A 55,938-nucleotide genomic window follows, 5' to 3' on the forward strand; every position below is an offset into this window, starting at 1 on the left:
GCACAGTGTGACCAGGGCGCGACGCGCGTTGCGGCGCTCGAGCTCGTCGACCATGGTCCCGGTGATCATGGCGCCGGTGGCGCCCAGCGGGTGGCCCATCGCGATGGCGCCGCCGTTGACGTTGAGCTTCTCGTCGGGAATGTTGAGGTCCTTCTGGAACTTCAGTACCACCGATGCGAACGCCTCATTGATCTCGACCAGGTCGATGTCGTCGAGGGTCAAGCCGGCGCGATCGAGCACCTTGCGGGTGGCCGGTGTCGGGCCGGTGAGCATGATGACCGGGTCGGCGCCGCTGGTGGCGGTCGCCACCACGCGGGCTCGCGGAGTCAGGCCCTGCGACTTGCCCGCTGCTTCTGACCCGACCAGCACCAGCGCGGCGCCATCGACGATGCCGGAGCTGTTGCCGCCGGTGTGGACGTGGTTGATCTTCTCGACGAAGTGGTACTTCTGCAGCGCCACGTCGTCGAAGCCGCCCATCTCACCGATGCCGTCGAACGCGGTCTTGAGCTTGCCCAGGCCTTCCAGGGTGGAGTCGGGGCGCATGTGCTCGTCGTGGTCGAGGATCACCAGGCCGTTCTGGTCGCGTACCGGGACCACCGACTTGGCGAAGTAGCCGCCCGACCAGGCCGCGGCGGCCTTCTCCTGGCTGCGCAGCGCGAAGCGGTCGACGTCTTCCCGGGAGAAACCCTCGATAGTGGCGATCAGGTCGGCGCCGATGCCCTGCGGCACGAATCCGACCGCATAGTTGGTCTCCGGATCCAGCGCCCAGGCGCCGCCGTCGGAGCCCATCGGGACGCGGCTCATCGACTCCACGCCCCCGGCGAGCACCAGGTCGTCCCAGCCGGAGCGCACCTTCTGCGCGGCCAGGTTGACCGCCTCCAGACCCGAGGCGCAGAACCGGTTGAGCTGGAAGCCGCCGGTCGTCTCGGGCAGCTTGGCTACCAGCGCGGCCGTGCGGGCGATATCGCCGCCCTGGTCACCGACCGGCGAGACACAACCGAGGATGACGTCGCTGATCAGGTTCTCGTCCAGATCGGGGAAGCGCCTGCGCAGCTCCTCGATCAGGCCGACGACCAGGTTGACCGGCTTAACCTCGTTCAACGATCCGTGGCGTTGCTTGCCCCGCGGTGTGCGGATGGCCTCATAAATGAAAGCTTCTTCGGACATGACGACTTCCTGTTCGCGAATAGGGTTCGAATCCGACTTCAAGACTAAGTCCCGCTCCACCCTAACAGCAGGGCCCGGCCAACCTGTTGGTTGGGCATGTTGGCGCTGGTCACAGCTCCGAGCGTGACGCGACAGTCACATTCGGCGCCGAGCGTGACGCTGCAGTCACGCTGAGGTCGGAAGTTAAGCTCGACGACCATGACGGTCTCGCGACTGCGTCCGTACGCGACCACGGTGTTCGCCGAGATGTCGGCGCTGGCCGCGCGGATCGGCGCGGTGAACCTCGGCCAGGGTTTTCCCGACGAGGACGGGCCGCCGGCCATGCTGAGGGCCGCCCAGGAGGCCATCGCCGACGGCATCAACCAGTACCCGCCCGGGATCGGTATGGCGCCGCTGCGGCACGCCATCGCCGCCCAACGTCAGCGCCACTACGGCATCGAGTACGACCCCGACACCGAGGTGTTGGTGACGGTCGGGGCGACCGAGGCCATCGCCTCGGCGGTGATCGGCCTGATCGAGCCCGGCTCGGAGGTGTTACTCATCGAACCGTTCTACGACTCCTACTCGCCGGTGGTGGCGATGGCCTCCGCGCAGCGGGTCACCGTGCCGCTGGTCCCTGACGGCCGCGGTTTCGCGCTGGACGCCGACGCGCTGCGGCGGGCGGTGACGCCACGGACCCGCGCGCTGATCGTCAACTCACCGCACAACCCGACCGGCACGGTGCTCAGCGCGACCGAACTGGCGGCCATCGCTGAGATCGCCGTCGCCGCCGACCTGTTGGTGATCACCGACGAGGTGTACGAACACCTGGTGTATGACGGCCGGCAACACGTGCCGCTGGCCGGCTTCGACGGCATGGCCGAACGGACGATCACCATCTCCAGCGCGGCCAAGATGTTCAACTGCACCGGCTGGAAGATTGGATGGGCTTGCGGCCCAGCGCAACTCGTCGCCGGAATGCGCGCGGCCAAACAGTATCTGAGCTATGTCGGCGGCGCGCCATTCCAGCCCGCGGTGGCTCTGGCGTTGGAGAAGGAGGGCGCGTGGGTGGATGAACTGCGCGCCACCTTGCAGGCCAGGCGTGATCGGCTGGCCGCCGGGCTGATCGACATCGGGTTCGAGGTGCACGACAGCGCCGGCACCTACTTCTTGTGCGCCGATCCACGCCCGCTGGGTTATGACGACAGCTCCGCGTTCTGCGCGGCGCTGCCGGAAAGGGTCGGGGTCGCCGCCATCCCGATGTCGGCCTTCTGCGATCCGGACGCGGCACACGGGCCGGCCGATGTGTGGAATCACTTGGTGCGCTTCACCTTCTGCAAACGCGACGACACGCTCGATGAGGCGATCAGGCGACTGGCCGCCCTGCGTGGCGGACCGGCTATTGCGGCGGACCTTCCATAACGCGCTTTCGCAGTCCCTCCAGCGCTGCGCGCAGGATCTTCTTGCGGGCCCGGCTGACCACGAACTCGGGAAGTGGCGCTGACGGTTCGACAGTGATGGCGAATCGCACCCGGGTCTTGTCGTCACCTTCGCGGATCAGGTTGTACTCGCCGTGCTGGCCGTGTTGGTGGATCGTCTTTTTGGCGTCCCACACCATCCAGTCGGCCCCCCAGTGGTACTCGAGCAGCTGCGTGTCGACGATGCCCATCACTTTGATCGTGACCTTCACGTGGTGCGGGCGTCCGTTTGGATAGGTGTCGACGACTTCCGCCTTCTTGTGTACCGCGGACCACGACGGCACGGTGTCCATGTCGGCGAGCGCGTCGATGATCGCATCTGCGGGCGCGTCGATAACAATTTCGGACGATGCTTGTACGGCCACTGCCTACAAGTTAACAACAGCTTCGTCGCCCATGGAGGCCCCAAAACCGCCGGCGACGACTATTCCGGCTCGGCTGAACGATTGCCGCGCATCACCAATTCGCGCAATCCCTTTTCCGCCCCGTCCAGAGCGCTTTCGCTTGCCCGCCGGACGATGAACGCGGGTACGGGCCGGCCCGGTTCGACGGTGATGTCGAAGCGCACTCGGGTCTGGCCGACGCCCTCGGGTTTGAGGTTGTACTCGACGTGCTGACCATGTTGCTGGGAGGTGCCTTTGGCGTCGTAGCAGACCCAGTCGGGGCCCCAGTGATATTCCAGGATCTCCTTGTCGACGAGCCCCAGAATCTTGATGGTGGTCCTGACATGGTGGGGCCGGCCGTCGGGATAACGGTCGATCACTTCGATGTGTTTGTGCAGCGGTGACCACGACGACAGGACGCGGACATCTGTCAGCGCCTCCATGACCACTTCTGGCGGCGCGTTGACGACGAATTCGCGTGATGCTTTTACGGCCACTGACATCAAATTTAGCAACACCGGCCCGGGCAGGGATCGGTTCGGCGTAATCGATGTTCTACCAATCGATTTCGTCAAGCGGCGTGGTCGCCGCCGACGGTCGTTCGACCGGTCCGGGCGGTGTCCGAGAAAAGCGCGGGGCCGGTGCGGCCTGGTCGACGCCGTGGGCGGTGATCACCGTGCACCGCGCCCGCAGGTGCTCGTCGGTCGCGGCTTCGGTCCGCGTCAGCACCGGGGTGACGCACGCATCGGTACCGGCGAAGGTCCGCGCCCATTCGGCACGGGTTCGGCTGGCGAACCGTTTGGCGAAGACGTCGCGCACGGCGCACCCGCACCACGTCGGCTCCGAGGTCGGCGAGCAGCATTCCCGCGTGCGGCCCCGGTCCGATGCCGCCGAGTTCGATGACTTTCACCCCGGCCAGCGGCCCGCCGCCGCTCACCGCGACTACTTACCCTTCGTGACCTTGAGCACCCGCTCGCGCAGCGCCTTGGTGGCGGAATCGATCGTCCCCTTCACGGCACGCTTCAACACGAAGCCGGGCACCGGCACGTTCGGGTCCGCGAGCAGCTCGAACTTGACCAGAGTCTGGTCGCCGTCCGGTATCAGCGTGTACTTCCCGTCCTGCGCCTTCTGCTGCGAGGAGCTGACCAGCGTCCAGCTCACCGTGTCGTTCCCCCAGGTGTAGGCGACCACCTGTTCGTCGGTGATCCCGGCGACCTTGACTTTCATCTTCACTTGGCGGGGCCGCCCGTCGTCGCCGGTCTCGAGGATCTCCGCGCTCTGATGCGGTTCCGACCATTCCGGCATCGACTCGAAGTCGGCGATGACGTCCAGAATTTCCTCGGGACTGGCTTCGATCACGATGTCGCGGGATTCTTTGAGTGCCATGGCCCGCACGATACTGGCACGGCGTCCCACCCGGAATAGATTCCGCCGAGCGTACCGTCGTGCCTGTGACTGATGCCGCGACCGATCCCGCATACACCGTCGGTGACTACCTGTTGGACCGTCTCGCCGAACTCGGCGTCTCGGAGATCTTCGGCGTTCCCGGTGATTACAACCTGGAGTTCCTCGACCACATCATCGCCCACCCGACCCTGCGGTGGGTCGGTAACGTCAACGAGCTGAACGCCGGCTATGCCGCCGACGGATATGGACGGCTGCGCGGAATATCGGCTCTGGTAACGACATTCGGTGTCGGTGAGCTGTCCGCGGCCAATGCGATCGCGGGGAGCTTCGCCGAGCAGGTGCCCGTCGTGCATATCGTCGGCGGCCCCTCCAAGGACGCCCAGGGCACCCGGCGCGCGCTGCACCATTCGCTCGGCGACGGGGATTTCGAGCACTTCTTCCGGATCAGCCGCGAAATCACCTGCGCTCAAGCCAATCTCATGCCCGCAACGGCCCGCCGAGAGATCGACCGGGTGCTGTGCGAGGTGCGCGAACAGAAGCGGCCCGGATACATCCTGCTGTCCACCGACGTGGCCCGCTTCCCCACCGAACCTCCCGAGGCGCCGCTGCCCCGCTACACCGGCGGCACCAGCCCCCGCGCGCTGGCGATGTTCGTCGAGGCCGCGACCGAGCTCATCGCCGACCACCAGCTCACCGTGCTCGCCGACTTGCTCGTCCATCGCCTGCAGGCGATCAAAGAGCTCGAGGCGTTGCTGACGGCGGACGTCGTGCCGCACGCCACGTTGATGTGGGGGAAGAGTCTGCTCGACGAGAGCGCACCGAATTTCCTGGGGATCTACGCGGGATCGGCCAGTGCGCCGACGGTGCGTACCGCGATCGAAGAGGCGGCGGTCCTGGTCACCGCCGGTGTGGTGTTCACCGACATGGTGAGCGGCTTCTTCAGCCAGCGGATCGACCCGGCCCGGACCATCGACGTCGGCCAGTATCAAAGCAGTGTGGCCGGAGAGGTCTTCGCGCCGTTGGAAATGGGCGCCGCGCTCGAGGCACTGGCCACCATCCTGGTCCGGCGCGGGATCTCGTCGCCCCCGGTGGCGCTGCCGCCCGCCGAGCCGCTGCCGCCGCCCCCGCCGCGCGATCAACCACTTACTCAAAAGATGTTGTGGAATCGCCTCTGCCTGGCCCTCACACCGGGCAACGTGGTGCTCGCCGACCAGGGCACCTCCTTCTACGGCATGGCCGACCACCGGTTGCCGCAAGGAGTCACCTTCATCGGTCAACCGCTATGGGGCTCAATCGGTTACACGTTGCCCGCCGCGCTCGGGGCCGCGGTGGCGCATCCGGACCGCAGGACGGTGTTGCTCATCGGGGACGGCGCCGCGCAACTGACCATCCAAGAGCTCGGCTCCTTCTCACGCGAAGGGCTCTCCCCCGTCATCGTGGTGGTCAACAACGACGGCTACACCATCGAGCGCGCGATCCACGGCGCGACGGCGCCGTACAACGACATCGTCAGCTGGAAGTGGACGGACGTTCCGGGCGCGCTGGGCGTCACCGACCACCTGGCGTTCCGGGTCCAGACCTACGGACAACTCGACGACGCGCTGACCGCCGCTGCCGAACACAACGACCGCATGGTTTTCGTCGAGGTGGTGCTGCCGCGGCTCGAGATTCCCCACCTGCTCGTCGAACTCGTCCAACCGACGTCACCGGACGGCAATCCGCGCCGCTGACGACGGCCGATCCGGTCAAATCGAGTTGGGTGTGCGGTCCGGCGACGATGACCGCAGGATGGCCTGCAGCGTCCGCCGGCAGCGACCACAATCGGCGCCCGCTCCGCACGCCTGGGCGACTTCCTGGGTGGTCGACGCCCCGCATTCCATGGCCTCGGTCACGGTCTGGCTGGTGACCCCGTTACACAGGCACACGTACACGGGCGAATCCTCAGTCCGCCTCGATGCGCATCATGTCGAAGAACCGGCCGACGAACAGCGGCGGATAGGCGCCGATGCCCGCTCCCGACATCCACTGCGCCGCGGCGTCAGGGTGGTCGATCCACTGCCGCGCTCTGTCTTCGTCGGGGAACTCCTGCAGGATCAACACTTCGTGGTCATCATCGAAAGCCTGGAATACCCAGGTCTTTCGGATTCCCGCGGTGGTGAACCTGTCTATCGCCGTGCTGACTTCGGAAGTCAGCAGGAGTACATCGTTGACGGATGCGATGGCGGCCACCACGACACCGGGTGCTGACGGGGTCGTCGGTGGCTGCGCGATGAACCTGTCGACGATCTCGCCGGCGAACACCGCGGGGATGTCGTCGACGCCGGCCTCGTCGAACCCGTCGAAGAAGACCCGGGAGCGCAGCAGCTCGACGATCGGTTCACGGCTGTGGACTCCGATCATCACCAGGACCCGGCCGTGGTCGTGGGTCGAGGTGTAGACCAGCACGTGATGCGCCCCGATATCGGCGAGGGCCGTTTTGTTGCGTTCCAGCAGCGGCCATACCCGGGTCGGATCGGGGATGCGATAGTCCGACGCGATCACCATCGAATGAATATCGCCGTTGTTCATCGGAGTTGATCCTTCATCACTTTCCCCGTCGCGTTGAGTGGGAGTGAATCAAGGAACTGTACCGCGCGCGGCACCTTGAACCCGGCCATGCGGTCGCGACACCAGCCGATCAACTCGTCGGCGCTGACATCGGCGCTGCGGACCACGAACGCCTTGCCCACTTGGCCCATCCGCTCATCGGGGACGCCGATGACCGCCGCCTGCGCGACGGCCGGGTGGTTGAGCAGGAAGCCTTCGATCTCGGCCGGATAGGCATTGAAGCCGCCGACGATGAACATGTCCTTTTTGCGGCCGACGATGCGCAGCCGGCCGGCGTCGGTGAACTCCCCCAGGTCTCCGGTGTGCAGCCAGCCGTCGGCGTCGATCGCCTGGGCCGTGGCCGCGGGATCGTCCAGGTAGCCCTGCATGACTCCGTAGCCGCGAACCACCACCTCGCCGTCGTCGGCGATGCGCACCTCGACTCCGTCGCACGGCAGGCCCGCGGTGGTGGCCACATCCTCGAAGGAATCCCCGGGCCGGGACAACGTCACGTTGCCGGCCTCGGTCAGCCCGTAGCCCGTCATCAACGTCTGGAACGGCAGTTCGCCATGGATGCGACGGACCAGTTCGACGGGGATGTCGGCGGCGCCGGTCACCGCCGCCCGCAGCGTCGACAGCGTGGACTTGTCGCTGACGGTGAGCAATGAGTGGTAGAGCGTCGGGGGCCCGGGAAGCATCGTGATGCGTTCGCGTTCAATGAGATCCACCACGGTGTCGATGTCGAAAACCGCGACCGGCAGCATCGTCGCGCCGCGCAGGAAGGACGTCACCAGGCCCGCCTTCAGACCGAACGTGTGGAAGTACGGGTTGATCTGCAGATAGCGGTCCCCCTCGCGCAGATCCGCAAGCGTCGCCCACTCCTCATACATCCGCAGCGTTTGGCCGTGGTTGAGCATCGCGCCCTTGGGGCGGCCGGTCGTGCCCGAGGTGAAGATGATGTCCGAGATGTCGGTGCCGTTCACCGGCCGCTCGAAGGGCGAACCGCTGGACAGGAAGTCGGACTTCAAATCGATGACCGGCACACCGGCGGGCGCTGTGTAATCCTGGTCCAGGAAGCCCTTTTGGACCAGGACGGCCTTCACCTTGCTGCGGACGATGATGTCGCCGGCTTCGTCGGTCTTGAACCGCGTATTGACCGGGACGAGCACGCCGCCCGCCGTGAGCAACCCGAACGCCGCGATGATCCACTCGGCCGAGTTGGGCGCCCAGATCGCGACGCGGTCACCCTTGTCGACGCCGAGGTCGGCGAAAGAACCTGCGGCGCAACGGATTCGCTCGACCACCTGTCTGAAAGTCAAGCGCAGCGGACCGTCGACGACTGCTTCCGCATCGCCGAAACGGTCCGCCGCGCTCAAGACCATCTCGGGGATGGTCTGCCAGTTTGGCGGGGTCGTCACACCGTGACGAGCCGACCGAGGTTGCCGCCCATGATCTTGGCCTGGTCGTCGACGGACAGGTGCGACAGCGCGTTGACGTAGTACGTCGGCTCCGCCAGCCCTTCCGGGTGCGGCCAGTCCGAGCCGTACAGCACCTGATCCACACCGACGAGGTTGACGAGATCGTCGATGCCGTCCTCGAAGAACGGGCTGACGTAGATCCGGTTCTTCACCATCTCGACGGGGTCGCTCGGGAAGGCTTCCGGGGCCTTCCGGAAAACCTCGGCCAGGCCGTCCAGCAGCGGGGTCATCCACTTCGAACCGGCCTCGACGATGGCGACCTTCAGCTTGGGGTGGCGGTAGAGCGCGCCGTGGATCACCCACGACCCCACCGAGTCCTGGATCGGCCGCCACTCGTTGAGGATGCCCATCGCATTGGTTTGGAACGGCAGCATCTCCTGGTCGGCACCGTCCCATTCGGAGGTGTACCGGGAATAGCCACTGTCGCTGGAGTGCATGCCGACCAGCACGTCGTGCTCGACGACCCGCTCCCAGAACGGGTCGAACTCGGGCACCGCGAACGACCGCGGGCCGCGGAAGCCGGGGACGGGAGCCGGGCGGACCAGGATGCAGCGCGCACCACGCTTGACCGCCCATTCCAGCTCCTCGATCGCCTTCTCGACGATCGGCAGGGTGATGACCGGGGTGGTGAAGATCCGGTTCTGGTAGTTGAAGCCCCAGACCTCATCGAGCCACTCGTTCAGCGCATGGATCAGGACGTGGATGGCCACCGGGTCGTCGCGCAGCCGCTCTTCGATCAGGCTGGCCAGCGTCGGGAACATCAGTGTGCGGTCCAGGCCCAGCTCGTTCATCTTCTCCAGGCGCGGGCCGGGCTCGAAGAACGCCGGGATCGCGCGCATCGGCTCGCCGAACAGCTCGCGCTTGGTCTTGCCTTCCGGGTTGCCGTACTTGAAGTACTCCTCCCAGGCACCCGGCCGGGCGACGACCTCGAAAGTCGGGTTGGGAATGTAGTTGCTGATCTGGCCGCGGATCGCGATCTTGGTGCGCCCGTTGATCTGCACGTACTGGACGAAGTCCTTGTACTCCTTGGGGAGGAACTTGGTCAGCGCCTCCGGCGGCTCGTAGAGATGGTTATCCGCGTCAAAGATTGGAAACGGGACGTCTTCCCGATGCGACAACTGCCCCATGAAATCCTCCTTCGCAATTTTCGAGAATTGTATTCTCTACAGGCGCCTAATCGCAACGTGGCCCAGCTGACACCCGATTCGATATGGTCAGCACGTCACGACGATCTTGAACGTGGCGGTGGCCGGCTCAGTGGGTCTGTCGGTCCGGTAACCGTTGGCGGTGCCGCTAACGGTGAATTTGTCACCCGTCATGCTCGTGTCGGCGTTGTCGCCGGAACCCCGGGAGTACATCCCGCTGAACCCACCCACGTTCCGGATATGGACAGACTGGGTCGTCGCCGGTTGCGCACTCTCGTCGACGATGACCTTCGCGCCGGCAAAATTGCTGCCGATGTCGATCATCCGGGTCCACTCCCTCTGATCGCACTTGACGATGTGGAAAGTCCGGTCGTTGCCGTTGACGGTCACCGATGCCGAACTCGAGATTTGGGTTGACGACCGCGACGTGCATGCCCCAAGAAGGGCAATGGTGAGGGCCGCAGCGGCGACCACGATCCGGTTCCGCACCGAATCACCTCCATCCTCGCTGACGAAAGTTCTTGGGCCTGCAGCGATGATGTTATTCTCGCGAAAAGAGAATGCCAATATCGGGTTTCTTGTCCGAGGAGCGATGACGCATGGTGGACCTGGAGATCGACGATGGGCTGGCGGTACTCACCATCGATCGCCCCCACGCGCGCAATGCCATCGCGCTGGACACCATGGAACAGCTCGAGAAAGCGCTCGATGCGGCGGCGGGCGCCGAAGCACTGGTCATCAAGGGGGCCGGAGAGCGCGCTTTCGTATCCGGCGGTGACCTCAAGGAGTTGAGCGCGCTGCGGACCGAAGAGGACGCCGCGGCGATGGCACGGCGGATGCGGTCCATCTGCGACCGGCTGGCGGACTTCCCCGCGCCCGTCATCGCCGCACTCAACGGCCACGCGTTCGGCGGCGGCGCCGAAGTCGCTGTCGCCGCCGACATCAGGGTGGCGGCCGACGACATCAGGATCGCCTTCAACCAGGTGCAGCTGGAGATCATGCCCGCCTGGGGCGGAGCCGAGCGGCTGGCCTCGCTGGTCGGGAAGAGCAAGGCGCTGCTGTTGGCCGGTTCGGGAACCGCCCTCAGCGCGGTTGACGCCGAGCGGATCGGTCTGGTGGACCGGGTGTTGCCCCGCGACGTCTTCGACTCGCCCGACGAGGGATGGCGAGCCATCGCGAGGTCGCTGGCCCGGGGCCCGGCGACGGAGATAAAGCGCGTGATTCGCGGAGTTTCTGCTGATGAGGCGATAGCATCCTTTGCACGGCTATGGGTTGCCGACCCGCACTGGCAGGCCGCCGAAAGGGTCATGAACCGCAACACCAAATCCCGTCCGGCAGCCGGAGGAGCGTCATGACCACCAAAACGAAGACAGCGCTGGGCGTCGGCTCCGTCGTGTCGTTGGCTTCTCTATTGGCAGCGGCGGGTGTAGTCGCGGGCAGTGGCCGGGCGCATGCCGATGACCCGGTCATGCATCACGTCAAATACACGGTCACCGCGCAGAACCCGATCTACACCAGCATCTATTACCTGGATCATGAGCCGGCCGTTTTTGCCGACTACAGCCACAACCCCTACTCGTTCACACCGCACGTCGACGTCGACATCGCGCCGGGCAAGCCGTGGAGCTACGAGCTGAGCCTGTCGAAGCCCGACGTGTATGCGATGGTCGTGGCGAGCACGGGTACGGAACCCGGCACGCCAGGGCTTCACTGTGATCTGGAGGTGGACGGAGCCGTCGTCGTATCCAAGGATGGGCCCAAAGGCGTGCTTTGCTCGCTGCGGCACTGGTGAACGACCCAGGTCTGCGGGACACCCTCGATGGGTCGCGGCTCGCCCTCCAGCCGGCGCAGGTAACTTTCGACCAGCTCCACGGTCTCGGCGTGGCCACCGGACATGCCGATCGCCTGCTCGAGCACCAGGAACCGCGACAGGCTGGTCATCAGCACGGTCCACACCACCGGCGGCACGTCCTCATTCTGCACGCCGTAGCGCTGCAGCGCGTCGGCCACCGCTTGCCGCTGTTCCTCGCGGAAACGTTCGGCGTAGTACGCGATTTCGGCCCGCATGTCTTTGCGGTGGTTGGCCAGCGCCATGAATTCCATCGAGATCTGGGTGAACCCGGGATCGGTCCCGAACCGCCACACCGCCCACAACGGCTGCTCCGACTGCAGCGCTCGTGCCTGTACTTCGAGGCCTTCCTCGGCGCGGCGCCGGAAGACCTCGAGGAACAACTCCTCCATGGTGCGGAAGTAGTAGTGCACCAGCTGAGGTTTCAATCCCGCCCGGCCCGCCAGACGCCGCGACGTCACCGCGGCATAGCCCTCTTCGAGCATCAGCTGCTCGGCGGCATCGAGCAGCAAAGCGCGATTTTTCGCGTCCGGCGCCCCGATCCTGCGGGCAGATGTCATGTCCCTGCTCCGTACTGTGTGCCATCCCGTGCCGACCACACGGATCGTATCGTGGCGCGGCGCCCTGATCTTGACCCTGACATTACCGTCATGCTAAGCAGGTGCTCAGCACATTCTCGATTTCGAAATCACCGTGGCGGTACCTCTTGCCGCCGATACCACCGGTAAACCCAGCCCAGGGAGACGCAATCCGATGAGCACCTACGAGTCGATCGACTTCTTCACCGATCAGTCTCTGGTCCCAGATCCGCACCCTTACTTCGACTATCTGCGCAGTCGGAACCCGGTGCTGCGCCTGCCGCACTACGGAGTCGTTGCCATCACCGGCTACCCGGAAGCCTTCGAGGTGTACAAGGACGCGGAGACCTTCTCGAACATCGTCGCGCTCGGCGGGCCGTTCCCTCCGCTGCCGTTCACACCGGAGGGCGACGACATCAGCGCACAGATCGATGAGCACCGCAGTTCGTTCCCGATGTTCGAGCACATGGTCACCATGGATCCGCCGGACCACACCAAGGCTCGATCGGTGCTGGCCAAGCTCCTGACCCCGAGCCGGCTCAAGAAGAACGAGGAGTTCATGTGGCGCCTCGCCGACCGTCAGCTCGACGAGTTCCTGCACAACGGTGGGTGCGAGTTCATCGCCGAATACTCAAAGCCGTTCGCCACGTTGGTGATCGCCGACCTGCTGGGCGTCCCGGAGGACGACCACAAGCAGTTCCGCACCGTCTTGGGTGCCGATCGTCCTGGCGCGCGGGTGGGTGCCCTGGATCACGAGTCGGTCGGCATCAACCCGCTGGAATGGCTCGACGACAAGTTCTGTCACTACATCGAGGAGCGGCGTCGCGAGCCGCTCGGCGACGTGCTGACCTACCTGGCAGAGGCGAAGTATCCGGACGGTTCGACGCCCGAGGTCATCGATGTGGTTCGCTCGGCCACTTTCCTTTTTGCCGCCGGGCAGGAAACCACCGCGAAGTTGCTCAGCGCCGCCCTGCAGGTGCTCGGCGACCGGCCCGACATCCAGCAGCAGGTGCGTGAGGACCGCAGCCTCATCCCCGCGTTCATCGAGGAAGCGCTACGGATGGAGAGCCCGGTGAAAAGCGATTCCCGCCTGGCCCGTAGGGCGACGACCCTCGGCGGTGTCGACATCCCCGCCGGCACCGTGGTGATGATCTTGCCCGGCGCCGTCAATCGCGATCCGCGCCGGTTCGAGAACCCGCACGAGTTCGACATCAACCGGAAGAACGTGCGCGAGCACATGGCCTTCGCCCGCGGCGTGCACTCGTGCCCGGGCGGACCGCTCGCCCGCGTCGAGGGCCGCGTCTCGATCGAACGCCTCCTGGATCGGATGTCGCACATCGAGATTGACGAGGCCCACCACGGGCCGAGCGCCGAACGCCGCTACAGCTACGAGCCGACGTATATCCTGCGGGGTTTAAGCGAGCTGCACCTGACGTTCACGACCGCCGATTCGGTCGCGGCGGTGGGCTGAATCAGATCTGCATGCCGACGAAGTAGCAGCCGAGCAAGACGGCGCCGATCAGCACCACCCACGCATCGGTGAGTCGGCACAACAGGACGGGAGCGTCGCGCACCTCCATGAATTCGCGAAAAATGATGCGCACCTTGATCAGTGCGATCACGATGACGCTCGACGTGACCATCGCACCTGACTTCAGCAATCCGCCGGCGGAGTGGTCTATCCATAGATAGGCCAGCGTGAGCGCCGAGAGGACCAGCCATACGATCATCAGCCGTTTGTTGAATTTGATTCCGATCACCTCACCACGTACAGCAGCGCAAAGATGAGCACCCACAGGAAATCAACGGTGTGCCAATAGGTAGCGCAGGTTTCGACGATTTCCTGGGCCTCCCGGGGCCCCTGGGCTTTTCGTGCCGCTTTGCGGATTTGGTAGACGATGACGCCGAGTGCGACGAAGCCGATCAGCAGGTGCACGAAGTGGATGCCGGTGAGAAAGAAGTAGTAGGTGAAGAAGTCGTTGCTGTCCAACCCGTTTCCGATGCCGACCAACCGGGCCCACTCGAAAACCTTGAAGAAGAGGAAAACCGCGGCGAACGCGGCCGTGATGTACACGTCCTTGAGCGCCGCCCGGTAGGCGCCGGTACGGGCCGACTGAACACAGCGCGCCACCGACCACGAGCTCAGCAACAACACGAGGGTGTTGAAGACTCCGATCCGCAGATCCAGCTGCGACTGCGAGTGTAAGAACAGCTCGGGGTTGTGGGCACGATAGAACAGGTAAAAGCCGAAATACCCGGTGAAGACGAGTGTTTCGAACAATACGAAGGCCCACATGTCCGGCTGTCCGGGCACGGTGCGTTTGTTCGGATCGGCGAGGTCCGTCATCGGGTGGCCGCCTCTTTGCGGGCGCGGCCGGGCAGCGGCCCGGTGCCGAAGTCCTCCCGGCGGATCATCTGAAACAGCATGACGATGAACGTGACTTGGTAGATGCCGAACACCACCATGTCCAGCCACCACGCGATCTGGCCGTTCCAGGCCAAGATGCCCCGTCGAAAGACCCAGCAAGGCGCCACGACGACCTCGGTCAGCGCGTTGCACAGGTTGAGGTAGCCGAACCACTTGGGGAACACCCGGTTCTTGTCGAGCAGGATCGCGACCATCCAGATCAGCGAGCCGATCAGGAACACTCCCATGGTCCCGTCGAAAGACAGGAAGGCGAAGTCGTAGAGCCACCCGATCGCTTCGGGGTCTCGCTCTGGTCGCAGCGTCCCGACGATCAGCGCGATACAGAGCAGCAGCATGCCGGGAACCGCGCTGAGCGAGTAGATGATCAGGTACGAATACCCGAAGGCCCGACTGACCGACATGCGCCGCATCGAATATGCGATGAGGGCGTTGTTGATCGCGATCATGCCGCTGATGGCGAAGATGACGCCGAAACCAAAAGGGATCCCGAGGTGTCGTTCGGAGAACCAGTGCACCTGCGTCGCGAGGTCCCAGGTGGGCTGCGGTGGCGGCTGGACCTGCGCGACGATGAAGAACATCGGGAAGAAGAGGTTGTAGAAGACGACGAGCGTCCACCACGCCAGCCAGAGTTCGCGCTTGGGGTTGTGGCGCAGATGCCAGGCAAACCGCTGATGCACAGGGCCCGGCGGCGGCGTGGCCGGGGACGCCGGCGGTGTGATCACCGCGCTCATGCGTTGACCAGTTCATCTGGGCGCCCGGCGTTCTCAGCGCGCTCGCGATAGATGGCTCGTCCCAACACAATGCCCATCACGACGATCCAGACGGCGATGGCGACGTTCTTCACCCAGAAGGACAGGAAGCCATCCCACGCCAGTGGGCCGGTCAATGACACGCCGACGAAGGCCGCGGGCACCAGCGCTGCCGCAACCAGGAGGTTGAAGTGGGCCACCCAACCGTGGAACACCGGACGGGGCTGATCGTCGAAATAGATTGCCAGGGCCAGGATTACGCTCTGTCCTATCAGAAATGGAACCAGGATGGTGAAGGTCATCCAGCCGAAGTCATTGAGCAACTGCGTCAGCTCGGGGCTTCGTTCCGGGCGGAAGGCGGCCAGCAGCCAACAAACATTGGCGACGAGAAAGAGCGTCGGACCACCGGCCACGCAACCCAACATCGCGTAGGAGAAGATCGGCGTCCGATGCGCCATGCGGCGGATCTGCAGCACGATCAGAGCCAGTATCGGGACGAGGCACACCCCGAACCAGTTGAACACGATCATGCTGTAGCGGATCTGCGGAAGGTGTGCGGGATCGCGATAGAACGCGGCGACCTGGTCTGCCGGCATCGAGGGTGACATTGGCGGATTGAAGGCCGGAAAGAGGAAAAACGATGCGATCCATAAGATCAGCGCCACTGGCAACGTCCAGAGCAGGATCAGCTCGCCATCGGTCCGTCGCAGCGCGGCCCGCGCCGATTGGCGACCGCCCGCATCGTTTCCACCGACGTCGGACATCGGTACTCCTTCCCCGCACGAAATCGCCGCCCAAAACTTGGCTAGTCAGCGAAGCTAGCCGATCGGCTAGCCTCGGTCAATAGCGTCGTCTAGTCTCGGTGCGTGGGAACAGCACGGCAGCCGGTCACCGGTGAGCAATTCTGGTTGATCGCGCACAGCGCGGCGCGGACACGGGTGCTCGATGCCGCGTTGGATCTGTTCGCCACACACGGTGTCAGCGGTACGTCGCTACAGATGATCGCCGACGCCGTCGGTATAACGAAAGCTGCTGTGTACCATCAATTTCGGACCAAAGAGCAGATTGTCATCGCCGTGACCGAGCGCGAACTCGGCCGCCTCGCGCCGGCCCTCGAAGAGGCCGAAGCCTACGAGACTGGGCCTCAAGCGCGAGATGCCTTGTTGGTCGGCGTGGTTGAGATGGCCGTTCGCGACCGCCGGTTGGTGCGCACGCTGCAATTCGATCCCGTCGTGGTCCGGTTGCTGGCCGAGCACAAGCCGTTTCAACTTTTCATGGACCGCCTGTACCAGGTGCTGCTCAGCGATGCGGGTCTGGACGGGCGGATCGAGGCCGCCATGTTCTCCGGCGCGCTCAGCACCGCGGTCATGCATCCGCTGGTTGCCGACATCGACGACGACACATTGCTCGAACGGGTAACCGATTTAAGCCGCCGACTTCTCGGCCTGCCTCGGGAAGACCCCTAGTGACCCGGACCGACGTAATCTCGGCTGAACGGAAACAGAAACAGCGTGGCTACGTGTCGGCGCGGATCCAGCTCAAAATACCGTCGTGGGCATAGCAGATCAGTAACAGACCATCGGGCGCCTGCGCGACGTAGTTCTGGTAATTCTGGCAATCGGCGTTTTCGTCCTTGACTCCCACCATTGGCGGTGACCGGAACCAGCGCGGCTGGTATTTCCTCGGCGAGCCGCAGAACATCAGCCGTCCGGGCTGCGAGGCGGGAGGAACGAAACCGTCCTCGACGCCGAAGGCGTAGTAGGTGGTGTTGTCACACGGCGCACCCAAGACCTGATGCGGCATGATGCCCGGGGTGCAGGCAGGGTAGTCACAGACGGTCGGCCCGGCAAACGATGGCGGCGCCACCAGCACACTGACGCCGAGCAACGCGGCAACCACTGCCACGAGGAATCGCACCCGATTACTGTGCCACATCTGAAAAGAAAATTCTCCTGGTTGGAGAAGATCAATTGAACCGGCCGGCCGTCGGCGCCGTATCGCCCCGACCCAGTTTGCCTCGTTACCCGACGGGCGAGCATTTCCGCATGTGAGGGCCATGATTGCCCCAGCGCGACGACACTGTTTAGGCCGGGACGAAGTGATAAGCTCATTCTCCGTGCACGATCCGGAGGGGCCCGACGCCGACCATTGCGACCCGGCGAAGGTGACCGATCCCGACGAACGGCAGTCGGTCGTCGGCGCCATAACGCCTGTCTCAGAAGTGGACACTCACGACGAAGTCGCCGAGGCCGAAGCGCGCGCCGAGGCGGCTCGGGCCCGTCTCTTGAAACTGCGCCGGGCCGCCGAAACCGGGGACACCGACGACGTCGCCGCTTCCCCAGATGCCCAGCAGCGCCCCGCAAAGCCGACCCGGGCGCGGCTACGGTTGCCACGGCGTCCCGGGCGGCCACGGTGGCTTCGGCGTCCCGGGCGGAAGACAGTGGCCGCCGGCGTCGGCATCGTGCTCGCCTCCGGTTCCCTCGCAGCGAGCGGTTACATGGTGTGGCAGCACCGCACCACCGTGCACAAACAACAGCTCGCGGCGGAGTTCACTGCCGCAGCCCGGCAAGGGATCACGGCGCTGATGTCGATCGACGCCAACCATGCCAAGGATGACATCCAACGCATCATCGACAACTCCACCGGCGACCTCAAGAGCCAAATGTCAGCGATGTCAGGCCTGATGGCCAAGCAAACGGAAGAGTCGAAGGTAAGCAGCAAGGCCACCGTCGAAGCCGTCGCCGTCGAGTCGATGAGCGACAATTCGGCGGTCGTGCTTGTCGCGGCGCGATCCGATGTCACCAATGCAGACAACACGCATCGGCCACCTGTCACGTGGCGGATCAGCGTTGACCTCACGCGCGACGGCGATCAGCTCAAAATGTCGAAAGTCGATTTCCTGCAATGACTGTCGAGCATGGCTCGTCGCCGGACGGCCTGGAAACCACGCCGTCAGACGAGATCGGGTCGCCACCCGCTTCCCCGGGATCGGCTCGCACCGACGGACCGGCCACGACCAAGCGCTGGATCCGCCGGTGTTTGGCGAGGTGGCGTTCAATAGTCGCGACAGTGTTCGTCACCACCACAGTGGGCGTCGCCGTCAGTTTGTTCTTCATTCTGTACCGGCCGGATCAGCAAGTCGGCGACGCGGCGGCACACCGGGCAATCCAGACCGCGTCAGAAGGTTCCGTGGCGGTGCTGTCGTACGCCCCCGACAACCTCAACCGTGATTTCGGCAAGGCACAGTCATATCTCACCGGTGATTTTCTCGCCTACTACACGAAGTTCACCGAACAGATCGCGGCGATGGCACAGCAGAAGCGGGTCACGGAGACAGCCAAGGTGGTTCGGGCCGCCATTTCGGAGTTGCACCCGGATTCAGCCGTCGTGCTGGTGTTCATCAACCAGACCGCGACCAGCAAGGAGAAGCCCGAACCGCAGACGACCGCGAACAGCGCCCGGGTGACGTTGACGAAAGTCAAGGGTTCCTGGCTGATCTCGAAATTGGATCCGCTGTCGTGACCGCTGTCATTTGGGTCAATCATCCCCCGGTCGATGGCGCCGGTGTTATTCTCACCGCGCGAGAACGCCGCAACCGATGACGAATACAGCTGCCATAGGTATCGTCTGAATAGTCCCGTCGAGGAGCACCTGATGCGTTCAGTTCGAACACTCACCACCGCAACGCTGGTCGCTGCCACCGTATTCAGCGCTTTGAGTACGGCATCCACAGCCCATGCGAACACGAAGGAAGAAGTGGCCATCAACGGGACGTTCCGCGCCACGTCCGTCGGCGATTGGGCCCAGCGGAATGACCAGTACTTCGGCGAGCCGACGGTCATCCAAACATGGACGATCAGCTCGACGTGCACCACGTTTCAGGAATGCCACGGCACCGTGACCAGCGACCAGGGATGGAGTGCTCCCCTGTATATGAACGATGGGGAGATGTGGAAGGTCAAACGCGAGGTGCCGAACTGGGAGCGGTGCGAGGACGGTACCGCGTACAACGGTCAGCAGACCTTCTACTTCTATCCGGTGAACGACTACGGGGGGTATCAACTCGGGTCGTCGACCTTCTCCGGCAAGGACAAGACGATCGGCCCCAGCGGCGCCTGCGGGCAAAACCAGTGGCTTGATATCTTCATGCCGCTACGCCTGGACCAGCTGAGCTGACCGAACGTTCGTAGCTTTATCGCCCCGCACCGTGGCCCGCGCCGTCGCGGGGCGGCGTCAGGTGGGAAGCATGTCCTGCCAGGTCTTGGGCGCTTTCGCGGCAACGAGGTCCGACTGCTGGTACAGCTTCCCGTCCGGCCCGACATAACGCCCGGTGCGCGGATCGTACTTGGCCACCACGACCGACGGCGCGGGCTTAGATGTCTTGCCTCCGAACGAGCTTGGCGCAGCCTGCGGCTGTGCACCGTTGACCTGATCCGGCGGCGCGGGGGCGGGTGGTGGTGGTGCGGGAAGTTCCCCCGGTGCAGGGACGTCGAGTGGCGCCACGGGCGGAAGGTCAGCCGACATTCTCGACATGGGTAGCGAGGGACCCGAGGCCGGCATCGGCGGAACGGCGGCTCCAACCGTGCCCGGCGGTGGATTTTCTCCCCGCGGCCCCGCAGGGGCGCCGCGCGGCACCGCCCCCGGCGGCAGCGGCGTTCCCTCGACCGGACCAAAGATCCTGTCGTTGACCGTAACCCGGTCATCGGGCGGAACGCCCTGGGCTAGCAGGTTCGGGTCCAGCGGGTAGGGACCGAGGACGTGCTGGCGCATCGCCAGCGGCATGAACGGCTTGTCGCTGTTGCAGATTTCGACGGTGGGCGCGCGCTTGCCCGGGTGCCCCATACAGGGATAGTTGCGGGCACCGCGAACCGAGAGCGGTGAATCCTGCGGGAGCTTGCAATACAACCCGTCCGGTGTGTCGATGTCGGTGAGGTCATCCGGGGACCGCCACGTGTTGGGAGGCATGAAGCCGACCGTGCAAATAGGCGGATCGTCGATCGTGAGCGCGAAGTCACCTTGGGCCGTACCCTCGGGATGGTTTGGCGCCGCGGCGGCCTGCTCGATAGCAACCGCCGACGGCAGCAACACCAGCAGCTGCTCGATGGAGGGGTGGTAGGTGACGCCGATCTGCCCGATGGTGGTCAGGTTGGCGAGCAACACCGGCAGCGTCGGTTTGATCTGATCGAGAAGCCGCGACGCTTCGTTCGCAGTGTCGGGACCGGTTTGCAGGATGGTGCGGAAGTGGGAATCGTTGTCCACCAACACATCCGAAATGCCGGCGAAGCTACGCGCCCACGTCCTGATCGAATCGGTGGTGCGCGCCTGGGTATCCAGCAGCGGCCCGGTGTCTTCGGTGAGAGCTCGGGTGCGATCGACGACGCCGTTGGCGTCTCTGGACAGTATCTGTGAGGAATCGATCAGTGACCCCAGGTCGTAACCGGAACCGTTGAAGCCCTGGAAGGATTCGTCGAGCAATTGGCCGAGTTTGGTCTTCGGGATGCTCTGGACCAAGGCATTGACCTGATCGAGCATCGGCCCGACCGGCTGCGGAATCGTGGTGTCGCGCACGGAGATGACCGAACCGTCATGCAGGTAGGGCGGCGAATCGGTTTTGGGCCGCAAGTCCACGTACTGTTCACCCACCGCGGAGACACTGAGCACCTCCGCTGTCAGGTCCGCGGGGACTTTCGGTGAAGTGTTAAGCGACAGCGTCGCTTTCGCGCCGGTCGGCGTCAAACCCACCGAGGTGACCTTGCCGAGCTGAACCCCCCGGTAGGTCACGTTGGAAAAACGGTACAGGCCGCCGGTGGCCGGCAGCTCCAGCGTCACCGTCATTCGACCGATGCCCAGCAGGGTCGGCGCTTGGATGTAGAACAGGACCATCGCGATCACGCCGATGGTGCCGACGACCGTGAAAATCGCCAGCTGGATCCGAACGAAGCGCGTCAGCATCTATCCACCCGCCCCAGTCGGAGGCGTCTCTGCGGGCGGCGGTGTTTGACCAAGACCCGCGTCAGGCACCGGCGCCGCAGCCGGCGGGGGTCCGGGTCGGGGGCCGTAAGCCGATGCCGGTCCGGGCGGCGGTGCCGTACCCGGCGGCAGAGCGGGCAGCGGCAGCGCATTGGGATCGACCCACGGTGGCCTCACGGGGTCGTGCATCGGATCGTGTGTGTACTGCAGGTAATACGGATCCCCGGGCAGCGGCACCAGCGGCTGGTCCAGCTGCCCCCAGTGCGTTCCCAACATCAGTCCTCGCTTGAGCCGCGGAATCGACAGGTCCAAATCGACATGCAGGTTGAAGTAGTCGCCTCGGATCGCCCGGTCGACGAAGTTCTGGGTGAACGGGAACACGAACCCCGCCGCGAGCGCCGTGCCGAACTCCGGCCCGACGTCGGCGAGCGCGCGGATGGTCGGCTCCAAGTTTTTCAAGTTCTTCACCAGGTCGGCCTGGGAGTCGTTGACCAACCGGGTGGCGGTGTTGCTGAAGACGCGAAGTTTGTCCAGGGCAGCCGTCAAGCGCGGCCGCTCCTTGATCAGCACATCGAGCGCGGGCGGGATCTTCTGCAGCGCCTGGGTGAGAACGTCGCGTTGGTCGGCGAATGTGCCGGCAAGCCGGTTCAGCGCCTGGACGGAATCGACGATGTTGTTCCGCTGATCGTCCAGTGTTCCCACGAACGTGTCGAGGCGAGTGAGCAGATCACGTACGGCGCCCTCGCGCCCGGATAGTGCGGCGGAGAAATTGTGGATGATCTCCCCGATCTGTCCCAATCCCCCACCGTTGACGACCGCTCCCAGCGAGGACAGCGTCTGCTCTGTCGACGGGTAGGCCGATGACCGACTCAGCGGGATGGTGGCGCCCGGCTGCAACCTTCCGCTTCCCTGCTGGCCGAGTGGCGTGTTGAGCTCCACATGCATCGACCCCAGCAAGCTGGTCTGACCGACGGTGGCTACCACGTTGGCCGGGACGACGACATCGCGCTTTACCGAGATCTCGACGTCGGCGTGCCAGCCCCGCACTCTCATCGCACCGACACTGCCGACCACGACATCGTCGATCATCACCGGCGAATTCGACTCCATCGTACCGACATTCGGGAGTTCGACGTGGTAGATGTTGGCGCCCGGCCCACGTCCGACCGCGCCGGGCAACGGTAGTGAATTCAGGCCGTGGAACGCGCACCCCGTCGACGTCAACACCACGCAACAGCCGACAGCGAACACCCGCCGGGCCGCAACCTTGGCGATCATTGTTGTGGCCCTTCGGCTGGCAGCAGCATGTCCGACACGCTTGACGCCGGTGGTGGCGGTGGTGGCATCGGTGTCGACGGCGGGGGCGGCAACGGCATCGCCGCACCCGGTATCCGCTCCGGTGGCACCGCCCCCGGCGGTCCCACCGGGTCGCCGGGCAGGCCGGTGAAGGCCGATATCGCGGGCGGGATCTCGGGCGGGCCCGGTTTCGGGCCCCCGCCGCCGGGCGCCAGGCGCGGTTCGCTGTAGAGGATCTTGGATGGGTCTACCGACTTCTGCAGGAAGATGTTGATGGGAATCGGCAGATTGTTGAAGTTGAGCACCCGCAACCCGGGACCGAGGAACAGGGAGCACAGCTTGCCCGATTCAACCGCGGTGATGTTCTCGATAGCGCCGACTGCCGTGCAGCCCGGCACGGGTACCGGAAGCAGCAGACCCGAGAACGTGGGATTCGCGAAGTTCATGATCCCGAACCCCCCCACGATCGTTCCGGTGTCGGCGTTGTAGTCGTTGAAGAAGTTGCCGAGCGCGTTCGGCGCGCCGTGCAGGATGTTTTCCAGAGCCATGCGCTTATCGACCAGGATCTGCGTGACATCGGCCAACCTGGCAATCTGCTCGCTGGTCTGGTTGCGCGTCCCGGCGATGAAGCGCTGCACCTCGCCGACCGCCGTCGACAGATCGGTCAGCGCCGCGTCCAGGTTGGATTTACTGTCGTTGACCACGCTGGTGAGCGTGGCCAGGCGGTCGTTGAACTGCACGATCTGGACGTTGCTGTCGCGCAGCGCGCCGACGAAGGTCTGCAGGTTTTTGATGATGTCGACGATGTTGCCGCTACCGTTCGCGAGGATGCGGCCCACCCCTGACAGCTGGCCGAGTGTTTGGCGCAGCTTGTCGCCGTTGCCGTCGAGCGCGTTGGCGGCGCTGTCGATGAACCGGCCCACCGACGTGCCCGATACACCACTCTTGGGTCCCAAATCCGTTGCCAGCCGCATCAACTGGGTTTTGACCTCGTCCCACTCGACCGGCACTGCGGTCCGCTCGACCGGGATGACCGCACCATCGCGCATGACCGGCCCATTATCTCGATACGCCGGCGAGAGCTGGACGTAGCGGGCAGACACCAGATTCGAGGCGACGATGACCGCCTTCGCGTCCGCTGGAATCGGCACGTCGTGGTCGACCTTGAGGGTCATCTTGGCCTGTGTGCCCTGCGGCTGAATGGACTTGATGTTGCCGACTTTGACACCCGATACCCGCACCTCGTCATTGGGATAGATCGCGGTGGCGGTCGTGAAATAGGCGGTGATCGTCTTCTGCCCGAAGAACGTGTTGCGGACGAGGACGGCAGCGCCGGCAATCATGAGCCCGACGAGGACGACCGCCACCACGGCCTTCAGTCTGTTGCGGCGAATCATTGCGATCCTCCGACCCTGCCGCCCAACGTGCAGCCAGGGCATACCGGAATACCGTTGTACGGCCAGGGAGTCAGCGACCGAGGTACCGGCGAAGGGTAGCCCGGACCGCGAGCCGGGTCGAAGGTGCGGAATCCCCAGAGGTAGTCGAGGATCGGTTGGAAGAGTTGCGGGGCAAGGAAGTTCGGAACGAACGCCGAATAGGCGTACATGCTGGAGATAGCCTCACCGACCGTGATCTCGAATTTGGCAAGACCCGGCAGCGCTTTGCTGATGTTGTCGCGGTTCTTTTCCAGCACCGCGGTCACCGAATTCAGCCTTTCGAGCGTCGGCGCCAATTTGCTTTCGTTCTCGTGCACCAACGCCGTCAGTTGCTTGGCCACCGCGGATGTGTTGGCCAGCAGGTCCACGATCTCCTGCCGGCGCGTCACCAGCACTTCGAGCAAAACGTCGGAGTTGAGGATGAGCTTGTTGACCTGCTGGCTGCGTTCGGAGAGAACCCCGGTCACATCGCCGGCGCTCTTGAACAGCTCGCCCAGGTTCTTGTTGCGGCTGTTGAGGGTTCGCGACAACCGGGTGAGTGCGTCGAACGCCGGCCCCATTTGGGGCGCGATCTGGTCGAGCGTCTCCGCCAGCGTATCCAACGACTGATTCAGCGCCGTGGTGTTCGTTCCGGCAGTGTCGCTCGTCAAGTCGCTGACCGCTTCCGTCAGCGAGTAAGGCGAAGACGTACGCGACACGGGAATGAGAGCCATCGGATGCATCGTGCCGCTGCCAGCGGACTCCACCGTCAGCATCCGCTCGCCCAGCAGCGTGCCGGTGCGGATGTGCGCGGAAGTCTCCGACCCGAGCAGGATGTTGCCCTTCATCGCGAAGGTCACCAGAGCATCGCCGTGGCGAAGCTTCACATCCGACACCGTGCCGACCTTCATCCCCGACACCACCACGGGGTTGCCCGTCGCAAGGCCGCCGGCTTCCGTGAACAGCGCCTGGTACCTGACCATCGTCGCCCACGAGATGAACCTGTCGGGCGACAGGCCCACCAGGATTACCATCACCGCCAGGACGACGCCGATGAGTCCGGCCTTGACGAGCCCAGCTCCGCGATACTTGAGCATCAGGGTTCCGTGCACCTTCCAGCTTCAGACCTAAATATGGGAGCTCTCACCGTCTTGCCCTGAAGATCCGTGCCGCGGAGCGTCAACTGGCACAGGTAGTAGGGGATCGTGGCGCCGTTCACGCCGAGTCGGACCAGCTTGCGATAGTTCTTGGGCGCCTTCTGGATTGCGGCGTCGAGGCGGTCCTTGTCGTTATCGAGAATGGGCGCCAGCCGATTCAACTGCTCTATGGTGCCGGACAGCGGCGGCCGCGCACTGCTCAGCAGGTCCGCCAGCGAGGCGGTGCCCTTGTCCAGGGCGTCGATGGCGGAGCCGATGGTGTTGCGGTCGTCCGACAACCCGCTGACGAGCCGCTCGAGGCGATCCACTGCGCCGGAGAACTTGGTGCCGTCCTTGGAGATCGTGCCGACCACGATGTTGAGGTTGTCGATCAGTTGCTGCACGGTTTGATCATTGTCGGCCAGGGCGTTCGAAAACGACGTGGTCTTGGCGAACAGCGAGTCCAGAGTCCCGCCCTGCCCCTGGAAGACCTGCAACAATCCTGAGGTCAGGGCGTTGACATCGCGCGCATTCAGGCCCTGAGTAACGGGTTTCAGTCCGCCGAGCAGCAGATCGAGGTCGAGGGCCGGCGCGGTGCGGTTGACGGGAATCTGACCGCCGGCCGGCAGGCGCTTGGTCGAGCCGGGACCATCGACGAGCTCGAGGTAGCGATCGCCCACCAGGTTCAGGTAGCGGACCGCCGCCCTGGTGCCCTCGGTGAGGACGACGTTGCGGTCGGCGTCGAATTTCACCACAACTTTCTTGTCCGGCCGCAGCGAAACGCTGTCGATCGTGCCCACCCGGATCCCGGCGACCCGCACGGACTGCCCCGTCTTCAGACGCGACACGTCGGTGAACACCGCCGAATACCCGTTCGTCGCACCCGTCCGGTACTGGCCGAAAATGAAGAACAGGAAGGCGGTCAGCATCGCCATCACCACCGCAAAGATGGCGAACTTGATCAGAGTGGCGCGCGTTCTCATCCGGGCTGTCCGACCTGTGCGGAGTTGCGTGGTGGGCCGGCGATCGGTCCGTACAACAGCTGTTTGAGGAGATCGGAGTTGATCAGCAACTGTGGGTTTCCGTACCCCACCGGGTCGGCGCCGATATCGGTGATGAATTGCGGCGGATTCGAGTTGAACCGCAGGGTCGGCAGACCCATGCACTGCGGGCCGCCCGTCGCAGCAACCTTGGGCAGGTTCGTCGGGTACCGATAACGTTCGCCGCCCCAGGTGAGACTCGCCGATATGTTGATGCTCGGTTCCGACAGTGGCGGACCGTGGGCTATGTTGATCAGCCCACCGAAACCGCAGGTGAGCGCCGGGCCGTACTGGTTGGTCAGATCGGTGGTCGGCACCAGCAGATGCAGCACGTTCGTCAGCGGTCCGCGGTTGGTCGACAGGACGTCGTTGCCGATGTCGGCCAAGCCGATCGCGCTGATCAGCAATGCGTCCAGGTTGTGCTGCTCATCGACAAGCGTCTTGCTGATCCGGGTCGCGTTGGCGGCGGTCTTCACCAGGTCGGGTGCCGCGTCGGCGTAGGCATTGGACACCGCCGGCAAGACCGCGAGGTCGTGTCTGAACGCGGGAAGGCTCGGCTCCAGCCTGACCAGAAACGAATCCAAGTCGCTCAGCGACTGCCCGAGTTGTGCGCCCCGCCCACTGAACGCTTGTGCCAGCGCGCCTAGTGACTCGTTGAGCTTCGGCGGGTCGATGTGCGCCAGGACCGACACCAGTTGCTGGAACACCGTGTTGATTTCGACCATGACGTGCTGACCCTGCAGCGTCTGGCCACCGCGTAACCGCTGCGGCGAGGGTTGGGCAGGTTCTACCAACAGGACGGACTTGGCGCCGAACACCGTCGATGACGCGATGTCGACGAGCACGTTGCCGGGGATGAAGTGCAACTGCGACGGGTCCATCGCCAAGTGAATCGCCGCCAGCCCGTTGGGCAGCGCGTCGATCGAGGCAACCTTGCCCACCTGCACGCCGCGCATCTTGACCTTGGCGTCCGGGTTCATCACCAGGCCGGCCCGTTGCGAGATCACGGTCACCGGCACGGTTTCGGTGAAGGAGCCCCGAAACAAGCCAACCGCCACGGCGAAAACCAAACCGATGATGAGGACCGTGGCCAGTCCGAGCAGGGGTGGCAGGTAACTCCGTCCGGCCGGCGGCCGCGCATGGCCGGTGCGCGCGGGTCGGCCGGCGACCGCGCCCCGACCCGCTGGCGCACTCTGCGTCACTACCGTTCCACCTCCTCTGCTAACCGGACAGGTTGAAGTTGCCGTTCGAACCGTAAATAGAGAGCGAGACCAACAGCGTTACCGACACCACGACGATGAGCGAGGTACGCACCGCGTTGCCGGTCGCGTTGCCGACACCGGCCGGCCCGCCCGAAGCGAAATAACCGTAGTAAGTGTGGATCAGCAGGATGGTGAGCGCCATCAGGATGGCCTGCAGGAACGACCACAACAAGTCGATCGGGTTCAGGAATGTATTGAAGTAGTGCTGGTACAAACCCTGCGACTGGCCGAGCAAGAACGTCGTGGTGAACTGACTGGCCACGAACGACAGGATCACGGCGATGCTGTACAACGGCGTGATCGCCATCATGCCCGCCAGGATCCTGGTGCTCACCAAATAGGCAACCGGGCGAATGGCCATGCTCTCCAAGGCATCGACTTCTTCGTTGATCCGCATGGCACCCAGCTGAGCGGTCACCCCGGCGCCGAAGGTGGCCGCCAAACCGATCCCGGCGACCACGGGTGCCGCGATACGCACATTGATGAACGCGGCCAAAAAGCCCGTCAGCGCCTCGATGCCGATGTTGCCCAGCGAGGTGTAGCCCTGAATGGCCAGTGTGCCGCCCGCCGCGAGCGTCAGGAAGCCGACGATCACAACGGTTCCGCCGATCATCGCCAAAGTGCCCGCGCCCATGCTGATTTCGGCAATCAGTCGAACGACTTCGCGCGTGTAGTGGGTAGCTGCGAAGGGCACCCCGGCGAGGGCTTTGCCATAAAACAGGGTGTGATCGCCGATCCGCCCCATTAAGGCGACCGGCCTCTCGAATTGGCGGGTCAATCGCGGATATACGGCCCTCAGCGCCATTGCAGCCCTACTTCGCCGTCATCTTGATGCCGATCGCGGTGACCACCACGTTGACGACGAACAGGGACATGAAGGCGTAAACCACCGTTTCGTTCACCGCATTGCCAACGGCCTTAGCGCCACCGCCGGTGATCGACAGGCCCCGATAGCATGCGACCAATCCGGCAATGAGGCCGAAAAGCGCTGCCTTGACGCACGAAATGACCACCTCTGGCACGCCGGTGAGCAAGGTGATACCCGCGGCGAATGCGCCAGGATTGACGTCTTGCACAAATACCGAAAAGACGTAGCCGCCAAGGACGCCGATAATGACAACGAGGCTGTTGAGCAAAAAGGCGACCAATCCAGAAGCCAGCATGCGCGGCGTGACCAACCGTTGCACCGGGTTGATGCCCAGCACTTCCATCGCGTCGATTTCTTCGCGAATTGTTCGCGACCCCAGATCCGCACACATGGCCGTAGCACCCGCGCCTGCCACGATCAAAACCGTCACCAGCGGTCCGAGCTGAGTGACTGCACCGAACGCGGCACCCGCACCGGATAGATCCGCCGCGCCCAGTTCGCGCAAGAGGATGTTGAGAGTGAAGCTGACCAGGACCGTAAACGGGATCGCTACCAACAAGGTGGGAGCCAACGCCACCCGCGCGACAAACCAGGACTGCTCTAAGAACTCCCGCCACTGGAACGGCCGGCGAAACAAGAACTTGACCGCATCGGCCGACATGGCGAACAAGGCTCCGACGGCGTGCATGGGCCCCGAGATGTCCCATTTCAGTTTCAGCTGCGGCAATCCCGCTGACCAGTGGTCTGCTCCCTTAGTCGCCATCGACGCCAGCCCCTTCCCGCGCTACGAGACCGACAGTCTTGTTGTTGCGCACCGGCTGAGGTAAATTTGGCTCAACCAACCGTCCCGCGTGGACGCTGCCGAGCACGAAAGGCCCAGCGGACAGCCGAGATTCGGCGTCTCGCGCCGGCGTGGCAATGCTTCGGATCCACACGCCGGTCCCTCCGTTCAATCGCGTGAGTTGACACCTCAAAACAGAGAGCTCCGCGTCTTGAAGCGTCCGGCGATTATGACCCATGCCGAGTCCAGGTGGAGCAAAAACGCAGAACCGTTATCGGACAACCTCTGACCGCTGCGCGCGGGCAGGCAGCGTCACTTTTGTTGGCGGGCTGAGACATTACAGGCGGCTCCAGTTCTAGGTGACGGCGCCGGCCGTCTTGAGCTCGATGATGCGGTCCCAATCGAGTCCGAGTTCCATCAGGATTTCGTCGGTCTGCTCGGCGAACCCGGGGGCGGGCCCGGTCTGTGGCGCTGCGACGTCGAACTGAACCGGGTTGGCAACCAACTCGAGTTCACCCGCTTGCACCATGTACTCGTTCGAGCGAACCTGCGCGTCGTCGACGGCTTGCAGGGTGTCCTGCACGGGCGCCCACGGACCGGAGAGCGTGGCGAAGCGTTCGCTCCACTCGGCCAGCGTGCGGGTTGCGATGGCCTTGGTCAGAAGTTCCACCGCATCCGCTGTGTTGGCGGCGATCTTCTCCACCGTGGCGAAGCGCGGATCGTCGGCCAGTTCCGGCAGGTCGACATGTTGGCATACGTCAGCCCAGAACTTGGTGGGCTGCATCATCACAAAGGAGATGTAGCGCCCGTCGGATGTCGTGTACAGCCCCACCAACGGGTTGTTGGGGGCGCCGTGCACGCCGGGCGGCGGCGCTTCCAGCCGCTGGCCCAGGTGCTTCGTCAGCGCGACGGTGTGCCCCATCGACCACAGGCCGCTGCCCAGCAGCGACACATCGACGACGGACGGTTCGCCGGTGCGTTCACGTTTGAGCAGCGCCGCCGCGATGCCGCCGGCGAGGTTGGTGCCCGAGATGGTGTCGCCGTAGGCGGGGCCGGGCGGAGCGATCATCCCCGGCATCCCGGCGGGAGTGATGGTCGCCGCGGTTCCGGCGCGGCACCAGAACGCGGTCATGTCGTAGCCGCCTTTTTCCGACTCGGTGCCACGCGGGCCGAGCGCACTGCCGCGGGCGTAGACGATGTTGGGATTGACCGTACGGATGTCGTCGACGTCGATGCCGAACTTCTTCCGATGAGCGGGAAGGAAGCTGGTGAGGAACACATCGGCGCGGCGGGCCAGCTCGTAGAGCACTTCCTTGCCCTCGGGCACCGACATGTCCAGCCCGATGCTGCGCTTGCCGCGGTTGGCGTGCTCGATGTTGGGGTTGGGATCGCCTTCGACACGCAACATCCCGGTCTGCCGGAGCCCGCGCTGCGGATCGCCGGTCACCGCGTGCTCGACCTTGACCACGTCGGCGCCCCATTCGGCAAGGACCGCGCCCGCCGACGGGACGAACCCGTACATGGCGACTTCCAGGACCCGGATACCCTCGAGCGGCCTCACGCGCCGGCCCCCTTGGCCGGCACCGCGGGAACGGCAAAGGTCTTGCGCTCCAGGAACTCTTCCAAGCCGGCCACCCCCATCTCGCGGCCGACGCCCGACTGCTTGAAGCCCCCGAACGGGCTGTCGGCGCCGAAGTAGTTGCCGCCGTTGATCGAAAACGATCCGGTCCGGATCCGGCGCGCCACTGCCAGCGCCCGCTCCTGGTCGCGACTGAACACCGCACCCGCCAGTCCATAGATCGAGTTGTTGGCGATGCGCACCGCATCGTCGTCATCGTCGAACGCGATCACCACGAGCACCGGCCCGAAGATCTCCTCCTGCGCGATCTCGCTGTCCGGATCGACGTCGGTCAGCAGTGTCGGCGCATAGAAGTAGCCGGGATCGAGCCGCGTGCCACCGGTGACCAGGGTTGCCCCGGCGGCCACGGCGCGCTGGACCATGCCGTCGACTTTGTCCCGCTGCCGTTCGTTGATCAGCGGCCCCATGTAGGTCTTGGGATCGGCCGGGTCGCCGTGGCTCACCTTGGCGAAGTTCTGCGCGATCAGCTCGACGATTTCGTCGTGGTGCGATCTGGGCACCAGGAGCCGGGAGGTGAGCGCACATCCCTGGCCCGCGTGGGTGACCATGCTGAAGGCCGCGAACACCGCCGCGGTGGCGAAGTCGGCGTCGTCGAGCATGATCGCCGCCGACTTGCCGCCCAACTCCAGAAAGACGCGCTTGATCGTCTCGCTGGCGGCGGCCATGATCTTGCGCCCGACCTGGGTCGATCCGGTGAAGGTGATGACGTCGACGTCCGGGCTGGTGGTCAGCGCGACGCCCGACGCGGGATCCGACGAACTGAGCACGTTGACCACGCCGGCGGGAATGTCGGTGTGGTTGGCGATCAGCTCGCCGAGCGCCAAGGTGACCAGTGGCGTGTCCGGTGCGCCTTTGAGCACCACCGTGCATCCCGCGGCCAGCGCCGGCGCCAGCTTGGCCAGCGCGAGCTGATTCGGATAGTTGTAGGCGATGATGGCGCCCACCACCCCGGCGGCTTCCTTTTCCACCCAGCGGTGGTGGCGCATGCCCCGCGATTCCCTGTCGCCCAGGTCTTCGGAGAACTGATAGCTACGCAACAGGTCCGCGTAGAAACGCACGATGCCGATCGGCTCGTCGAGCTGAGCACCCTGGGTCAGCGCGCGGGTGGCGCCGACTTCAGCGATGGTGAGCTCACGCAACTCGTCGGCGTGGTCGACGAGTGCCCGATGCAGCTGATCGAGGCAGCGGATGCGCAACTCGACATCGGTGGGCCAGCGGGTGGTGTCGAACGCACGCCGGGCGGCCGCGATCGCCGTTTGGGCCTCCTCGGCCCCGGCATCCGGAGCCTGCCCGATGACAGCGCCCGTCGCGGGGTTGATGGAGGGGAATGTCCTGTCCGCGGCGACGAGCCGGCCGTCGATCAACAGACGGTGGTCTCCGCCTGGCTCTGGGCCCGACTCAGGCGCGGCATCCGCGATGGTCGCCGCGGACCCAGTGGCGGGTTCTGCCGTGTCCTGGGCAGGCATGCCGGTACTCCCTAGTGTGGTGACGGTCACGATAATTTCATTCTCTTCCCCGGCGAATCTTACATTCGAGTTTCGATAATTCAAGAAAGTCTCAGGAATGAGATCGAGGTGCTGACCAGGGACGGAATTGGCCAGACTGTACCGTGCTGGACCTCTCGACGCAGGCCGAACACGGTTTCGCGGGCATGTTGCACGCCGCTCCGCGCGGAGAGTAAGGTTCTCATAATTGTAAGGGAGATTCTTTGTGGCTGAAATGGCCCCCGTCGGAGTAGAGGCCTCAAGATGAAGACTGCGGTGGTCACCGGTGGCGGATCCGGCATCGGCCTGGCCGTCGTGCAGCGCCTACGCGCCGACGGCCTGAACGTGGCCACCATCGACGTGCGGCCGTCGGACACCGATTTCACCTTCACCGCCGACGTGACCGACCGGTCGCAGGTGGATGCCGCACTGTCGGCCATCCGCGCCCAGCTCGGGCCGGTGACGGTTCTGGTCAACGCCGCCGGCCTGGACGGCTTCAAGAAGTTCCACAACATCACCTTCGAGGACTGGCGGCGGGTGATCGACGTCAACCTCAACGGCGTCTTCCACACCGTCCAGGCGGTGCTGCCCGACATGATCGAGGCCGGGTGGGGACGCATCGTCAATATCTCTTCGTCGAGCACGCATTCCGGCGCGCCGTACATGAGTCACTACGTGGCGGCCAAGTCGGCGGTCAACGGCCTGACGAAGTCGCTGGCCCTCGAGTACGGGCCCAAGGGCATCACCGTCAACGCCGTGCCGCCGGGCTTCATCGACACCCCGATGCTGCGCGCCGCCGAGAAGAACGGGTTCCTCGGCGACATCGACGAGACCATCGCCCGGACCCCGGTGCGCCGCATCGGCACGCCCGAGGACATCGCGGCGGCATGCGCGTTTCTGGTGTCCGAGGAAGCCGGCTACATCACCGGTCAGATCCTGGGCGTCAACGGCGGCCGCAACACCTGAGCAGTGCGCGGCAACCAACGGGAAGGAGAAGCGGTGGGAGACCGCGGACAGGGGCGCGTCAACGGGAAAGTCGCCTTGGTCACCGGAGCCGCACGCGGTCAGGGCCGTAGTCATGCGGTCCGGCTGGCCGAGGAAGGCGCCGACATCATTGCCGTCGACCTCTGCTGCGACATCGACACCATCGGGTATGCGATGGCCGCGCCCGAGGATCTCGACGAGACCGCCCGGCTGGTCGAGAAGACCGGCCAAACCGTGGTGGTAGCCCAGGCCGACGTGCGCGAGGCCGCACAGCTGAGCGCCGCGCTGGACAGCGGACTCGCCGAATTCGGCAAGCTCGACGTCGTCGTCGCGCAGGCCGGTATCGCCGGCATGAAAGGCCAACCGCCACTACAGGCCTGGTGCGACGTGATCAATACCAACCTGATGGGCACCATCAACGCCATTCAGGTCGCACTGCCCCACCTGGGCGCGGGCGCCTCGATCATCGCCACCGGATCCACTGCGGCGCTGATGGATACCAGCAAGAAAGACGTTCCGGGTAACGATCCCGGCGGAACGGCCTACGTTCATTCAAAACGCGCGATCGCCCACTACGTGCATGACCTGGCAACCGAGCTGGCCCCGTTGGGGATTCGTGCCAACGTCATCCACCCGACGAACACCAACACCCCGATGCTGCAGAGCGAGCCGATGTATCGGTCGTTCCGGCCGGATCTCGAACGCCCAACACGGGCCGATGCCGAGCCGGTTTTCGGTGTGCAACAGGCGATGAAGATCCCCTTCGTCGAACCGGAGGACATCAGCAACGCCGTGCTGTGGTTGGCCTCCGATGAAGCCAGGTACGTGACCGGCATGCAGTTGCGCGTCGACGCCGGTGGCTACCTGAAGTGGTACGACTACCACAATTGAAAACCGCTACAACGTCAGCCCTGAGAATCAGGTGAGAGGAGACAGCCTCGTGAAGGTCTGGGTGGATCCAGAACGATGCCAGGGCCATACCCTGTGCGCGATGATCGCTCCGGAATCTTTTCAGCTCAGCGATATCGACGGTACCTCGTCGGCAATCGACGAAGTGGTGCCCGTCGATCGGGAGGACCAGGTTCGCGAAGCCGCGCGGTCCTGCCCGGAGCAGGCGATCATGATCACCGACGACGCCTGAGCCGGCACGGGTCCTTAGCTACCGAAACACATAGGGAGACAGAGCGTTGAGTGTCGACGATGTCGTCAATGACGGCGACCGTAAGAAGAACTCCTATCACTTTGATCGGCATTCCTCCGAGTACCGGTCGCAGTTCAAAACGATCACCGACGAGATGCATGCCAAGTGCCCCGTCGCCTGGACGGAAACCTACGGCGGCCACTGGGTTGCGGCCGGGAGCCACGAGGTCTTCGAGCTGGCCCGCTGTCCCGTTGTCTCCAACGATCACGACATCCACGGAGAACGCCGCGGCTACAAAGGTATTTCGATCCCCACGGCCAAACGCGTCAGCGCGGTACGCGGCGGCATCCTGGAAATGGACGACCCCGACCACCGCATCTACCGAACCGTGCTCAACCCCTATTTGTCGCCGGCCGCGATCAAACGCTGGGAGCCGTTCATCGACGACGTGACGCGCGCCTGCCTCGACGAGAAGATCGAGGATGGCCGCATCGACTTCGTCGACGACCTGGCCAATATCGTGCCCGCCGTCTTCACGCTGGCCATGCTGGGCGTCCCGCTGAAGAAGTGGAATATGTACAGCGAGCCGGTGCACGCCGCGGTGTACACGCCCGAGCACTCCCCCGATATCGAGCGGGTCACCGCGATGCACCGGGAGATGGGGCTCGACATGGTCAACAACATGATCGAGATCCGCGAAAACCCGCGGCCCGGAATCGTCAACGGCCTGCTCGAGATGCGCATCGACGGCGAGCCCGCCCCGGACCTGGAAATCCTGGGGAACCTCGGACTGGTCATCGGCGGCGGATTTGACACCACGACCGCCCTGACCGCCCACTCGCTGGAATGGCTTTCGGAGCATCCCGATCAACGGCAGCTGCTCAGCAATGAGCGCAAGACTCTGCTCGACCCCGCCACCGAGGAGTTCCTGCGCTACTTCACCCCGGCGGCCGGCGATGGTCGGACCTTCGCCGACGACACCGAGCTCGACGGCACACAGTTCAAAGAGGGTGAGCGGCTGTGGATTTCGTGGGCGATGGCCAACCGCGACCCGGCGGTGTTCACCGACCCGGACAAGATCGTCCTCGACCGCAAGGGCAACCGGCACTTCAGCTTTGGTCTGGGCATCCACCGCTGCATCGGATCCAATGTGGCACGCACCGTGTTCAAATCCATGCTCACCGCGGTGCTCGACCGGATGCCCGACTACAAGTGCGATCCCGAGGGGACCGTCCACTACGAGACGATCGGTGTCATCCAGGGCATGCGCAAGCTGCCGGCCACCTTCACGCCCGGCCGCAGGGTCGGAGCCGGCCTGGACGAGACGCTGGAGAAGCTGCAACGCATCTGCGATGAACAAGAGCTCGCGAGACCGATCACCGAACGTAAGGAGACCGCGGTCATCGACTAGGCAGGTCCGGACGAACCAGTCATTGACTGCCGCAGTTTTTCCAAGTAGGCCTGTTCAACGTGCGAGCGCCTTATATTCGGGCCAGCCGCACGTGTGCAGAGATGGGAGACGCATCGGTGAAGACTTTCGCACTGGGCCTGGCGCTTGCCTCGGCCGCGCTGACGCTGACGCCGACCGCCCGCGCGGACGTACAGATTGGCAACTACAGGGTGGACACAAGCCGGGATCCCGGCCACAGCTGGATTTGGGCGATCCGACCGTGCAGATATGACCGAGGGCCGGAATGCCTGACCGTCCAAGGGGTTCCGCAACCCAACGGGCAAGCGGCGCCCTGGAAGGAAGACGCTCACCTGTCCAACGGCCGCTACACCATGGTCGTTGATGTACCCGACGGTGTGCGCTGCGTGGTCCAGTTCCTTCCCTCGCATGACGTTTACTCGTGGGATGCGGTGACACTGGCGGGTCACGTCGACTCAACATTCGACACGGGCTGCGGTGGCGCACCGGGGGGCACCAACACTTACCCGTTCTCGCTCGTGCGATGGTAGCCGCGTGAGACGTACAGGAGTCAGCCGATCATGAGGCCGACGGGCGGCAAGCACGATGCCTGAGGCGGAGAAGCCGCCGCAAGATTCGGCCACCTCGAAAGCCGACGCGGAGGCGTTGCTCGAGGAAGCCGAGGCCGAAGCAGCCGAAGCCGAAGCGTTGGCCGCCGCGGCGCGCGCCCGCGCCCGTGCCGCCCGGCTCCGGCGGGAAACGCAGGCCCAGGCTGAGACAGAGGCCGCGGCCGCGGCCGAGATCACCGACGAAGCCCCGGACACCGTCGAGGCAACCGACACCGACGAAACAGAGACCGAGGACGAAGCCACCGAAGAAACCCCCGCAGACGCGGAACCGGAATGCACGCCGGCCCGCTCTCGGCGACGCGTGCCGTTGCCGCCATTGTCGGTCACGTGGAAAGCGGCCGTCATCATCCTCATCTGCGCCTTCATCGGGGCCAGCGGATACATGGTCTGGCAACATCACGAAACCACCGAGCGCAACCAGCGCGCCGCGAACTTCATCGCGGGAGCCCGACAAGGTGTCGTCAACATGACGTCCTTGGACTTCAACAAGGCCAAGGAAGACGTCCAGCGGGTGATCGACAGCTCCACCGGGCAGTTCAGGGACGACTTTACGCAGCGCGCAAAAGATTTCACCACCGTCGTCGAGCAGTCCAAAGTCGTTACCCAGGGAACCGTGAATGCGGCGGCGGTGCAATCCATGGACGCGAATTCCGCGTTGGTACTCGTCGCGGCGACATCGCGGATCACCAACGTCGCGGGCGCCAAAGATGAACCACGCAATTGGCGGCTCAAGGTGACCGTCACAAACGACGGCGGGCAATACAAGATGTCCAAATTGGAGTTCGTTCCATGAGTGAGGACAACCGCGGCATCGACGCCGGCGGCGACTCTCCCGAGCAGACCGAACGCAGTGGACGTAGCGTGCCGCGCGCTTGGCGCAAGGTGAAACCCGTTCCGGTGATTCTGGTTGTGCTCCTGCTGATTTCCGGTGGCGCTGCGACGTGGTTGTACTTCACGCAGTACCGGCCGGATAAGCAAACCGACGCCGGCGTCGCGAGCGCGGTCGTCAATTCGGCGTCCGAAGGAACGGTCGCGATTCTGTCCTACTCACCCGAGTCACTCGACAAAGACTTCGCCGCCGCAAAGTCGCACCTCTCCGGAGATTTCCTGTCGTACTACAACCAGTTCACCGAGCAAATCGTAGCTCCGGCGGCCAAACAAAAGTCCCTGAAAACCGCCGCTCGGGTGTTGGGGGCCGCGGTTCAGGAATTACATCCGGATTCGGCCGTCGTGCTGGTGCTGGTCGACCAGAGCACGATGAGCAAGGACAACCCCGACCCCGCGATGGCGGCCAGCAGCGTGCTGGTGAGCTTGACCCGAGTCAACGGCAAGTGGCTGATCACCAAATTCGACCCGGTTTAGCAACCCATTAGGTGGACCGCACTCTCGTCGAGTGTGAACCCGCGGCTTTGACCATGACCTGGCGGTGACGACACGCCGGCGGCCACCGTGGCTTCAGCCCCAGCGTGCGGGCCATCCGACCGCCCAAGAATTCGCCAAGAATTCGTCGAGGTCGGCAGTTAATCCTTCCCTCACTGGATCGCCAGCAGCTGAGAGGAGGGATGGCCATGCTGAGCAACCACATATCGCTGATGCACGGCTGGGTACCGGTGGTGGTCCAGGTCGTCACCGGGATCACGTTGGGGCTGGCCGCGGGTTGGCGTTCCCGTCGTTGGCGCCTGTTATGGCTGCCGGCGGCGGCCGTCGTGGGCGGTGCGGCGGGGACGGCGGCGCACTGGTACATCGCCGGGGCCGCCGAATCGGCGCCGCGCGCGCTGTATGTGTGGATCGTGTTGGGCGCTACGGCCACGGCGATCCTGATCCTGGGTTGGCGCGGTGCGCGTTGGTGGCGGCGTGGCCTGTCGATCCTGGCCGTGCCGCTGTGTCTGCTCTGCTCGCTGCTGGTGCTCAACCAGTGGATCGGCTATTTCCAGACGGTGCAAAGTGCGTGGAATCATTTCACCTCCGGTCCGCTGCCCGACCAGACCGACAGGGCGACCGTCATCACGCTGGCGGCGAAGGGCACCAAGCCGCCCCACGGCAGCCTTGTGCCGGTGGCGATCCCCGCCGACGCGTCGCATTTCAAGCACCGCGAGGAACTCGTGTACCTGCCGCCGGCATGGTTTGCGAGCTATCCGCCGCCGAAGCTGCCGACGGTGATGATGATCGGCGGCGTGGTCAATACCCCCGCCGACTGGGTGCGCGCCGGCAATGCGGTGGACACCATCGACGCCTTCGCCGCCGCGCACGGCGGCAACGCGCCGGTGCTGGTGTTCGTGGACCCGGGTGGGGCCTTCGACAATGACACCGAATGCGTCAACGGAAGCCGGGGCAACGCCGCCGACCATCTCACCAAAGACGTTGTGCCCTACATGGTCTCGAACTTCGGAGTCAATCCTGACCCGTCCCGCTGGGGCAGCGTCGGCTGGTCGATGGGCGGGACGTGCGCGGTGAACCTGACCGTCATGCACCCCACCGTGTTCAGCGCGTTTGTCGACATCGAGGGTGACTTGACCCCTAACACGGGAACCAAGCAACAGACGATCGCCGATCTGTTCGGCGGCAATGCCGACGCGTGGGCGGCCTTCGATCCGACGACGGTGATCAACCGCCATGGCCACTACACCGGGGTCTCCGGTTGGTTCGCGATCGCGTCGGGTGGTTCGTCGACCAACCAGGCCGCGGCCGCGGCCTCCCTGTGCGCGCTCGGCCGGGCGAACGGCATCGACTGCGCGGTGGTCGACCGCGGCGGAAAACACGACTGGCCGACCGCCGGGGTGGCCTTCGCCACCGCGTTGCCGTGGCTGGCCGGCCAGCTGAACACTCCCGACGTGGCCCGGATCCCGTTGCCCGGCAATTTCTCTGGGCGGATGCTCTGACTGCGCGCTACCCGCGCGGGAGCCCCAGCACCCGCTGGGCGATGATGTTGCGCTGAATCTCGGAGGTGCCGCCGGCAATGGTGCCGGAGAAGCTGCGGGCAAAGCGCTCGAACCAGCTGGCGAAGTAGTGGTCGAGGTTCATATGTGCATACGGCCCGGTCTGACGCGGATGAATGAGCCCGTCGGCTCCCGCGGAGGTCAGCGCCAGCTCCATCCCGCGCAACTCCGCTTCGGAACCGAGCAGCTTGAGGACAGAGATCGCGGCCACGTCGTCTTCGCCGCGGGCGGCACGCGCCAGGGCCGCCGAACCCAGCAGGCGCAGCGCCTGTCTGTCCATGATCGTCGTGGCGTACTGGTCACGCTCGACGTCGGTGCCGGGATGGAAATCGTCGATCATGTTCTCGAGGCGGTCCGCGAAACCCAGCCACATCATGGTGCGCTCGTGGCCCAGCGACCCGTTGGCCACCAGCCATCCCTGGTTGAGCTCACCGACCAGGTTTTCCGCCGGCACCCGCACGTCGGTGAAGAACACCTCGTTGAAGTCCGTATCGTCGATGGAGCAGATCGACGGGAAGGGCCGGCGAACGACACCGGGGCTGTCGGTAGGGATCACCAGCGCGCTAATCCCCTTGTGCTTGGGGGCATCTGGATCCGTCCGCACGAAGGTCAACAAGAAGTCGGCGTCGTGCGCCCCGGAGGTCCACACCTTCTGCCCGTTGACGACGAAGTGATCGCCGTCAAGCACCGCGCGGGTGCGCAGCGACGCCAGGTCGGAACCGGCGCTGGGTTCGCTCATCCCCAGCGACGCCGTGATCTCGGCACGCAGGACGGGCACGGCCCAACGTTGCTTCTGCTCATCGCTGCCGAACGACAACAGTGACGCCGCAACGATATTCACGCCCTGCGGGTTGAAGCTGTGGTAGATGCGGCGGCGGCTCAGTTCCTCCAGGTAAACGAACTGCTGCAGCACCGTCGCGTTGCGGCCGCCGTATTCCGGCGGCTGGCTGGGCAGCAACCATCCGTTGTCGAAGAGGAGCCGTTGCCAACGACGCGCCCACTGGGGCATGTGCGAAACCGATCGCGGGCGCTCCAAGGTTTCGCTTGCGGGAGGGAGGTTTTCGTCCAGGAACGCCGAAAACTCGGCCCGGAACGCCTCGACGTCGGGATCAAAAGTCAGCTGCACGGTACTCCTCAGCGATCCGCGCTCGATGCTCTGCCGCGCCGCCCAGCATGAGTTCGCCCGCTTTGGCACGCTTGAGCGGGAACTGCAGGTCGTTCTCCCACGTGAATCCCATTGCGCCGTGCAGCTGTAAGCCGTGGCGAAAGACCAGCGACTGGCACTCCCCCGCCGATGCCTTGGCCATCGCGGCCGCCAGCCGGCGACGGGGATCGTCGGCCGCGATCGTCAACGCGGCGAAGTACGCCAACGCCCGCGCCCGTTGCACCGCGACGTGCATGTCGGCGGCCTTGTGCTGGACGGCCTGGAACGAGCCGATCGGTACACCGAACTGTTGGCGGCTACCCACGTGCTCGAGCACCAGGTCGAGGATCCGTTGGCAGGCGCCGACCATGGTGATTGCCATGCCCGTCAACGCGATGTGGTGCGCGCGCTCGTGGTCGACGGCCAGCCGGGCGCTGTCGGGCACCCGGACCCCGCTGAACGACAGGTCGGCCACGTGCAGGACCGGGTCGAAGACGGCCGAGCGGCGGGCCGACACCTGGCTGGACGCGGCGATGAACACGCCCGCGTCGGTCACCACCGCCAGGTTCTCGACGCGATCGCCGTCGAGTACATGGCGCGCCGTGCCGTCCAGCACCCAGCCCTCGGCGTCACGGTGTGCCGATACCCCGCCGTAGACGGCCGTGCCCGACTCGTGCGGGTCGAAGCGGTCCGCCACCAGCGGCGCGAACTGGCTCATCGTCGCCAGGAACGGTGTGGGGTCGGTCGCGCGGCCCAGCTCTTCGAGAACGATGGCGAGCTCGACCGTGCTCTCCGGGTCGCTCAGCTCGGTCCAACCCTGATCCACGTAGGACTTCCACAGCGGGCTCGGGTCGACACCCTCCTCCGCCACGCTGCGCACTAGCGAAGGCGGGCACTGCTTGGTCACGGCATCGCGCACCGTGTCCTGCCACAGCCGCTGATCAGCATCGAATTCCAACAGCATCCGCGCCGCCTCTCGTCCTGACTGTCACGGCGAGAATATCATTCTCGCTTGTGGAAGTAATAATCTCGGAATTCGGGCATGGGGTCACCGGAACGGTCCGCGACGAGCCGAATTGCTTCCGCAAGTTAGCCGCTGGTCAACAGCCCGTCGGGCGCACCATCCCAGCGGTCGAGGTTCACGAACTCGGTCAGCGGACGGCGGCGCAGCGGCCCGTGCTTGCCCTTGGGCCACCCGACCACGATGTGGCCGGCGACCATCCAGCCCTCGGGTATACCGACCGCGTCGCGCAGCAGTCGTTCACCGCCATAGGAGGCCCAGCTGGTCATACAGGCGCCGAGCCCCTGCGCGCGGGCGGCCAGCAGAAAGTTCTGCATGGCGGGAAAGATCGACCCGCCGAGCAGCAGTTCCGACGCCGTCGGGTAATGGGCCTGCGCGAACAACACCGACGTGAATTCACCGGCGCGGTCGTGCAATTCGTATGTCGCGCGGTACGTCCGGGCGCGACGGCTGTTGTCGTCGCCGGCGGGCCGGCTCATTCCGTAGACCGGCTCGATCACCTCCAGCGCGTGGGCGGCGGCCTTGGCCACCACGGCCCGCTGCTCGGGCGACCGCAGCACCACGAAACGCCAGCCTTGGGCATTGGCGCCCGACGGGGCCCACCGCGCCGCCTCGAGGCAGCGCGCCAGGATCGCGTCGTCCACCGGCTCGTCGCTGAAGCGCCGGATCGTTCGGGCCGTCGACATCACTTTCCAGACGTCAGCGCTTGCTCCGGTCATCGCCTCTCCTCAACGTCTAGCGCGCCCCGCTCGTATTCCTGGTCATCACAAGCGAATTGGGTGGTTGTGAAGTTCCAGCAGTCTTTGCCGGGAACGGGCAGGCGAGCGGGCAGGTCCATGTGAACCTCGACTGTAGACCTCGCGGATATCGGGCGGTGCAAGACTGCGCTCAGGCAATCGGAACTCAGCGGCGCGCCCCGGCGACATCGGGGCCGCCGCACCCGGAGTGGAGGAGGAAGGCATTGGATCGCGAAACCTACCAGCGGGGGCTGCAAATTCGCTCCGAGGTGCTGGGTGCGGAGTACGTCGACCGTGCACTGGCCGATGCGGATGACTTCACCGGGCCCCTGCAGGACCTCGTCACCGAGTACTGCTGGGGTGCAGTGTGGGGCCGCGAGGAGCTGCCGCGCAAGACCCGCAGCATGCTCAACCTGGCGATGATCTCGGTGCTCAATCGGCCCAACGAATTACGGACGCACGTCAAAGCGGCGCTGACCAACGGTGTCACCCGTGAGGAAATCCGCGAGATCTTGCTACAGGTGGCCATTTACGGCGGCGTGCCCGCCGCGGTCGACAGCTTTCGCATCGCGCGCGAGGCGTTCGCCGAACTGGATCGGGACTAGTGGTGACCGCCAGCGCGGCGCAGCCGGGCGCAGCGGGTCGCCACCATCGGGATCAGTGGCGATCGCTAGCGCGGCGCAGCCGGGCGCAGCGGGTCGCGACCATCGAGATCAGTGGTGACCGCCAGCGCGGCGCAGCCGGGCGCAGCGGGTCGCCACCATCGGGATCAGGAGTTCGTCATGGAGGTCGGGTTCATCGGGTTGGGAAATATGGGCTTTCCCATGGCACGCCGCCTTATTCAAGAAGAGCACGAGGTCGTTGCCTTCGATACGCGCAGCTCGGCACTCGAGCGCATCGTCGCCCTGGGGGCCCGCCCCGCGTCGTCGCCCAAAGAGGTTGCCGATGGCGCCGAAACGGTGCTGGCCAGCCTTCCCACGCCGGGCGTGTCCCTCGAGGTGGCGACCGGCGCGGCAGGCGTCATCGAAGGCGCACGGATTAAGCGCTATGTCGACTTGTCCACTGTCGGCAGGCAAATGGCGATGCAGATCCATGGCCTTCTTGCCGAGCACAACATCGTGAGGATCGACAGCCCGGTCAGCGGCGGCGTCGGCGGGGCCGAGAAGGGGACGCTGGCACTCATGGTGTCGGGTCCACGCAGCGAATTCGACGTCATACGAACGGCGCTCGAAGCCCTCGGCCGGCCCCTGTACGTCGGGGACAAACCCGGCTCGGCACAAACGATGAAGCTGGCCAACAACATCTTGGCGGCCAACGTCCTGGCCGCAACGGCCGAAGTGGTCGTCATGGGAGTCAAAGCCGGGCTCGACCCCGGCGTGATGATCGAGGTACTCAACGCGGGGTCGGGCGCGACGAGCGCAAGCCGCGACAAGTTTCCCCGCGCGATTCTGCCGCGCACCTTCGATTACGGCTTTGCCACCGGTCTGATGGTCAAAGATGTGCGCCTGTATCTCGAGGAGGCGAAGGCGCTGGGCGCGCCCGCCGAGGTTGCCGAGACGATCGCCCGGCTGTGGGAGGCCGTGGCGCGCGATGAAGGGCCCGATTCCGATTTCACGACGGTGATCAAGCCGTTCGAGAGGGCCGCCGGAGTCACGGTGGGCCCGTCCCTCGCCTGACCCGCCGCGCCGACCGCCATGCCGGGCGTCATGTTCGATCGCCATTGTCGGACGTCATGTTCGGACGTCATGGCGTAAAGCGATGGCGGATCCGACCCCTCACCAACCCGGAGAATGGTATTATCCAGATTGAAGAACGATACTTACCTAGAAGCCCACAAAATGCCCGTTACCAGCGGTAATGAATAAACGAAACGCTTACCGAAAACCCATTGATTGACCGCTCAGGAAAATGTTAGATTGGCTATTCACATGACGTCGCACGGCCCACTTTGGCCGCCGGAGCCGAAGGGTGGCTCTCGTGATCGAACACGCTGACGGGACAAGCACACCGCTGATCGACGCGAGCGTGCACATCTTCTTCCCGTCCAACAAAGCGCTGCGGAACACCCTGCGCGAGCCGTTCAAGAGCCGCGGCTTCCCCGATTACGAGATGGACTGGTACGGCGCGCCCGGCGGCGAGTACGCGCCCAACACCGAGGGCCCGGACCGTCAGTACCCCGGATCGGATCCGGAATTCGTTGCCACTGAACTGTTTACGAAACGCGGGGTGGACGTGGCCGTCCTGCATCCGATGGCCCGCGGCATCATGCCGGACCGGCACCTGGGCACCGCGCTGCACGCCGCGCACAACGAAATGATGGTGTCGAACTGGCTGGAATCCAGCCAGTTCGGCGACCGCTTCCGCGGCACCATCCGGGTCAACCCCGACGACATCCCTGGCGCGCTGCGCGAGATCGAGAGATGGCGTTCCCATCCGCGCGTGGTTCAGATCGGCGTCCCGCTGCAATCCCGCGAGCTGTACGGCAAACCGCAGTTCTGGCCGATCTGGGAAGCCGCGGTCGACGCCGGCCTGCCCGTTGCCGCGCACATCGAGGTCGGGTCGGGCATCGCGTTTCCGCCGACGCCGTCGGGGAATACCCGCACTTACGAGCAGTACGTCAGCTTCATGGCGCTGAACTACCTGTATCACCTGATGAACATGATCGCCGAGGGAGTTTTCGAGCGGTTCGACGGCCTCAAGTTCGTGTGGGGCGATGGCGCCGCCGACTTCGTGACGCCGTTCATCTGGCGGATGGACACCTTCGGCCGGCCGCACCTGGAGCAGACCCCGTGGTCCCCGCGGATCCCCAGCGATTACCTGCCCGGACACGTGTATTTCGTTCAGGGCAGCCTCGACGGCCCCGGCGACACCGAGTTCGCCGGCGAATGGTTCGGCTTCACCGGTAAAGACGACATGGTGATGTTCGGGTCCAGCTATCCGCACTGGCAGTGCGGCGACATCACCAAGCTGCCCAGCGCGCTGTCCGCCGAGCAGCGCGAGAAGTTGTGCTGGCGCAACGCGGCGCAGCTCTACGGCATAGACATCCCCGCCGGGGTGGGCGCACAGTAGAAGTAAGACGTGAGACTGAGGAGTTTCAGATGACGTTGACCCATTCTCAGGAGCGGCTTCCCGCCGCCGAGCGCATAGCCGTCCGGTGCGTCGACTCGGACGTCCACCCGGCACCCAAGCGCGGAGAGCTCCTCCCGTACATCCCCGAGCCCTGGCGCAGCAAGTACTTCCTCACTCGCAACGTGGGTGAGCAGATCTACTACGACGCTCCGGACTACGCGCACTCCTACGCGATGCGGGTGGACTCCTTCCCCGCCAACGGCGAGTTCCCTTGCAGCGACCCGGACATGGCGTTTCGCCAACTGATCATGGAGGCCGGCTCGGACATCGCGATCCTGGAACCGGCGGCCTACCCGGCGCGCATTCCTGAAGCGCAGCACGCGATGTCGAGCGCGTTGAACGACTGGCAGGCCAATCACTGGCTGGACAGCCACAACAACTGGCACGCGCGGTGGCGCGGCTCGATTTGCGCCGCCATCGAAGATCCCGAAGCGTCCGTGCGCGAGATCGAGCGTTGGGCCGGACATCCCTACATGGCGCAGATTCTGATCAAGGCCGAACCGCGGCCATCATGGGGCAATCCCAAATACGACCCGATCTGGGCGGCCGCCACCAAACACGACATCACCGTGAGCTGCCACCTGTCGCGCAGCCAGTTCGATGAGCTACCCATCCCGCCGGTGGGATTCCCCAGCTACAACCACGACTTCATGGTGACCTACTCGCTGCTCGCCGCCAACCAGGTGATGAGCCTGATCTTCGACGGCGTCTTCGACCGGTTCCCGACGCTGCGGATCGTCTTCGTCGAGCACGCGTTCAGCTGGATCCTGCCGCTGATGTGGCGCATGGACTCGATCTACGAAGCACGCAAGTCGTGGGTCGACATCAAACGCAAGCCCTCCGAATACGTCAAGGACCACATCAAGTTCACCACGCAGCCGCTGGACTACCCCGAAGACAAGACCGAGCTACGCCGCGCGCTGGAATGGATGGAGTGCGAGAAGATCCTGCTCTTCTCCTCGGACTACCCGCACTGGACGTTCGATGACCCCCGCTGGTTGGTCAAGCACCTCCCCAAGGCGGCCCGCGACGCGGTGATGTACAAAAACGGCATCGCGACTTACCACCTGCCCGAAACCGTTCCGGTTCTCGAGGGTCAGACCCGGGTGCTCTGAATTGACGACCAGCGAAGAAGGGGCAACCACGCGGCGCCCCGAGCCCCGTCTCGCCCAGGGCCGCGAGCATGTCGTCGCCACGGTGGACGAAATCCCGCCGGGCACACACAAACTGGTGCCGATTGGACGTCACGGCGTCGGCGTCTACAACGTCAACGGCACGTTCTACGCCATCGCAAATTACTGCCCCCACCAGGGCGGGCCGTTGTGTTCGGGACGAACCCGGGGACGCACGATCGTCGACGAGACCGCTCCGGGTGACGCGATCATGGTCCGCGACCTGGAATTCATCTACTGCCCTTGGCACCAATGGGGTTTCGAGCTGGCGACCGGCACCACCGCGGTCAAGCCCGAATGGAGTATCCGCACCTACCCGGTGCGTGTCGTCGGCAACGACGTGTTGGTACAGGCCTAACTACAGGAGAATCGGGTGCCTTCAATCGAGATCAACGGGGGAAATGTCGTCTACGAAATCCTCGGTGACTCCGGCGATCTCATTGCCCTGACGCCGGGGGGGCGGTTCAGCATGGAGATTCCCGGCCTACGCCCGCTGGCCGAAGCCCTGGCCGCCGGTGGCTATCGGGTGCTCCTGTGGGACCGGCCCAATTGCGGCGCCTCGGACGTGCAGTTCTACGGGCAGAGCGAGTCCCACATGCGCGCCGAGACGCTGCACAAGCTGGTGACGGGTCTGGGCTTCGAGCGCTGCATTCTCGCCGGAGGCTCCGGCGGGGCAAGGGATTCCATGCTGACCACGATCCTCTACCCCGAGATGGTCACCAAGCTCGTGGTGTGGAACATCGTCGGCGGCATCTACGGCACCTTCGTGCTCGGCTCCTTCTACATCGTCCCCAGCATTCTCGCGGTGCGAGGTACCGGAATGGACGGCGTGGTCAAGATCCAGGAATGGCGCGAGCGCATCGAGGAAAACCCGGACAACAAGCAGCGGTTCCTCGACTTCGACTCCGACGAGTTCCTCAAGGTCATGCTGCGCTGGCTGGGCGCATTCGTTTCCAAGCCGGGACAGACGATTCCGGGCGTCGAGGACGAGATGTTCGACCGAATCAAGGTTCCCACGTTGATCATTCGTGGCGGCGAGAACGACATGGATCACCCTAAGCGCACGTCGCTGGAGGTCAGTTGCTTGATCAAGGGGTCAAAGCTCATTGATCCTCCCTGGCCCGAGGACGCCTGGGAGCGCGCGGCCGAAGACCGCGCCGCGGGCAGGGTGCAGCATTTCAACATGTTCGACACGTGGGTGCAGGCGGCGCCCGCGATCCTCGAATTCCTGGGTTCGTAATGGCGCTACGTCGTATTTTGAGATTCCTACCTGGTGCGAATGTGGACCTCGCAGTTGAGCGACGACTCCAGCGCTGTGTGCACCCGGCTCTCCGGGATGCGTTCGAGGTCCTCTTCTCGCAGCGTCACGTACACGATGTCGAAACCGTCATCGTCGGGCATCCGGTCGATGTCACCGGTCAGCCCGAACGCGGACAGCACACCACGCGCGTCGTCGTCGGTCCCGCGGCTGACAAACGTGATCACACCCGGGGCTGGGGTGGTACTGAACGCGTTGGCGCACAGATCGATTGCGGTGGTTTGGGCCGTGTTACCGTCCTCGGCCGCAATCAGCAGTTCAACCTCGCGGCGGCGAACCGGCATGGTGGCGAGGTCGTTTTTGACCACGTCGGCGCCGGCCGCGGCCGCGAGCTTGTGGAGAGCTGCCATGCCGTCACGTAATTGCGCGGGCGTGAGCCCGCTTTCCGGGTCGACGTTGACACGCACCACCGCAGTTCGCATGTCTGCAAGACTAACTAAGACGATGGCAGGCCAGCTTTGAACACCACCCGGTCCGCAACCATCACCGCCATCCCCGCCGGGGGCACACCGCGGCTGCTGTCCGAGCGGTCCGGTCAAACACGCGAAGACCTCGCGTCGTATCGACAGCTCGGTGGCTATCACCCACTCACCGATGCCGATGCGTTGCTGAGCGAAGTCGAATCCGGCGGGTTGGTCGGCCGCGGCGGAGCGGCCTTTCCGCTCGCGGTGAAGCTGCGCACGGTGCGCGATAACGGACGCCTGATGGCGGACATCGGTCGCCCCGTCGTCGTCGCGAATGGCGAAGAGGGGGAGCCGGCGTCGATCAAGGACCGCTGGCTGCTGCGCAACCGCCCCCACCTGGTCCTGGACGGACTGCGATTGGCCGCGACGATCGTTGCCGCCGACCGTGCCTACATCTATGTGTCGGACCCGGAATCGGCGCACAGCGTCGAAACCGCGCTTGGCGAGCTGGATCCCGACACACTCGGCGTGACGACCGCCATGTTGACGGTGCCGGCCGGCTACGTGGCCGGCGAGGAGACCGCCGCCGTCCGCGCGATCAACGGCGGCCCGGCCAAGCCAACGGACAAGCCGCCGCGCCCATTCGAGGCGGGTGTCGATGAGCGACCCACCTTGGTGAGCAATGTCGAGACCTTGGCCAACCTGCCCTACCTGCAGCGCCACGGCTCGGCGGCGTTTCGCGCGCAGGGCACATCGCTGTCGCCGGGCACCTTCCTTGCCACCATCACCGGCGCGGGGCGGCCACCGGTACTCTACGAGCTTCCCCACGGCTTGCCGTTCACCGAATTGCTTGCCCTGCACGGTGTTCCGGCCGACCAGGTGCGGGGCGCGCTGATGGGCGGCTATTTCGCCGGCCTGCTCAACCGCGCTGTGCTGGAGACAACCCTGGACCACGAGACGATGCGACGTGTCGGCAGCGGCCTGGGCTGCGGCGCGATTTCGGTCATCACCGAGGACTGCCCCGTGGCGGTGGCGGCCTCGGTGCTCGCCTACTTTGACCGCGAAAACGCCGGCCAGTGCGGATCGTGCTTCAACGGGACGGCGGCGATGGCTGCGGTCGGCGGCGCCCTGCGTGACGGCACGGCGACGACAGACGATGTCGAGCGGTTGCGCCGCTGGTCGGTGGTGCTGCGCGGACGTGGGGCCTGCGCGACCCTCGATGCCGCCACCAATGTGGCCGCCAGCCTGCTCGATCAGTTCCCGGACGAAGTCGGTGTGCACCTCAACGGCGCTTGCCCGGATTGCACCCGCGGCGCATTCCGCGCCGACCGTCCCTACGAGGCGGAGGCGGTGAGTCACACATGAAAATCCGGCTGGACCGCACCGTTTGCGACGGCTTCGGTATTTGCGCCAAACACGCGCCGGGTTACTTCTCGCTGGATGACTGGGGGTACGCGTCCCTCATCGGGGACGGCACGGTGGCGGAGGCGGACCGCGATGCGGTCATGCGGGCGCTCCTGGACTGCCCGGTGCACGCCATCACCGAAATCGGTGATCGCACCTCCCGCGCCGCTGCGCCGCCACTCACCGACGCCGAGGATCCGGCCGAGAACCTCAAAACCGAAGAGAACGAGGCCGAGTGGGGCTTCACGCGGTGAACCCCTGCGAGTCCGACACTTAAGTCCATGCAACTCACCTTCGACGCCGAGGTCGAATCCTTCCGCGCGGAGTTCGTCGCCTTTCTCGCCGAACATCTGCCGACGGGGGCACAGGCCGTGGAACGGCCTTCGTCGACGTCGCACGTGCCCGAATGGTCGCGCCGCTGGCAGCGGGTCCAATTCGACCACGGTTGGCTGTTGCCGGGAAGCCCACCGGAATTCGGCGGCCGCAACGCCAATATCCTGCAGCAATTCGTGCACCGCGAAGAGCTCTCGCGGCGCCGGATCTATCACTGCTTCAATCCCCAAGGCGTCGGCATCATCGCGGCGTCGCTGCTGTCCTTCGGGACCGAGGAGCAGAAGCGGCGCTGGGCCGTCCCGATTCTGCGGGCGGATAAGACCGCGTCGTTGGGCATGAGTGAACCCGGAGCCGGCTCCGATTTGGCCGGGCTGCGGACGAAGGCCGAGTTGGTGGGTGATCAGTTCGTGGTCAACGGGCAGAAGGTATGGACCTCGGGCGCCCATGACGCCGACGTCATCCTGACCTTCGTTCGCACCGACCCAGATGCCCCCAGGCACAAGGGGATCAGCGCGCTGCTAATCCCGACCGATACCCCGGGGGTGGTGCGTCGCCCCTTCGCATCCGTCTACGACCGCGACGAGCTGGACTTCAACGAGGTGTTCTTCAACGATGTCCGGGTACCCGCGGACAACCTGGTCGGTCCGCTCAACGGTGGGTGGCGGGTCGCCAACGGTTCGCTGGGCCACGAACGCACCCTGATGTGGATGGCCTTCGCGAACCGGCTCGAGCAGCTGCTCGAGGACTACCGGCCGGCCGACGCGGTGAACGCGGACCACTACGCCACCATCGTGATGGACTACTGCGCGCTGCGGCTGCTCGGCTCGGCCGCGCTGGGGCGGGCGGCCCGCGGCGACGTCGACGTCGCCGCTTTGTCCGTCCTGAAGGTCTTCGGTTCGGAAGCCGAACAGAGCGCGCTGCGGCACGCGCTGGACGCGGCCGGGGTCGACGGGCTGCGCGACAAGGCGCTGACGGCCCCGTACAACCCTTACGCCCCCGACCTTTTCACCGCCGGCTGGTTCGCCCGCTACATCAGCAGCTACGCGGGCACGATCGCGGGCGGCACGTCGGAGATCCAGCGCAACATCATCGCCCAGCGGGTCCTCGGCCTGCCGTCGCGCTGATCACAAGGCGGAGCACACGGACGCCAGGAACTCCTGGGTCCGGCGTCGCAATTTCGCCCGTTCGCCAACGTCCTTTCCCAATGGCACAATTCGCGCCGCCAAATCGGTAACGCCCGCATCACGGTAGCGGCGCAGCCGCGCCAGGACGGCCGACTCATCGCCGGCCGCCATCGTGTCGCCGACGTCCTCGGCGTCGCCGTGCTCCAGCAGGCGCACATAGTTCGGCGAGAAGTCCGCATGCCCGAGCACCTCGCTGGCGTAGGCGCGGGCATCGCCTATCTCGTTGTCGGAGCACAGCGCGACGGGAACGCCGGCGACGATCCGTGGCGCGGGCCGCCCGGCCGCGGTAGCCGCCGCGGTGATGCGCGGTACGACGTGGTCACCGATCGCCCTCTCGTCCGCCATCCAGAGAACAGTGCCGCCGGCCCGCTCGCCCGCGAGTCGCAGCATCGCCGGCCCCAACGCCGACAACAAGATGGGAACGTCGAATGCATCCGTGACATCCACCGGCGAATGGACGCAATAGCTTTCGTTGTCGATATCGACGCTGCCCGGCCCGGCGAACGACGCCGCCAGCACCTCGAGGTAGTCGCTCATCAAGCGCGCCGGGCGGTCGTAGGGCAATCCCAGTTGAGAGTTGACGATCCAATGATGCGATGGCCCGACGCCGAGCGTGAACCGGCCGCCGCACGCGATCTGCGTGGTCAAGGCTTGTTGGGCCATGGCCATCGGATGGCGCGTCTGAATCGGAACGACCGCCGTCCCGATTTCGATGCGATCGGTTGCCCGCCCGATCAGCGTCACGGCGGTCATCGCGTCGAGGTAGCCGGGAACCTGGGGCATCCAGAACGCGGTGAAACCATCCCTTTCGGCCGCGGCACCGTCGTCGATCAGCCCGGCCAGCCGGTCAGCACGCGAGCGCTCCTTGTCGGAGCCAACCATCAAGCCGATGCGCATGCGGCCCCTCGTCTCCACTTGCTAAGGGACATACCGATCCCATTCGTACGGCACCACCGTGAAAAACGGTGCGGCAAACAAGGGTTCGACGCCGGTCTCGGCCCAGCGGGCGGCCAGCACCGGCCGCAGCCGTTGCGCGGTGGCGACCGGGTCGTCATCCAGGAAGCAATACGTGATCGACTGGTTCCCTTGGGCACTGGCCAGTTTGGCGTCGACCCGGCGCGATAGCGCGGACCAGACACCGGTAACACCGTCGACTTCGAGCAGCGGGTTCACCGCTGCGGATCCCCGTTCGACCAACAGGAACACTCCCCGCGCGGGCAACCAGGGCAGGACGTCGGATCCGGCCTTGATCGCCGGCGCCGCCGCTTTGCTCTGGACGTCGTACACGCCGCGCTCCACCGGCGGCAGCAACGGAAGCTTGCGACCGGCGTTGCCGAGCGCGGTGGACAATTCGTTGAAATCGTGAAGTCCGGCCGTGTCGGCGAAGAAGTAGGTCATCACGTGGTCGACCGCGTCCAACGGCCCGTCGCCGAGCGCACGCGCGGAGCGGCAGGCCGGCGTGGACACCAGTCGCAACGAGGCACGCACCGCGGCCAGGCGGTGTTGCTCCGGCCGGTGGTCGAGGGTGTGCCAGCGCAGGTACTCGGCGTCCTTCCCGTCGGGGTGGCGAGTCGCCATGGACACGAACAGGGTGGTGATCCCGCCGTTGCCGGTGGCAAGGACCTCGGGGACCTCGTCCGATGGTGTGCCGGGTAGATGCATCGCGCGTACGTCCTCAGGCTCGCGTCGAATCGGGTTGGGGCAGCGTTATTTCGGGGTGGCGGGCCGCAATCATGCGCCGGAAGCCCTCGCGCCAGGGCACCTTGGTGCGGCCGAGCACCTCGTGCATGTGCGTGACGTCCGGCCACAACGGCGTGTGCGCGTCGGGCGTGTATTCGAAGATCGGCTCGACGCCGGTCAACTCACCCATGAAGGTGCAGTAATCCTCGACACTGACCGTTTCGCTGCCGGCCCAATTCACCACGACCGGCGGCGTCGCGGCCACTTCCATGGCGCGGATCCCGAGTTCCACGTAGTCGTCTTCGTAGATCGGGTTGTAGTTGTTCGGCCCGTCGGGATGCAGCCGAATCGGCTTGCCCACCAGCATCGCATCGAGACGATCAGCGGGCGCGCCTCCCTGGGGCCCATACGTCGAACAGATCCGGATGATGGTCAGCGGAATGTGAAAATGCCGGGCGATCCAGGTGCACACCGCCTCCGCGGCGACCTTGGAGAAGCTGTAGTTGGCGCGCAGCGGCACCCCGGGCGGATCGGCCTCGGTCAACGGCCGCTGCCCCTGGTGGGCGTAGATCGATCCGGTGGAGCAGAGCACGAAACCCTTGGCGGCGCGGCAGTGGTGCAGCAATTCGCCCGACATCTGCGCGTTTGTTTCGACACAGCGGCTCCAGTCGTCCGCGCCCGGGTCCACCGCCGCGTGAAAGACGTAGGTGAAATCGTCGGGGAGGCCGGAGAAGTCGCCGGCGGCGACGTCCAGTGCGACGGGTTTGATGCCGGCGGCGACGAGTTTTTCCCGGGCCGCGGGATCTGTCAGGCGCGCGGCGCCCCACACCTCGTTTCCCGTTGCGGCCAGGGCGCGCGCCATGGGAAAGGCGATCTTGCCCGTCGCCCCGGTGATCAGGACCTTCTCCGCCTCGAGCAACAAGCCCTCCCAATGTGAAGTACTTGATATCCCGGTTGGCAGCATAGCGCCCGGCCGGAAGCAGATGTCACCGGAGGCCGGTTCGGTGCTGTGTCGCCGCCAGAGGTTTTTCCCGTGGTCATGGCGGTATGAACGGAATAGGCTGAAGCCACCCAAGCCAGGATGGCCCCAATGGGAGGCCCACCATGAGGCGCCTTGTTCGTCGTCTGATCACCGTCATTGCGGTGACCTTCGTGGCGCTGTCGGTCGCGGTGATCGCCACCCCGGGAGTCAGTTCGGCGGAGTGCGATCCCAACATGTCGTGGAATGAGACGACCTTTTCGTGCGAACCGCCTCCCGCGCCGCCGGCGTGGTACACGCCCCCGCCGCCATACGCGCCGTCATTTGCATCGCAGGATGTGCCGCCGCCTCCGCCACGGCCGTCGTGGGCACCGCAGGATCCGATGTGGCGCGCCGGCGTCAACCAGTGGGGCGTGTATGTGGGCTATGTCTGGGTCCCGCTGTGACGGGACGGGCGGGCGTCCCACCCCGCCTGCCGTGCGGGACGAGCACTGCCGAATCCGTCTGGATTGCGCCTGCTGGGGAGTGATAACGTAATTCTCCGATTCGTATAACGGGCCTACCAAATTGCAACCAGGGCCGTCCTACTGCCGGAGGTGACGTGTCAGCATCCGGACGCCCACTGCCCCTGATCACCGAGGACAACGAGTTCTTCTGGACTTCGGGCGCCGACGGGAAGCTGCGCTTACAGGAATGCAAAAGCTGCGAATCGCTGATCCATCCGCCCGCGCCGGTCTGCCGCTACTGCCGGTCCCGCGATATCGGTGTGCGGGCCGTCTCGGGCAGGGCGACCCTCGCCGGATTCACCATCAACCATCGATTCAGCCTGCCCGGGTTGCCGGCGCCGTATGTGGTCGCCCAGGTCGCGATCGATGAAGACCCCCGGGTTCGGCTGACCACCAACATCGTGGAATGCGATCCCGATCAGCTCGAACTCGGCCAACAGGTCGAGGTCGTCTTCGAGCAGGCCGAAGACGTGTGGTTTCCGCTGTTTCGGCCCCTCCCCGACGCCGAGCCCGGTCAATTGCCGGTCGACGACATCGCGCCCGAGCGGTTCGGTGAATACGTCCGGCCGATGCTGACCACGGAGAAGTTCGAGGACAAGGTCGCGCTCACCGGGATCGGCATGTCGCCGATCGGGCGCCGCCTGATGCAGCTGCCGCTGGCGCTGACGGTGCAGGCATGCGAGGCAGCCGTCGCCGACGCCGGGCTGACGTTCGCCGACATCGACGGCCTGTCCACCTACCCCGGCGCGATCAATGTCGGCGGCTTCGGGGAGGGTGGGGTGACCGCTCTCGAGGCCGCGCTGGGCATCCGGCCGACGTGGCACAACGGCGCCATGGAGACGTTCGGCCCGGGCGGTTCGGTGATCGCCGCGATGCTCGCGGTCGCCTGCGGGTTGGCGCGTCACGTGCTGTGCTTCCGGACGCTGTGGGAGGCCACCCACGGCGAGCTGATGAAGCAGGGCAAGATCGCCCCGTCGATGGGCCGAATGTCGGGGTGGCAGATGCCTTTTGGCGCCACGTCGGCGGCGCACACGCTGGCGATGAACGCGCAGCGGCACTTTCACCGGTACGGCACCACCAAGGAGACGCTGGGCTGGATCGCGTTGAACCAACGAGCCAACGCCGAGCTCAACCCCACCGCGGTCTACCGGTCTCCGATGACGATGGCGGACTACCTCGGTGCGCGGCCGATCACCACGCCCTTCGGCCTCTATGACTGCGACGTGCCGTGTGACGGGGCGATCGCCGTCATCGTCTCCGCCGCCGACGCCGCCCGCGATCTGGCGAAGCCGCCGGTGCTGGTGGAGGCGGTGGGAACGCAGATTATCGAGCGAATCGACTGGGACCAAAGCACTCTCACCCACGAGCCGCAGGTGCTCGGGCAAGCGGCGCATGTGTGGACGCGTACCTCGCTACGACCCGCGGACGTCGATGTCGCCGAGCTGTACGACGGGTTCACCATGAATTGCCTGTCGTGGATCGAGGCGCTCGGATTCTGCGGTATCGGTGAGGCCAAGGAATTCCTGGACGGCGGCAAGAACATTGCCCGCGACGGGCAGCTGCCGCTCAACACACACGGCGGCCAGCTCTCGCACGGACGCACCCACGGCATGGGTCTGCTGCATGAAGCCGTCACGCAGCTGCGCGGCGAGGCCGGCGACCGGCAAGTCGCCGACGCCCGCGTCGGTGTCGTCAGCAGCGGCGGCCTCAC

At 65.1% G+C, this 55,938-nt stretch carries 60 protein-coding genes and 2 pseudogenes (1 of these 62 only partly in view); 28 read left to right on the plus strand and 34 right to left on the minus strand.

From position 1 onward, the window contains the following. The coding region (locus EPN51_RS18655) for an acetyl-CoA C-acetyltransferase (RefSeq protein ID WP_293045240.1) at window positions 1-1,167 on the minus strand (1,167 nt) is incomplete at its 3' end. 198 nt (window positions 1,168-1,365) lie between these two features. On the opposite strand from EPN51_RS18655, the gene EPN51_RS18660 reads away from it, so the two are divergent. Further along, on the plus strand, window positions 1,366-2,568 hold the full coding sequence (locus EPN51_RS18660) for a pyridoxal phosphate-dependent aminotransferase (RefSeq protein ID WP_293045242.1): 1,203 nt from the start codon (window positions 1,366-1,368) through the stop codon (window positions 2,566-2,568). Here the strand turns inward: EPN51_RS18660 and EPN51_RS18665 are convergent. From EPN51_RS18665 to EPN51_RS18680, 5 genes and pseudogenes are all read right to left on the minus strand, one after another. Further along, complete coding sequence (locus EPN51_RS18665; protein WP_293045243.1) at window positions 2,546-2,989, minus strand: SRPBCC family protein; 444 nt, start codon at window positions 2,987-2,989, stop codon at window positions 2,546-2,548. The two genes, EPN51_RS18660 and EPN51_RS18665, sit on opposite strands and share 23 nt — an antisense overlap. 59 nt (window positions 2,990-3,048) lie before the next feature. Further along, on the minus strand, window positions 3,049-3,504 hold the full coding sequence (locus tag EPN51_RS18670; protein WP_293045245.1) for an SRPBCC family protein: 456 nt from the start codon (window positions 3,502-3,504) through the stop codon (window positions 3,049-3,051). Between the two features lie 58 nt (window positions 3,505-3,562). Then, a pseudogene (locus EPN51_RS18675) lies at window positions 3,563-3,826 on the minus strand (CoA transferase); the annotation flags it as partial. A 43-nt stretch (window positions 3,827-3,869) separates the two neighbouring features. Then, a pseudogene (locus tag EPN51_RS29050) lies at window positions 3,870-3,944 on the minus strand (hypothetical protein); the annotation flags it as partial. A gap of 5 nt (window positions 3,945-3,949) precedes the next feature. After that, entirely contained in the window at window positions 3,950-4,393 is a 444-nt protein-coding gene (locus EPN51_RS18680; protein ID WP_293045247.1) for an SRPBCC family protein, read from the minus strand. Window positions 4,394-4,458: 65 nt separating this feature from the next. Here EPN51_RS18680 and EPN51_RS18685 point away from each other — a divergent pair, with 65 nt between their 5' ends. Then, window positions 4,459-6,144 carry an alpha-keto acid decarboxylase family protein gene (locus EPN51_RS18685; RefSeq protein WP_293045248.1) on the plus strand — a complete coding sequence of 562 codons (1,686 nt, stop codon included), beginning with the start codon at window positions 4,459-4,461 and terminating at the stop codon, window positions 6,142-6,144. Window positions 6,145-6,159: 15 nt separating this feature from the next. On the opposite strand, the gene EPN51_RS18690 is transcribed toward EPN51_RS18685, so the two are convergent. The 5 genes from EPN51_RS18690 to EPN51_RS18710 all read right to left on the minus strand — a co-directional run bounded on the left by EPN51_RS18690 (window position 6,160) and on the right by EPN51_RS18710 (window position 10,112). After that, window positions 6,160-6,345, minus strand: a complete 186-nt coding sequence (locus EPN51_RS18690; protein ID WP_293045250.1) for a (2Fe-2S)-binding protein — start codon at window positions 6,343-6,345, stop codon at window positions 6,160-6,162. Window positions 6,346-6,355: 10 nt separating this feature from the next. Next, window positions 6,356-6,982 carry a fatty-acid--CoA ligase gene (locus tag EPN51_RS18695; RefSeq protein ID WP_293045252.1) on the minus strand — a complete coding sequence of 209 codons (627 nt, stop codon included), beginning with the start codon at window positions 6,980-6,982 and terminating at the stop codon, window positions 6,356-6,358. Beyond that, window positions 6,979-8,382 carry a FadD3 family acyl-CoA ligase gene (locus tag EPN51_RS18700; RefSeq protein WP_293045739.1) on the minus strand — a complete coding sequence of 468 codons (1,404 nt, stop codon included), beginning with the start codon at window positions 8,380-8,382 and terminating at the stop codon, window positions 6,979-6,981. Before EPN51_RS18700 ends, EPN51_RS18695 begins: the two co-directional genes overlap by 4 nt. Before the next feature lie 32 nt (window positions 8,383-8,414). Next, window positions 8,415-9,605, minus strand: coding sequence for an amidohydrolase family protein (locus EPN51_RS18705; protein ID WP_293045254.1), 1,191 nt, complete (start codon window positions 9,603-9,605; stop codon window positions 8,415-8,417). A gap of 87 nt (window positions 9,606-9,692) precedes the next feature. After that, window positions 9,693-10,112, minus strand: coding sequence for a lipoprotein LpqH (locus EPN51_RS18710; protein WP_366509460.1), 420 nt, complete (start codon window positions 10,110-10,112; stop codon window positions 9,693-9,695). A gap of 110 nt (window positions 10,113-10,222) precedes the next feature. Here EPN51_RS18710 and EPN51_RS18715 point away from each other — a divergent pair, with 110 nt between their 5' ends. Next, entirely contained in the window at window positions 10,223-10,978 is a 756-nt protein-coding gene (locus EPN51_RS18715) for an enoyl-CoA hydratase/isomerase family protein (RefSeq protein WP_293045256.1), read from the plus strand. Further along, window positions 10,975-11,415 (plus strand): hypothetical protein, encoded by a 441-nt coding sequence (locus tag EPN51_RS18720; protein ID WP_293045258.1) that lies wholly within the window; start codon window positions 10,975-10,977, stop codon window positions 11,413-11,415. Before EPN51_RS18715 ends, EPN51_RS18720 begins: the two co-directional genes overlap by 4 nt. Here the strand turns inward: EPN51_RS18720 and EPN51_RS18725 are convergent. Beyond that, window positions 11,331-12,032, minus strand: a complete 702-nt coding sequence (locus EPN51_RS18725) for a TetR/AcrR family transcriptional regulator (protein WP_293045260.1) — start codon at window positions 12,030-12,032, stop codon at window positions 11,331-11,333. The genes EPN51_RS18720 and EPN51_RS18725 overlap by 85 nt on opposite strands. A gap of 193 nt (window positions 12,033-12,225) precedes the next feature. Here EPN51_RS18725 and EPN51_RS18730 point away from each other — a divergent pair, with 193 nt between their 5' ends. Beyond that, entirely contained in the window at window positions 12,226-13,521 is a 1,296-nt protein-coding gene (locus EPN51_RS18730; protein WP_293045262.1) for a cytochrome P450, read from the plus strand. 1 nt (window position 13,522) lies between these two features. Here EPN51_RS18730 and EPN51_RS18735 read toward each other — a convergent pair whose 3' ends face one another. Genes EPN51_RS18735 through EPN51_RS18750 form a run of 4 tightly spaced genes read right to left on the minus strand, consistent with a single transcriptional unit; the run spans window position 13,523 to window position 15,991 of the window. Then, window positions 13,523-13,807, minus strand: coding sequence for a cytochrome C oxidase subunit IV family protein (locus tag EPN51_RS18735; RefSeq protein ID WP_293045744.1), 285 nt, complete (start codon window positions 13,805-13,807; stop codon window positions 13,523-13,525). After that, on the minus strand, window positions 13,807-14,397 hold the full coding sequence (locus EPN51_RS18740) for a cytochrome c oxidase subunit 3 family protein (protein ID WP_293045264.1): 591 nt from the start codon (window positions 14,395-14,397) through the stop codon (window positions 13,807-13,809). The genes EPN51_RS18735 and EPN51_RS18740 overlap by 1 nt, the downstream gene beginning before the upstream one ends. Continuing rightward, window positions 14,394-15,209 carry a hypothetical protein gene (locus EPN51_RS18745; protein ID WP_293045266.1) on the minus strand — a complete coding sequence of 272 codons (816 nt, stop codon included), beginning with the start codon at window positions 15,207-15,209 and terminating at the stop codon, window positions 14,394-14,396. The genes EPN51_RS18740 and EPN51_RS18745 overlap by 4 nt, the downstream gene beginning before the upstream one ends. Continuing rightward, the gene (locus EPN51_RS18750) at window positions 15,206-15,991 is read right to left on the minus strand and encodes a hypothetical protein (protein ID WP_293045268.1); all 786 of its coding nucleotides are present in this window, start codon (window positions 15,989-15,991) and stop codon (window positions 15,206-15,208) included. Before EPN51_RS18750 ends, EPN51_RS18745 begins: the two co-directional genes overlap by 4 nt. 102 nt (window positions 15,992-16,093) lie before the next feature. Here EPN51_RS18750 and EPN51_RS18755 point away from each other — a divergent pair, with 102 nt between their 5' ends. Continuing rightward, complete coding sequence (locus EPN51_RS18755; RefSeq protein WP_293045270.1) at window positions 16,094-16,693, plus strand: TetR/AcrR family transcriptional regulator; 600 nt, start codon at window positions 16,094-16,096, stop codon at window positions 16,691-16,693. 49 nt (window positions 16,694-16,742) lie between these two features. Here the strand turns inward: EPN51_RS18755 and EPN51_RS18760 are convergent, their stop codons facing one another. Beyond that, the gene (locus EPN51_RS18760) at window positions 16,743-17,162 is read right to left on the minus strand and encodes a hypothetical protein (RefSeq protein ID WP_293045272.1); all 420 of its coding nucleotides are present in this window, start codon (window positions 17,160-17,162) and stop codon (window positions 16,743-16,745) included. 181 nt (window positions 17,163-17,343) lie between these two features. Here EPN51_RS18760 and EPN51_RS18765 point away from each other — a divergent pair, with 181 nt between their 5' ends. The 3 genes from EPN51_RS18765 to EPN51_RS18775 all read left to right on the plus strand — a co-directional run bounded on the left by EPN51_RS18765 (window position 17,344) and on the right by EPN51_RS18775 (window position 19,403). Beyond that, a complete protein-coding gene (locus tag EPN51_RS18765) occupies window positions 17,344-18,135 on the plus strand; it encodes a hypothetical protein (RefSeq protein ID WP_293045273.1) in 792 nt (263 codons plus the stop codon). Then, a complete protein-coding gene (locus EPN51_RS18770; RefSeq protein WP_293045275.1) occupies window positions 18,132-18,749 on the plus strand; it encodes a hypothetical protein in 618 nt (205 codons plus the stop codon). The genes EPN51_RS18765 and EPN51_RS18770 overlap by 4 nt, the downstream gene beginning before the upstream one ends. Before the next feature lie 132 nt (window positions 18,750-18,881). Continuing rightward, window positions 18,882-19,403: a hypothetical protein gene (locus EPN51_RS18775; protein ID WP_293045276.1), complete on the plus strand. Its 522-nt coding sequence runs from the start codon at window positions 18,882-18,884 to the stop codon at window positions 19,401-19,403. 57 nt (window positions 19,404-19,460) lie between these two features. Here EPN51_RS18775 and EPN51_RS18780 read toward each other — a convergent pair whose 3' ends face one another. The 10 genes from EPN51_RS18780 to EPN51_RS18825 all read right to left on the minus strand — a co-directional run bounded on the left by EPN51_RS18780 (window position 19,461) and on the right by EPN51_RS18825 (window position 32,130). Then, window positions 19,461-21,179 carry an MlaD family protein gene (locus EPN51_RS18780; protein ID WP_293045278.1) on the minus strand — a complete coding sequence of 573 codons (1,719 nt, stop codon included), beginning with the start codon at window positions 21,177-21,179 and terminating at the stop codon, window positions 19,461-19,463. Continuing rightward, window positions 21,180-22,475, minus strand: coding sequence for an MCE family protein (locus EPN51_RS18785; RefSeq protein ID WP_293045280.1), 1,296 nt, complete (start codon window positions 22,473-22,475; stop codon window positions 21,180-21,182). Next, entirely contained in the window at window positions 22,472-23,890 is a 1,419-nt protein-coding gene (locus EPN51_RS18790; RefSeq protein ID WP_293045282.1) for an MCE family protein, read from the minus strand. Before EPN51_RS18790 ends, EPN51_RS18785 begins: the two co-directional genes overlap by 4 nt. Continuing rightward, the gene (locus EPN51_RS18795; RefSeq protein ID WP_293045284.1) at window positions 23,887-25,005 is read right to left on the minus strand and encodes an MCE family protein; all 1,119 of its coding nucleotides are present in this window, start codon (window positions 25,003-25,005) and stop codon (window positions 23,887-23,889) included. Before EPN51_RS18795 ends, EPN51_RS18790 begins: the two co-directional genes overlap by 4 nt. Further along, window positions 25,005-26,027 (minus strand): MCE family protein, encoded by a 1,023-nt coding sequence (locus EPN51_RS18800; protein WP_293045286.1) that lies wholly within the window; start codon window positions 26,025-26,027, stop codon window positions 25,005-25,007. Before EPN51_RS18800 ends, EPN51_RS18795 begins: the two co-directional genes overlap by 1 nt. Then, window positions 26,024-27,286 (minus strand): MCE family protein, encoded by a 1,263-nt coding sequence (locus EPN51_RS18805; RefSeq protein ID WP_293045288.1) that lies wholly within the window; start codon window positions 27,284-27,286, stop codon window positions 26,024-26,026. Before EPN51_RS18805 ends, EPN51_RS18800 begins: the two co-directional genes overlap by 4 nt. A 19-nt stretch (window positions 27,287-27,305) precedes the next feature. Next, the gene (locus EPN51_RS18810) at window positions 27,306-28,151 is read right to left on the minus strand and encodes an ABC transporter permease (RefSeq protein ID WP_293045290.1); all 846 of its coding nucleotides are present in this window, start codon (window positions 28,149-28,151) and stop codon (window positions 27,306-27,308) included. A gap of 7 nt (window positions 28,152-28,158) precedes the next feature. After that, window positions 28,159-28,977, minus strand: coding sequence for an ABC transporter permease (locus tag EPN51_RS18815; RefSeq protein ID WP_293045292.1), 819 nt, complete (start codon window positions 28,975-28,977; stop codon window positions 28,159-28,161). 373 nt (window positions 28,978-29,350) lie between these two features. Beyond that, complete coding sequence (locus EPN51_RS18820) at window positions 29,351-30,556, minus strand: CoA transferase (RefSeq protein ID WP_293045294.1); 1,206 nt, start codon at window positions 30,554-30,556, stop codon at window positions 29,351-29,353. Beyond that, a complete protein-coding gene (locus EPN51_RS18825; protein WP_293045296.1) occupies window positions 30,553-32,130 on the minus strand; it encodes an aldehyde dehydrogenase family protein in 1,578 nt (525 codons plus the stop codon). Before EPN51_RS18825 ends, EPN51_RS18820 begins: the two co-directional genes overlap by 4 nt. A gap of 252 nt (window positions 32,131-32,382) precedes the next feature. On the opposite strand from EPN51_RS18825, the gene EPN51_RS18830 reads away from it, so the two are divergent. The 8 genes from EPN51_RS18830 to EPN51_RS18865 all read left to right on the plus strand — a co-directional run bounded on the left by EPN51_RS18830 (window position 32,383) and on the right by EPN51_RS18865 (window position 39,159). Beyond that, complete coding sequence (locus tag EPN51_RS18830; protein WP_293045298.1) at window positions 32,383-33,084, plus strand: SDR family NAD(P)-dependent oxidoreductase; 702 nt, start codon at window positions 32,383-32,385, stop codon at window positions 33,082-33,084. Window positions 33,085-33,117: 33 nt separating this feature from the next. Then, window positions 33,118-33,993 carry a mycofactocin-coupled SDR family oxidoreductase gene (locus EPN51_RS18835; RefSeq protein ID WP_293045300.1) on the plus strand — a complete coding sequence of 292 codons (876 nt, stop codon included), beginning with the start codon at window positions 33,118-33,120 and terminating at the stop codon, window positions 33,991-33,993. Window positions 33,994-34,042: 49 nt separating this feature from the next. Beyond that, window positions 34,043-34,243, plus strand: a complete 201-nt coding sequence (locus tag EPN51_RS18840; protein WP_293045302.1) for a ferredoxin — start codon at window positions 34,043-34,045, stop codon at window positions 34,241-34,243. 46 nt (window positions 34,244-34,289) lie between these two features. After that, entirely contained in the window at window positions 34,290-35,654 is a 1,365-nt protein-coding gene (locus tag EPN51_RS18845) for a cytochrome P450 (protein ID WP_293045304.1), read from the plus strand. A gap of 101 nt (window positions 35,655-35,755) precedes the next feature. Beyond that, complete coding sequence (locus tag EPN51_RS18850; protein ID WP_293045306.1) at window positions 35,756-36,202, plus strand: hypothetical protein; 447 nt, start codon at window positions 35,756-35,758, stop codon at window positions 36,200-36,202. Between the two features lie 55 nt (window positions 36,203-36,257). Next, window positions 36,258-37,073 carry a hypothetical protein gene (locus EPN51_RS18855; RefSeq protein WP_293045308.1) on the plus strand — a complete coding sequence of 272 codons (816 nt, stop codon included), beginning with the start codon at window positions 36,258-36,260 and terminating at the stop codon, window positions 37,071-37,073. Beyond that, entirely contained in the window at window positions 37,070-37,642 is a 573-nt protein-coding gene (locus tag EPN51_RS18860; protein ID WP_293045310.1) for a hypothetical protein, read from the plus strand. The genes EPN51_RS18855 and EPN51_RS18860 overlap by 4 nt, the downstream gene beginning before the upstream one ends. 206 nt (window positions 37,643-37,848) lie before the next feature. Beyond that, window positions 37,849-39,159 carry an alpha/beta hydrolase-fold protein gene (locus EPN51_RS18865; protein ID WP_293045312.1) on the plus strand — a complete coding sequence of 437 codons (1,311 nt, stop codon included), beginning with the start codon at window positions 37,849-37,851 and terminating at the stop codon, window positions 39,157-39,159. 7 nt (window positions 39,160-39,166) lie between these two features. On the opposite strand, the gene EPN51_RS18870 is transcribed toward EPN51_RS18865, so the two are convergent. The 3 genes from EPN51_RS18870 to EPN51_RS18880 all read right to left on the minus strand — a co-directional run bounded on the left by EPN51_RS18870 (window position 39,167) and on the right by EPN51_RS18880 (window position 42,100). Continuing rightward, the gene (locus EPN51_RS18870) at window positions 39,167-40,342 is read right to left on the minus strand and encodes an acyl-CoA dehydrogenase family protein (RefSeq protein ID WP_293045314.1); all 1,176 of its coding nucleotides are present in this window, start codon (window positions 40,340-40,342) and stop codon (window positions 39,167-39,169) included. Continuing rightward, window positions 40,326-41,324: an acyl-CoA dehydrogenase family protein gene (locus EPN51_RS18875; protein WP_293045316.1), complete on the minus strand. Its 999-nt coding sequence runs from the start codon at window positions 41,322-41,324 to the stop codon at window positions 40,326-40,328. Before EPN51_RS18875 ends, EPN51_RS18870 begins: the two co-directional genes overlap by 17 nt. A gap of 125 nt (window positions 41,325-41,449) precedes the next feature. After that, window positions 41,450-42,100 (minus strand): nitroreductase family protein, encoded by a 651-nt coding sequence (locus tag EPN51_RS18880; protein ID WP_293045319.1) that lies wholly within the window; start codon window positions 42,098-42,100, stop codon window positions 41,450-41,452. A 242-nt stretch (window positions 42,101-42,342) separates the two neighbouring features. Between EPN51_RS18880 and EPN51_RS18885 the strand changes: the two genes are divergently transcribed. The 6 genes from EPN51_RS18885 to EPN51_RS18910 all read left to right on the plus strand — a co-directional run bounded on the left by EPN51_RS18885 (window position 42,343) and on the right by EPN51_RS18910 (window position 47,659). Beyond that, window positions 42,343-42,723: a carboxymuconolactone decarboxylase family protein gene (locus tag EPN51_RS18885; protein ID WP_293045322.1), complete on the plus strand. Its 381-nt coding sequence runs from the start codon at window positions 42,343-42,345 to the stop codon at window positions 42,721-42,723. Between the two features lie 177 nt (window positions 42,724-42,900). Next, on the plus strand, window positions 42,901-43,794 hold the full coding sequence (locus EPN51_RS18890) for an NAD(P)-dependent oxidoreductase (RefSeq protein ID WP_293045746.1): 894 nt from the start codon (window positions 42,901-42,903) through the stop codon (window positions 43,792-43,794). 301 nt (window positions 43,795-44,095) lie between these two features. Continuing rightward, complete coding sequence (locus EPN51_RS18895; RefSeq protein ID WP_293045324.1) at window positions 44,096-45,187, plus strand: amidohydrolase family protein; 1,092 nt, start codon at window positions 44,096-44,098, stop codon at window positions 45,185-45,187. 29 nt (window positions 45,188-45,216) lie between these two features. Then, window positions 45,217-46,362, plus strand: a complete 1,146-nt coding sequence (locus EPN51_RS18900) for an amidohydrolase family protein (protein ID WP_293045327.1) — start codon at window positions 45,217-45,219, stop codon at window positions 46,360-46,362. A 1-nt stretch (window position 46,363) separates the two neighbouring features. Then, window positions 46,364-46,777 carry a Rieske (2Fe-2S) protein gene (locus EPN51_RS18905; RefSeq protein WP_293045330.1) on the plus strand — a complete coding sequence of 138 codons (414 nt, stop codon included), beginning with the start codon at window positions 46,364-46,366 and terminating at the stop codon, window positions 46,775-46,777. 15 nt (window positions 46,778-46,792) lie between these two features. Further along, window positions 46,793-47,659 carry an alpha/beta hydrolase gene (locus EPN51_RS18910; protein ID WP_293045333.1) on the plus strand — a complete coding sequence of 289 codons (867 nt, stop codon included), beginning with the start codon at window positions 46,793-46,795 and terminating at the stop codon, window positions 47,657-47,659. Window positions 47,660-47,685: 26 nt separating this feature from the next. Here EPN51_RS18910 and EPN51_RS18915 read toward each other — a convergent pair whose 3' ends face one another. Then, window positions 47,686-48,159, minus strand: coding sequence for a hypothetical protein (locus EPN51_RS18915; protein ID WP_293045335.1), 474 nt, complete (start codon window positions 48,157-48,159; stop codon window positions 47,686-47,688). A 36-nt stretch (window positions 48,160-48,195) separates the two neighbouring features. On the opposite strand from EPN51_RS18915, the gene EPN51_RS18920 reads away from it, so the two are divergent. From EPN51_RS18920 to EPN51_RS18930, 3 genes are read left to right on the plus strand one after another with little or no spacing between them, the layout of a single operon-like run. Beyond that, the gene (locus EPN51_RS18920; protein WP_293045336.1) at window positions 48,196-49,506 is read left to right on the plus strand and encodes an NADH-ubiquinone oxidoreductase-F iron-sulfur binding region domain-containing protein; all 1,311 of its coding nucleotides are present in this window, start codon (window positions 48,196-48,198) and stop codon (window positions 49,504-49,506) included. Beyond that, window positions 49,503-49,799 carry a ferredoxin gene (locus EPN51_RS18925; RefSeq protein WP_293045338.1) on the plus strand — a complete coding sequence of 99 codons (297 nt, stop codon included), beginning with the start codon at window positions 49,503-49,505 and terminating at the stop codon, window positions 49,797-49,799. The genes EPN51_RS18920 and EPN51_RS18925 overlap by 4 nt, the downstream gene beginning before the upstream one ends. Window positions 49,800-49,826: 27 nt before the next feature. Further along, the gene (locus EPN51_RS18930) at window positions 49,827-51,002 is read left to right on the plus strand and encodes an acyl-CoA dehydrogenase family protein (protein ID WP_293045340.1); all 1,176 of its coding nucleotides are present in this window, start codon (window positions 49,827-49,829) and stop codon (window positions 51,000-51,002) included. Here EPN51_RS18930 and EPN51_RS18935 read toward each other — a convergent pair whose 3' ends face one another. From EPN51_RS18935 to EPN51_RS18945, 3 genes are read right to left on the minus strand one after another with little or no spacing between them, the layout of a single operon-like run. Further along, window positions 51,003-51,959, minus strand: a complete 957-nt coding sequence (locus EPN51_RS18935) for an LLM class F420-dependent oxidoreductase (RefSeq protein WP_293045342.1) — start codon at window positions 51,957-51,959, stop codon at window positions 51,003-51,005. Window positions 51,960-51,980: 21 nt separating this feature from the next. Next, window positions 51,981-52,724 (minus strand): hypothetical protein, encoded by a 744-nt coding sequence (locus EPN51_RS18940; RefSeq protein WP_293045344.1) that lies wholly within the window; start codon window positions 52,722-52,724, stop codon window positions 51,981-51,983. Between the two features lie 13 nt (window positions 52,725-52,737). Beyond that, complete coding sequence (locus EPN51_RS18945; protein WP_293045346.1) at window positions 52,738-53,661, minus strand: NAD(P)-dependent oxidoreductase; 924 nt, start codon at window positions 53,659-53,661, stop codon at window positions 52,738-52,740. 185 nt (window positions 53,662-53,846) lie between these two features. Here EPN51_RS18945 and EPN51_RS18950 point away from each other — a divergent pair, with 185 nt between their 5' ends. Next, complete coding sequence (locus EPN51_RS18950; protein ID WP_293045348.1) at window positions 53,847-54,167, plus strand: hypothetical protein; 321 nt, start codon at window positions 53,847-53,849, stop codon at window positions 54,165-54,167. Between the two features lie 155 nt (window positions 54,168-54,322). Then, window positions 54,323-55,938: the 5' portion of an OB-fold domain-containing protein gene (locus EPN51_RS18955; RefSeq protein WP_293045351.1), read on the plus strand. Its footprint extends 37 nt past the window's final position; the window shows 1,616 of its 1,653 coding nt (coding positions 1-1,616); its start codon is at window positions 54,323-54,325; its stop codon lies beyond the right edge, outside the window.

Source organism: Mycobacterium sp. (assembly GCF_004298145.1).
GTDB lineage: Bacteria > Actinomycetota > Actinomycetes > Mycobacteriales > Mycobacteriaceae > Mycobacterium.

Excerpts from the sequence above, each read along its gene's own strand:
- EPN51_RS18660 (WP_293045242.1), top strand. The coding sequence starts at position 1,366 with ATGACGGTCTCGCGACTGCGTCCGTACGCGACCACGGTGTTCGCCGAG.
- EPN51_RS18680 (WP_293045247.1), bottom strand. The coding sequence starts at position 4,393 with ATGGCACTCAAAGAATCCCGCGACATCGTGATCGAAGCCAGTCCCGAG.
- EPN51_RS18695 (WP_293045252.1), bottom strand. The coding sequence starts at position 6,982 with ATGAACAACGGCGATATTCATTCGATGGTGATCGCGTCGGACTATCGC.
- EPN51_RS18700 (WP_293045739.1), bottom strand. The coding sequence starts at position 8,382 with ATGGTCTTGAGCGCGGCGGACCGTTTCGGCGATGCGGAAGCAGTCGTC.
- EPN51_RS18705 (WP_293045254.1), bottom strand. The coding sequence starts at position 9,605 with ATGGGGCAGTTGTCGCATCGGGAAGACGTCCCGTTTCCAATCTTTGAC.
- EPN51_RS18715 (WP_293045256.1), top strand. The coding sequence starts at position 10,223 with ATGGTGGACCTGGAGATCGACGATGGGCTGGCGGTACTCACCATCGAT.
- EPN51_RS18720 (WP_293045258.1), top strand. The coding sequence starts at position 10,975 with ATGACCACCAAAACGAAGACAGCGCTGGGCGTCGGCTCCGTCGTGTCG.
- EPN51_RS18725 (WP_293045260.1), bottom strand. The coding sequence starts at position 12,032 with ATGACATCTGCCCGCAGGATCGGGGCGCCGGACGCGAAAAATCGCGCT.
- EPN51_RS18730 (WP_293045262.1), top strand. The coding sequence starts at position 12,226 with ATGAGCACCTACGAGTCGATCGACTTCTTCACCGATCAGTCTCTGGTC.
- EPN51_RS18740 (WP_293045264.1), bottom strand. The coding sequence starts at position 14,397 with ATGACGGACCTCGCCGATCCGAACAAACGCACCGTGCCCGGACAGCCG.
- EPN51_RS18745 (WP_293045266.1), bottom strand. The coding sequence starts at position 15,209 with ATGAGCGCGGTGATCACACCGCCGGCGTCCCCGGCCACGCCGCCGCCG.
- EPN51_RS18750 (WP_293045268.1), bottom strand. The coding sequence starts at position 15,991 with ATGTCCGACGTCGGTGGAAACGATGCGGGCGGTCGCCAATCGGCGCGG.
- EPN51_RS18760 (WP_293045272.1), bottom strand. The coding sequence starts at position 17,162 with ATGTGGCACAGTAATCGGGTGCGATTCCTCGTGGCAGTGGTTGCCGCG.
- EPN51_RS18770 (WP_293045275.1), top strand. The coding sequence starts at position 18,132 with ATGACTGTCGAGCATGGCTCGTCGCCGGACGGCCTGGAAACCACGCCG.
- EPN51_RS18775 (WP_293045276.1), top strand. The coding sequence starts at position 18,882 with ATGCGTTCAGTTCGAACACTCACCACCGCAACGCTGGTCGCTGCCACC.
- EPN51_RS18780 (WP_293045278.1), bottom strand. The coding sequence starts at position 21,179 with ATGCTGACGCGCTTCGTTCGGATCCAGCTGGCGATTTTCACGGTCGTC.
- EPN51_RS18785 (WP_293045280.1), bottom strand. The coding sequence starts at position 22,475 with ATGATCGCCAAGGTTGCGGCCCGGCGGGTGTTCGCTGTCGGCTGTTGC.
- EPN51_RS18790 (WP_293045282.1), bottom strand. The coding sequence starts at position 23,890 with ATGATTCGCCGCAACAGACTGAAGGCCGTGGTGGCGGTCGTCCTCGTC.
- EPN51_RS18795 (WP_293045284.1), bottom strand. The coding sequence starts at position 25,005 with ATGCTCAAGTATCGCGGAGCTGGGCTCGTCAAGGCCGGACTCATCGGC.
- EPN51_RS18800 (WP_293045286.1), bottom strand. The coding sequence starts at position 26,027 with ATGAGAACGCGCGCCACTCTGATCAAGTTCGCCATCTTTGCGGTGGTG.
- EPN51_RS18810 (WP_293045290.1), bottom strand. The coding sequence starts at position 28,151 with ATGGCGCTGAGGGCCGTATATCCGCGATTGACCCGCCAATTCGAGAGG.
- EPN51_RS18815 (WP_293045292.1), bottom strand. The coding sequence starts at position 28,977 with ATGGCGACTAAGGGAGCAGACCACTGGTCAGCGGGATTGCCGCAGCTG.
- EPN51_RS18830 (WP_293045298.1), top strand. The coding sequence starts at position 32,383 with ATGAAGACTGCGGTGGTCACCGGTGGCGGATCCGGCATCGGCCTGGCC.
- EPN51_RS18850 (WP_293045306.1), top strand. The coding sequence starts at position 35,756 with ATGGGAGACGCATCGGTGAAGACTTTCGCACTGGGCCTGGCGCTTGCC.
- EPN51_RS18855 (WP_293045308.1), top strand. The coding sequence starts at position 36,258 with ATGCCTGAGGCGGAGAAGCCGCCGCAAGATTCGGCCACCTCGAAAGCC.
- EPN51_RS18860 (WP_293045310.1), top strand. The coding sequence starts at position 37,070 with ATGAGTGAGGACAACCGCGGCATCGACGCCGGCGGCGACTCTCCCGAG.
- EPN51_RS18865 (WP_293045312.1), top strand. The coding sequence starts at position 37,849 with ATGCTGAGCAACCACATATCGCTGATGCACGGCTGGGTACCGGTGGTG.
- EPN51_RS18875 (WP_293045316.1), bottom strand. The coding sequence starts at position 41,324 with ATGCTGTTGGAATTCGATGCTGATCAGCGGCTGTGGCAGGACACGGTG.
- EPN51_RS18880 (WP_293045319.1), bottom strand. The coding sequence starts at position 42,100 with ATGACCGGAGCAAGCGCTGACGTCTGGAAAGTGATGTCGACGGCCCGA.
- EPN51_RS18890 (WP_293045746.1), top strand. The coding sequence starts at position 42,901 with ATGGAGGTCGGGTTCATCGGGTTGGGAAATATGGGCTTTCCCATGGCA.
- EPN51_RS18900 (WP_293045327.1), top strand. The coding sequence starts at position 45,217 with ATGACGTTGACCCATTCTCAGGAGCGGCTTCCCGCCGCCGAGCGCATA.
- EPN51_RS18915 (WP_293045335.1), bottom strand. The coding sequence starts at position 48,159 with ATGCGAACTGCGGTGGTGCGTGTCAACGTCGACCCGGAAAGCGGGCTC.
- EPN51_RS18925 (WP_293045338.1), top strand. The coding sequence starts at position 49,503 with ATGAAAATCCGGCTGGACCGCACCGTTTGCGACGGCTTCGGTATTTGC.
- EPN51_RS18930 (WP_293045340.1), top strand. The coding sequence starts at position 49,827 with ATGCAACTCACCTTCGACGCCGAGGTCGAATCCTTCCGCGCGGAGTTC.
- EPN51_RS18935 (WP_293045342.1), bottom strand. The coding sequence starts at position 51,959 with ATGCGCATCGGCTTGATGGTTGGCTCCGACAAGGAGCGCTCGCGTGCT.
- EPN51_RS18940 (WP_293045344.1), bottom strand. The coding sequence starts at position 52,724 with ATGCATCTACCCGGCACACCATCGGACGAGGTCCCCGAGGTCCTTGCC.
- EPN51_RS18950 (WP_293045348.1), top strand. The coding sequence starts at position 53,847 with ATGAGGCGCCTTGTTCGTCGTCTGATCACCGTCATTGCGGTGACCTTC.